51 protein-coding genes, 1 other RNA gene, 1 pseudogene and 1 riboswitch (1 of these 54 running past the window's edge) are annotated in these 57,671 nt (G+C 59.5%); of the genes and pseudogenes, 26 read left to right on the forward strand and 27 right to left on the reverse strand.

The features are described 5' to 3' along the window. Positions 1-1,719, forward strand: a 1,719-nt coding sequence (gene recQ, locus L904_RS00005; RefSeq protein ID WP_059762463.1) for a DNA helicase RecQ, incomplete at its 5' end; no start/stop codon positions are given. Positions 1,720-1,775: 56 nt separating this feature from the next. Here recQ and L904_RS00010 read toward each other — a convergent pair. After that, positions 1,776-3,008 carry an ROK family transcriptional regulator gene (locus L904_RS00010; protein WP_020812694.1) on the reverse strand — a complete coding sequence of 411 codons (1,233 nt, stop codon included), beginning with the start codon at positions 3,006-3,008 and terminating at the stop codon, positions 1,776-1,778. A gap of 264 nt (positions 3,009-3,272) precedes the next feature. On the opposite strand from L904_RS00010, the gene L904_RS00015 reads away from it, so the two are divergent. From L904_RS00015 to nrdF, 8 genes are all read left to right on the forward strand, one after another. Beyond that, the gene (locus L904_RS00015) at positions 3,273-4,295 is read left to right on the forward strand and encodes a sugar ABC transporter substrate-binding protein (RefSeq protein ID WP_003524279.1); all 1,023 of its coding nucleotides are present in this window, start codon (positions 3,273-3,275) and stop codon (positions 4,293-4,295) included. A gap of 226 nt (positions 4,296-4,521) precedes the next feature. Continuing rightward, complete coding sequence (locus L904_RS00020; protein WP_003524280.1) at positions 4,522-5,604, forward strand: ABC transporter permease; 1,083 nt, start codon at positions 4,522-4,524, stop codon at positions 5,602-5,604. Then, positions 5,604-6,386: an ATP-binding cassette domain-containing protein gene (locus L904_RS00025; RefSeq protein WP_003524281.1), complete on the forward strand. Its 783-nt coding sequence runs from the start codon at positions 5,604-5,606 to the stop codon at positions 6,384-6,386. The genes L904_RS00020 and L904_RS00025 overlap by 1 nt, the downstream gene beginning before the upstream one ends. Further along, positions 6,383-7,012 (forward strand): nucleoside triphosphate hydrolase, encoded by a 630-nt coding sequence (locus L904_RS00030; RefSeq protein WP_020812693.1) that lies wholly within the window; start codon positions 6,383-6,385, stop codon positions 7,010-7,012. Before L904_RS00025 ends, L904_RS00030 begins: the two co-directional genes overlap by 4 nt. 133 nt (positions 7,013-7,145) lie before the next feature. Further along, positions 7,146-7,369: riboswitch (cobalamin riboswitch) on the forward strand. Positions 7,370-7,624: 255 nt separating this feature from the next. Next, positions 7,625-7,846, forward strand: coding sequence for a glutaredoxin-like protein NrdH (gene nrdH / locus L904_RS00035; RefSeq protein ID WP_020812692.1), 222 nt, complete (start codon positions 7,625-7,627; stop codon positions 7,844-7,846). Between the two features lie 12 nt (positions 7,847-7,858). Further along, positions 7,859-8,257, forward strand: a complete 399-nt coding sequence (gene nrdI / locus L904_RS00040; protein WP_020812691.1) for a class Ib ribonucleoside-diphosphate reductase assembly flavoprotein NrdI — start codon at positions 7,859-7,861, stop codon at positions 8,255-8,257. A gap of 11 nt (positions 8,258-8,268) precedes the next feature. Then, positions 8,269-10,431 carry a class 1b ribonucleoside-diphosphate reductase subunit alpha gene (gene nrdE / locus L904_RS00045; RefSeq protein WP_245267388.1) on the forward strand — a complete coding sequence of 721 codons (2,163 nt, stop codon included), beginning with the start codon at positions 8,269-8,271 and terminating at the stop codon, positions 10,429-10,431. A gap of 16 nt (positions 10,432-10,447) precedes the next feature. Next, positions 10,448-11,422 (forward strand): class 1b ribonucleoside-diphosphate reductase subunit beta, encoded by a 975-nt coding sequence (nrdF, locus tag L904_RS00050; RefSeq protein ID WP_020812689.1) that lies wholly within the window; start codon positions 10,448-10,450, stop codon positions 11,420-11,422. A 28-nt stretch (positions 11,423-11,450) separates the two neighbouring features. Here the strand turns inward: nrdF and L904_RS00055 are convergent, their stop codons facing one another. Next, positions 11,451-12,554, reverse strand: a complete 1,104-nt coding sequence (locus tag L904_RS00055) for an alpha/beta hydrolase (RefSeq protein ID WP_020812688.1) — start codon at positions 12,552-12,554, stop codon at positions 11,451-11,453. Positions 12,555-12,706: 152 nt separating this feature from the next. Between L904_RS00055 and recF the strand changes: the two genes are divergently transcribed. From recF to L904_RS00070, 3 genes are read left to right on the forward strand one after another with little or no spacing between them, the layout of a single operon-like run. Beyond that, a complete protein-coding gene (gene recF, locus L904_RS00060) occupies positions 12,707-13,834 on the forward strand; it encodes a DNA replication/repair protein RecF (protein WP_003524291.1) in 1,128 nt (375 codons plus the stop codon). A 22-nt stretch (positions 13,835-13,856) separates the two neighbouring features. Continuing rightward, a complete protein-coding gene (locus L904_RS00065) occupies positions 13,857-14,624 on the forward strand; it encodes a molybdopterin-synthase adenylyltransferase MoeB (protein WP_031234409.1) in 768 nt (255 codons plus the stop codon). After that, positions 14,621-15,094, forward strand: a complete 474-nt coding sequence (locus L904_RS00070) for a GNAT family N-acetyltransferase (protein ID WP_020812686.1) — start codon at positions 14,621-14,623, stop codon at positions 15,092-15,094. Before L904_RS00065 ends, L904_RS00070 begins: the two co-directional genes overlap by 4 nt. A 45-nt stretch (positions 15,095-15,139) precedes the next feature. Here the strand turns inward: L904_RS00070 and L904_RS00075 are convergent, their stop codons facing one another. Next, positions 15,140-15,829: a hypothetical protein gene (locus L904_RS00075; RefSeq protein WP_035263122.1), complete on the reverse strand. Its 690-nt coding sequence runs from the start codon at positions 15,827-15,829 to the stop codon at positions 15,140-15,142. A 46-nt stretch (positions 15,830-15,875) separates the two neighbouring features. After that, positions 15,876-16,880: a D-glycerate dehydrogenase gene (locus L904_RS00080; RefSeq protein ID WP_020812684.1), complete on the reverse strand. Its 1,005-nt coding sequence runs from the start codon at positions 16,878-16,880 to the stop codon at positions 15,876-15,878. Between the two features lie 180 nt (positions 16,881-17,060). On the opposite strand from L904_RS00080, the gene L904_RS00085 reads away from it, so the two are divergent. Continuing rightward, on the forward strand, positions 17,061-17,594 hold the full coding sequence (locus L904_RS00085) for an SH3 domain-containing protein (protein ID WP_026363850.1): 534 nt from the start codon (positions 17,061-17,063) through the stop codon (positions 17,592-17,594). Here the strand turns inward: L904_RS00085 and L904_RS00090 are convergent. After that, a complete protein-coding gene (locus L904_RS00090) occupies positions 17,587-18,579 on the reverse strand; it encodes an adenosine kinase (RefSeq protein ID WP_020812683.1) in 993 nt (330 codons plus the stop codon). The two genes, L904_RS00085 and L904_RS00090, sit on opposite strands and share 8 nt — an antisense overlap. A gap of 477 nt (positions 18,580-19,056) precedes the next feature. Here L904_RS00090 and L904_RS00095 point away from each other — a divergent pair, with 477 nt between their 5' ends. Then, entirely contained in the window at positions 19,057-20,001 is a 945-nt protein-coding gene (locus L904_RS00095) for an AEC family transporter (protein ID WP_003524298.1), read from the forward strand. Between the two features lie 17 nt (positions 20,002-20,018). Here L904_RS00095 and L904_RS00100 read toward each other — a convergent pair whose 3' ends face one another. From L904_RS00100 to rimP, 10 genes are all read right to left on the reverse strand, one after another. After that, entirely contained in the window at positions 20,019-21,035 is a 1,017-nt protein-coding gene (locus L904_RS00100; protein ID WP_020812682.1) for a class I SAM-dependent methyltransferase, read from the reverse strand. Positions 21,036-21,169: 134 nt separating this feature from the next. Next, on the reverse strand, positions 21,170-23,317 hold the full coding sequence (pnp, locus tag L904_RS00105; RefSeq protein ID WP_020812681.1) for a polyribonucleotide nucleotidyltransferase: 2,148 nt from the start codon (positions 23,315-23,317) through the stop codon (positions 21,170-21,172). A 276-nt stretch (positions 23,318-23,593) separates the two neighbouring features. Then, positions 23,594-23,863, reverse strand: a complete 270-nt coding sequence (gene rpsO, locus L904_RS00110; RefSeq protein ID WP_004439050.1) for a 30S ribosomal protein S15 — start codon at positions 23,861-23,863, stop codon at positions 23,594-23,596. Positions 23,864-24,026: 163 nt separating this feature from the next. Continuing rightward, the gene (gene truB, locus L904_RS00115) at positions 24,027-24,974 is read right to left on the reverse strand and encodes a tRNA pseudouridine(55) synthase TruB (RefSeq protein ID WP_020812680.1); all 948 of its coding nucleotides are present in this window, start codon (positions 24,972-24,974) and stop codon (positions 24,027-24,029) included. A 3-nt stretch (positions 24,975-24,977) separates the two neighbouring features. Further along, complete coding sequence (rbfA, locus tag L904_RS00120) at positions 24,978-25,394, reverse strand: 30S ribosome-binding factor RbfA (protein WP_020812679.1); 417 nt, start codon at positions 25,392-25,394, stop codon at positions 24,978-24,980. A gap of 1 nt (position 25,395) precedes the next feature. Continuing rightward, positions 25,396-25,827, reverse strand: coding sequence for a hypothetical protein (locus tag L904_RS00125; RefSeq protein ID WP_020812678.1), 432 nt, complete (start codon positions 25,825-25,827; stop codon positions 25,396-25,398). 3 nt (positions 25,828-25,830) lie between these two features. Further along, positions 25,831-28,566, reverse strand: a complete 2,736-nt coding sequence (infB, locus tag L904_RS00130; protein WP_020812677.1) for a translation initiation factor IF-2 — start codon at positions 28,564-28,566, stop codon at positions 25,831-25,833. Positions 28,567-28,668: 102 nt separating this feature from the next. Then, on the reverse strand, positions 28,669-29,370 hold the full coding sequence (locus L904_RS00135; RefSeq protein ID WP_035260379.1) for an RNA-binding protein: 702 nt from the start codon (positions 29,368-29,370) through the stop codon (positions 28,669-28,671). After that, positions 29,367-30,983, reverse strand: a complete 1,617-nt coding sequence (gene nusA / locus L904_RS00140; RefSeq protein WP_035260381.1) for a transcription termination factor NusA — start codon at positions 30,981-30,983, stop codon at positions 29,367-29,369. Before nusA ends, L904_RS00135 begins: the two co-directional genes overlap by 4 nt. A 63-nt stretch (positions 30,984-31,046) precedes the next feature. Then, positions 31,047-31,643 (reverse strand): ribosome maturation factor RimP, encoded by a 597-nt coding sequence (gene rimP / locus L904_RS00145; RefSeq protein ID WP_003507173.1) that lies wholly within the window; start codon positions 31,641-31,643, stop codon positions 31,047-31,049. Between the two features lie 287 nt (positions 31,644-31,930). Between rimP and L904_RS00150 the strand changes: the two are divergent. Beyond that, positions 31,931-33,558 (forward strand): annotated as a pseudogene (locus L904_RS00150) (MFS transporter). A gap of 21 nt (positions 33,559-33,579) precedes the next feature. Here L904_RS00150 and L904_RS00155 read toward each other — a convergent pair. Then, positions 33,580-34,845: a lytic murein transglycosylase gene (locus L904_RS00155; protein WP_059762461.1), complete on the reverse strand. Its 1,266-nt coding sequence runs from the start codon at positions 34,843-34,845 to the stop codon at positions 33,580-33,582. Positions 34,846-34,883: 38 nt separating this feature from the next. Next, complete coding sequence (recR, locus tag L904_RS00160; RefSeq protein WP_003524309.1) at positions 34,884-35,489, reverse strand: recombination mediator RecR; 606 nt, start codon at positions 35,487-35,489, stop codon at positions 34,884-34,886. A gap of 37 nt (positions 35,490-35,526) precedes the next feature. Here recR and L904_RS00165 point away from each other — a divergent pair, with 37 nt between their 5' ends. Beyond that, positions 35,527-36,162, forward strand: a complete 636-nt coding sequence (locus tag L904_RS00165) for an MOSC domain-containing protein (protein WP_035261490.1) — start codon at positions 35,527-35,529, stop codon at positions 36,160-36,162. 56 nt (positions 36,163-36,218) lie between these two features. Here the strand turns inward: L904_RS00165 and L904_RS00170 are convergent, their stop codons facing one another. From L904_RS00170 to ffs, 3 genes are all read right to left on the reverse strand, one after another. After that, positions 36,219-36,542 carry a YbaB/EbfC family nucleoid-associated protein gene (locus L904_RS00170; RefSeq protein ID WP_003507179.1) on the reverse strand — a complete coding sequence of 108 codons (324 nt, stop codon included), beginning with the start codon at positions 36,540-36,542 and terminating at the stop codon, positions 36,219-36,221. 24 nt (positions 36,543-36,566) lie between these two features. Continuing rightward, entirely contained in the window at positions 36,567-38,441 is a 1,875-nt protein-coding gene (locus L904_RS00175) for a DNA polymerase III subunit gamma/tau (protein ID WP_035261493.1), read from the reverse strand. A gap of 78 nt (positions 38,442-38,519) precedes the next feature. Next, an RNA gene (gene ffs, locus L904_RS00180) (signal recognition particle sRNA small type) lies at positions 38,520-38,616 on the reverse strand. A gap of 65 nt (positions 38,617-38,681) precedes the next feature. Here ffs and L904_RS00185 point away from each other — a divergent pair. Then, entirely contained in the window at positions 38,682-39,110 is a 429-nt protein-coding gene (locus L904_RS00185; RefSeq protein WP_003524313.1) for an HIT domain-containing protein, read from the forward strand. Next, positions 39,110-40,072, forward strand: coding sequence for an NAD(+) diphosphatase (nudC, locus tag L904_RS00190; protein WP_080707264.1), 963 nt, complete (start codon positions 39,110-39,112; stop codon positions 40,070-40,072). The genes L904_RS00185 and nudC overlap by 1 nt, the downstream gene beginning before the upstream one ends. A gap of 15 nt (positions 40,073-40,087) precedes the next feature. On the opposite strand, the gene L904_RS00195 is transcribed toward nudC, so the two are convergent. Together L904_RS00195 and L904_RS00200 are read right to left on the reverse strand one after the other, a co-directional pair. Next, complete coding sequence (locus L904_RS00195; protein WP_003524315.1) at positions 40,088-40,951, reverse strand: prephenate dehydratase; 864 nt, start codon at positions 40,949-40,951, stop codon at positions 40,088-40,090. 11 nt (positions 40,952-40,962) lie between these two features. Further along, positions 40,963-41,718 carry a 3-deoxy-manno-octulosonate cytidylyltransferase gene (locus tag L904_RS00200; protein WP_035261495.1) on the reverse strand — a complete coding sequence of 252 codons (756 nt, stop codon included), beginning with the start codon at positions 41,716-41,718 and terminating at the stop codon, positions 40,963-40,965. Positions 41,719-41,867: 149 nt separating this feature from the next. On the opposite strand from L904_RS00200, the gene L904_RS00205 reads away from it, so the two are divergent. After that, on the forward strand, positions 41,868-42,443 hold the full coding sequence (locus tag L904_RS00205; RefSeq protein WP_035261499.1) for a cytochrome c family protein: 576 nt from the start codon (positions 41,868-41,870) through the stop codon (positions 42,441-42,443). A 94-nt stretch (positions 42,444-42,537) separates the two neighbouring features. Here the strand turns inward: L904_RS00205 and L904_RS00210 are convergent, their stop codons facing one another. The 3 genes from L904_RS00210 to L904_RS00220 form a co-directional block, all read right to left on the reverse strand. Next, complete coding sequence (locus L904_RS00210; RefSeq protein WP_003524319.1) at positions 42,538-43,266, reverse strand: sugar transferase; 729 nt, start codon at positions 43,264-43,266, stop codon at positions 42,538-42,540. Between the two features lie 290 nt (positions 43,267-43,556). Next, a complete protein-coding gene (locus L904_RS00215; protein WP_020811678.1) occupies positions 43,557-45,851 on the reverse strand; it encodes a transglycosylase domain-containing protein in 2,295 nt (764 codons plus the stop codon). A 146-nt stretch (positions 45,852-45,997) separates the two neighbouring features. Further along, the gene (locus tag L904_RS00220) at positions 45,998-46,456 is read right to left on the reverse strand and encodes a YbaK/EbsC family protein (RefSeq protein WP_020811679.1); all 459 of its coding nucleotides are present in this window, start codon (positions 46,454-46,456) and stop codon (positions 45,998-46,000) included. A gap of 470 nt (positions 46,457-46,926) precedes the next feature. Here L904_RS00220 and L904_RS00225 point away from each other — a divergent pair, with 470 nt between their 5' ends. Next, a complete protein-coding gene (locus L904_RS00225; RefSeq protein WP_003492998.1) occupies positions 46,927-47,136 on the forward strand; it encodes a cold-shock protein in 210 nt (69 codons plus the stop codon). 404 nt (positions 47,137-47,540) lie between these two features. Here the strand turns inward: L904_RS00225 and L904_RS00230 are convergent, their stop codons facing one another. Both L904_RS00230 and L904_RS00235 read right to left on the reverse strand, forming a co-directional pair. After that, positions 47,541-48,932 carry a dipeptidase gene (locus L904_RS00230; RefSeq protein ID WP_059762458.1) on the reverse strand — a complete coding sequence of 464 codons (1,392 nt, stop codon included), beginning with the start codon at positions 48,930-48,932 and terminating at the stop codon, positions 47,541-47,543. Between the two features lie 166 nt (positions 48,933-49,098). Continuing rightward, positions 49,099-49,533, reverse strand: coding sequence for a MarR family winged helix-turn-helix transcriptional regulator (locus tag L904_RS00235; protein ID WP_035259662.1), 435 nt, complete (start codon positions 49,531-49,533; stop codon positions 49,099-49,101). Between the two features lie 415 nt (positions 49,534-49,948). On the opposite strand from L904_RS00235, the gene polA reads away from it, so the two are divergent. The 6 genes from polA to L904_RS00265 form a co-directional block, all read left to right on the forward strand. Beyond that, complete coding sequence (gene polA, locus L904_RS00240; RefSeq protein ID WP_059762457.1) at positions 49,949-52,948, forward strand: DNA polymerase I; 3,000 nt, start codon at positions 49,949-49,951, stop codon at positions 52,946-52,948. A gap of 74 nt (positions 52,949-53,022) precedes the next feature. After that, positions 53,023-53,742, forward strand: a complete 720-nt coding sequence (locus L904_RS00245) for a DUF1868 domain-containing protein (RefSeq protein WP_020811785.1) — start codon at positions 53,023-53,025, stop codon at positions 53,740-53,742. Positions 53,743-53,934: 192 nt separating this feature from the next. Then, entirely contained in the window at positions 53,935-54,120 is a 186-nt protein-coding gene (gene rpmF / locus L904_RS00250; protein WP_003507205.1) for a 50S ribosomal protein L32, read from the forward strand. Between the two features lie 187 nt (positions 54,121-54,307). Next, entirely contained in the window at positions 54,308-56,110 is a 1,803-nt protein-coding gene (locus L904_RS00255; RefSeq protein ID WP_031233923.1) for a sensor histidine kinase, read from the forward strand. Next, positions 56,107-57,453, forward strand: coding sequence for a sigma-54 dependent transcriptional regulator (locus tag L904_RS00260; RefSeq protein WP_020810350.1), 1,347 nt, complete (start codon positions 56,107-56,109; stop codon positions 57,451-57,453). The genes L904_RS00255 and L904_RS00260 overlap by 4 nt, the downstream gene beginning before the upstream one ends. Positions 57,454-57,651: 198 nt before the next feature. Then, positions 57,652-57,671, forward strand: the beginning of a protein-coding gene (locus L904_RS00265; protein ID WP_003524332.1) for a tripartite tricarboxylate transporter substrate-binding protein. 964 nt of this gene lie beyond the right edge of the window; 20 of the gene's 984 nt are visible here — the first part of the coding sequence; it begins with the start codon at positions 57,652-57,654; its stop codon lies off the right edge, out of view.

Below are 57,671 nucleotides of genomic sequence, written 5' to 3' on the forward strand. Positions count from 1 at the left end.
GCGGGAAACAACGCCTTCGTTTTGATGCCGACGGGCGGTGGAAAGTCGCTTTGTTACCAGATCCCGGCGCTTGCTCGTAATGGCATGGGGTTGATCGTCTCACCGCTCATCGCGCTGATGGTCGATCAGGTTGCAGCCCTGCGTCAGGCCGGCGTGCGGGCCGAAGCTCTCAATTCCGATCTTTCCCCGGAAGAGCGGCGCGTGCTTTGGCGGGACATGCGGGCCGGCAAGGTCGATATTCTTTATGCCGCGCCGGAAACCCTGCTCAAGCCGGATGTCCTCGATGCGTTGCAATCCATCGACCTGTCGCTGATCGCGGTCGACGAGGCTCATTGCCTGTCTCAATGGGGGCATGATTTCCGGCCGCCCTACCGCCAGCTAGACACGCTGATCGAGCGTTTTCCCGATACGCCGCGCATGGCGCTGACGGCGACGGCCGACGAGCCCACGCGCGCCGAAATTCTCGGTCACCTGGGGATTGAAGAGCACGATGCCTTCATTGCCGGGTTCGACCGTCCTAATATCCGCTATGCGATCATGGAAAAGGATAATCCGCGCGCGCAGCTGAAGCGCTTTTTGAAGGATCGCGACGGTGAGAGCGGTATCGTCTATTGCCTTTCCAAACGCAAAGTGGACGAAACGGCCGCATGGCTGCGGGAGGAGGGTCGCGATGCGCTACCCTATCACGCTGGCATGGACAAGGCTGCCCGTGAGGAGAACCAGACCCGTTTCCAGCACGGCGAGGCGGTCATCATTGTCGCGACCGTCGCTTTCGGCATGGGCATAGACAAGCCGGATGTGCGCTTCGTGGTTCATATCGACCTACCCGGCAGCATCGAGGCCTATTATCAGGAAACAGGCCGAGCCGGTCGCGATGGTCTGCCGTCGGACGTGCTCATGCTCTATGGCTATGAAGATATTGCCCTGCGCAATCGTTTCATCGAAGAATCTGATGCCGCGGACCAACGCAAATATATGGAGCGCCAGAAGCTCGATGCGCTGCTTGGCCTCGCAGAAACGGCGAGTTGCCGCCGGCAGGTTCTGCTCTCCTATTTCGGCGACCGGTGTGAGCCCTGCGGCAATTGCGATACCTGCGCCGAGCCGCCGGACCTGTTTGATGGGGCCATCGCCGCGCAGAAACTTCTGTCCTGTATTTATCGCACGGGTGAACGTTTTGGCCAGGCCTATGTCATTCGCGTATTGCTGGGTGTCGAGGACGAGCGGATTTCCCGCTTCGGCCATGACCGCATTACCACCTACGGGATAGGTAAAGAGCACGACAACCGCACATGGCGCGCCATCCTGCGTCAGCTGGTTGCGTTACGCATGATTGAAGTGGATCTGTCGGGACATGGCGGCCTGTCTATCTCCGAGGATGGACGGCGGTTCCTGCGCGAAAAACCGGCACTGATGCTGAGGATACCATCCGCTCCCCGTTCCGCACGGCAGCAGACGCCCCGCAACACGGTATCGACGGCCTTGCCGGAATCCGATCGCAGTCTTTTTGAGGCGCTGCGTGCGAAGCGCATGGAAATTGCCCGGGCACAGAACGTTCCGCCGTATGTGATTTTCCACGACAAGACCCTCATCGAACTTGCGACGGCAAAACCGGTCTCGGCGAAGGAAATGGCAGTGATTCCCGGCGTCGGAGATACCAAGCTCGAGCGATACGGACCTGCTTTTCTGGCGGCGATCATGCAGCACGCCGCTGGCGAATGACCGGCAGATATCCAAATTAATAGCCGAGTAATAAAACCGCAGGGCGTTGCGAGGTCTCAGCCGGTCGTGTCCTTGAACAGTACGTTCTGATCGATAAGATAGCGCGAAAACAGGGGCAGGCTCGCCCCGCCGATTGCCCGCGCCTGGCTACCGACCGCGCCTTCGATTATGTCAGGCACCGTGACACCCTGCAGATCGTGGTGTTTAAGGGCAAGGCGGGTGGCGGCGACGATTCTGGTTCTGACCCAGTCGGGAAAACCGCCATCGATGATAACGCTCGAAAAATCGATGATGGAGGCAGCGGCAATAACGGCCTGCGCCAGCGCCGCGGCGGTTTTCCTGATCCAGCTTTCCAGCGGCTCGCCGAAATCGATCCACTCGTCCGGAGAAAACCACAGGGGGCGCGGATCGATGCCCTTTTCGCGCAGCATGTTTTCCAGAACGAAGATCGACGCGATTTTCAGAAGCTGGACGGTATTGCCATCCTGCCCCTGCACCGGCAGAGGGCCGATGGCGCCGGCCGTTCCCGTCTTTCCGGAAAATAGCGCCGAATTCAAAACGACGCCGCCGCCTATGAAGGAGCCGATGAAGACGTAAAGAAAATCCGGATAGTGCTGGCCTGCGCCAAAAACCAGTTCGGCGCCGCAGGCGCTGGTCGCGTCGTTCTGCAGAAAAACCGGATAGCTGACGTTTTCGGCAATTTCCGACCGGATATCGACGCCCCGCCATCTCTCCATTTCAATCTGTGGAGCGCCCACTTCCTGCGCCCAGTTCCACAATTCAAATGGAGCGGCGATGCCGACGCCGGCAATTTTCTCCCGCTCGGCAGGGGAAAGTTTCGATTCGAGTTCCGTTATGCCGTCGATTACGAAGGGTAGTATCCATTCCGGAAGAGGGTAGGGATAGGTTCTGCGCAGCTTGAGCCTGATCCGGCCGACAAAATCCATCAGCACGAGATCGACGCTGCGTCGGCCGATCTTCACACCGAAAGAAAAGACGGCGTCGGGATTAAGCCGCATCGGCGTCGATGGCTGGCCGACTTTGCCACGCAGTCTTTCACCGCGAATGAGAAGCCCGTCCTTTTCAAGCGAGCGCATGATGACCGAGACGGTCTGCGCTGAAAGGCCGCAAAGTCTTGATATCTCGGCCTTTGACAGTCCGCCGTGACGGCGAACGAGAGAGAGCACAAGCCGCTCATTATAAGCGCGCACTCCGATCTGGTTGGCGCCGCCGCTTATATCCATGGTGGTGGGCGGCGCCGGCGGCGCCGTCTCGACAGATTGTCTCATAGTGTCATCCTCCCGCCCGCCCTATCCGCCGCGACCGATACAGCAGGCTTTATGGCAATCTTGCTATCGCAACGTTAAACGACGCGGCGATATTCCTCCCTGCCGCATATTAGAATGCCATAGGGAATTAATAATTCAATCGGATTTATTTATTGACAGGCGTTTCCTTTGGTGGTTCCATCTGAGCCAACGGTCGTCGATCTCGGAGGAGACGGGATCGTCGGGTAACCGTCACGGTGCTCAAATATCCATTGGGAGGATCTCATGAAGACCACTGTTTCCGCTCTTCTGGGCGCGCTTGCGCTTGGCGTTTCTTTCGCTTCCGTTGCGTCTGCGGCCGATACCTCGGTTTGCCTCATCACCAAAACCGATACCAATCCCTTTTTCGTCAAGATGAAAGAAGGCGCGACCGCCAAGGCTAAAGAACTTGGCGTGACGCTGAAATCCTATGCCGGCAAGATCGACGGCGATTCCGAAAGCCAGGTAGCCGCCATCGAGACCTGCATTGCCGATGGCGCCAAGGGTATCCTGATCACCGCATCGGACACCAAGGGCATCGTTCCCGCGGTGCAGAAGGCGCGTGACGCCGGTCTTCTGGTCATCGCCCTCGATACACCGCTCGAACCCGTCGATGCTGCTGATTCCACCTTCGCCACCGACAATCTTCTGGCTGGTGAGCTGATCGGCAAATGGGCTGCCGGCAGCCTCGGCGACAAGGCCAAGGATGCGAAGATCGCCTTCCTCAACCTCACCCCCTCCCAGCCGACGGTGGATGTGCTGCGTAACCAGGGCTTCATGAAGGGCTTTGGCATCGACGTGAAGGACATCAACAAGATCGGCGATGAAAACGATCCGCGCATCGTTGGCCATGATGTTACCAATGGTAACGAAGAAGGCGGCCGCGCGGCGATGGAAAATCTGCTGCAGAAGGACCCGACCATCAATGTCGTCCACACCATCAACGAACCTGCGGCAGCCGGCGCTTATGAGGCGCTGAAGGCGGTCGGCCGTGAAAAGGATGTTCTGATCGTTTCCGTCGATGGCGGTTGCCCGGGCGTCAAGAACGTGGCGGAAGGCGTGATCGGCGCGACCTCGCAGCAATATCCGCTGCTGATGGCGGCTCTCGGCGTGGAAGCCGTCAAGAAGTTCGCCGACACGGGTGAAAAGCCGAAGCCGACCGAAGGCAAGAACTTCGTCGATACCGGCGTGACGCTGGTAACCGACAAGCCGGTCAAGGGCCTCGACTCCATCGATACGAAGGAAGGTCTCAACAAGTGCTGGGGTTGATGCCTCACCGTTGAAACCCGCGGGGGCATTCGTGCCCCCGCCCTTGGACCAGAATGAATATCAGGCACGATCCGGGGGATCGGACAAAGGAACAAACGAGCGCGTCACGCGTCCTGCGGGGATGATATAGGCCGCTTCACAACACTTTGAAATCTACGCATCATTCTCTTTTGAGATAGACCCCGGTGTCAGGGCTGGTGCGATAGAGCGATCGGGAGGAAAATCCATGAGCGATCAGCCGGTGCGGGCTCAGCCGCATAATGAATTTGAAAAAGTGCTTTCGGGAAGTTCGACGCAGGTCGCCGCTTTCGATACGCACGACAAGAGTGTGCTGGAAAAACTGCAGCACTTTCTCCACTCCAGCCCGGCGGCCGTTCCGCTTATCGTTCTGGTGCTGTCGCTGATTGTTTTCGGCCTGCTTCTCGGCGGCAAGTTTTTCTCGGCCTTCACGCTGACCCTTATTTTGCAGCAGGTCGCCATCGTCGGTATTGTCGGCGCGGCGCAGTCGCTGGTCATCCTGACGGCGGGCATCGATCTGTCGGTTGGCGCGATCATGGTCCTGTCCTCCGTCATCATGGGACAGTTCACCTTCCGTTACGGTCTGCCGGCGGAACTCTCCATTCTCTGTGGCCTCGCCGTCGGCGCATTTTGCGGCTTCATCAACGGTATTCTGGTCTCGCGCATGCGCCTGCCGCCCTTCATCGTCACGCTCGGCATGTGGCAGATCGTATTGGCGACCAACTTCCTCTATTCCGCAAACGAGACGATCCGCGCTCAGGATATCGCCCAGCAGGCGCCGATCCTGCAATTCTTCGGCGCCAATATCCGTGTCGGCAGCGCGGTCTTCACCTATGGCGTCATCGCCATGGTCCTGCTCGTCGCCCTGCTCTGGTATGTGCTGAACCGCACCGCCTGGGGTCGCCACCTTTATGCGGTGGGTGACGATCCGGATGCCGCCGAACTTGCCGGTGTCAACGTCAAGCGCATGCTGACGACCGTTTACACGCTGTCCGGCCTCATCTGCGCCTTCGCTGGCTGGGCCCTTATCGGCCGCATCGGCTCGGTTTCGCCGACCGCCGGTCAATTCGCCAATATCGAATCCATTACCGCAGTGGTTATCGGCGGCCTGTCGCTGTTCGGCGGGCGTGGCTCCATCATGGGCATGATCTTCGGTGCCCTGATCGTCGGCGTCTTTTCGCTCGGCCTCAGGCTTATCGGAACAGACCCGCAATGGACCTATCTGTTGATTGGCGTCCTCATCATCATGGCTGTCGCAATCGACCAGTGGATCAGAAAGGTAGCAGGCTGATGGCAAAAGAACCCATTCTCACAGCACGCAATCTCGTCAAGCGCTACGGTCGTGTGACCGCCCTCGACCATGCCGATTTCGACCTCTATCCGGGCGAAATCCTGGCGGTGATCGGCGATAACGGCGCCGGCAAATCCTCTCTCATCAAGGCGATTTCCGGTGCGGTGACACCCGATGAAGGGGAAATCCGGCTGGAAGGCCAGCCCGTGCAGTTCCGCTCGCCGATCGAGGCGCGCAAGGCTGGCATCGAGACGGTCTATCAGAACCTCGCCCTGTCGCCGGCGCTTTCCATAGCTGACAATATGTTTCTCGGCCGGGAAATCCGCAAACCCGGCATTCAGGGCAGCCTGTTCCGGGCGCTGGACCGCCCGGCCATGGAAAAATTCGCCCGGGAGAAACTGTCGGAGCTCGGCCTGATGACGATTCAGAACATCAATCAGGCAGTGGAAACCCTCTCCGGCGGTCAGCGTCAGGGTGTGGCTGTGGCGCGTGCAGCGGCCTTCGGCTCCAAGGTCGTCATTCTTGACGAGCCGACGGCAGCACTTGGTGTCAAGGAAAGCCGGCGTGTTCTGGAGCTTATCCTGGACGTTCGCTCGCGCGGCCTGCCGATTGTCCTCATCTCGCACAACATGCCGCATGTCTTCGAGGTCGCGGATCGCATCCATATCCACCGGCTCGGCAAGCGCCTCTGCGTCATCAATCCGAAGGACTACTCCATGTCCGACGCCGTCGCCTTCATGACGGGCGCCAAGGAAGCGCCGAAGGAAACGCTTGCCGCATGACGCTGAAGCTTGAAACGATCGCCGAAGACGTTCTTCGGCGGGCAAAAGGTAAATCCCGTTTTATCGTCGCTATTGCCGGTCCCCCTGGGGCCGGCAAATCCACGCTGGCGGATGCCCTTTGTGATGCTTTGCTGGCATGGGACGAAACGGCCGCCGTCCTGCCCATGGATGGCTTCCATATGGACAATGGCATCCTTGAAGAGCGGGGGCTGCTGCCGCGAAAAGGCGCGCCGGAAACATTCGACGTGCGCGGTTTCCTCGATATCGTCTCCGCCGTCCGCAAGGGCGGGCAAGAGGTGCTTGTTCCGGTTTTCGACCGTTCCCGTGAAATCGCTATAGCGTCTGCTCGTGCGGTTGCGCCGGAAACACGCTTTATCCTCGCTGAAGGCAATTATCTGCTACTGGACGAGGCGCCGTGGACAACTCTTTCCAAGAGCTTCGACCTCACCATTTTTGTCGGGCCGTCCGTCGCGGTGCTTGAGGAGAGGCTGAGGAAAAGGTGGCAGGGCTATGGTCTCGATGAGGCCCATATCCACGCCAAACTTTTCGAAAACGATCTTCCGAACGGAAAAAGGGTGATTGAAAACGCCCGTCCCGCCGATATCCGCATCGATATCTGGGAATAGATTAACGCTTTTCTCTGTTTGAGCGGCGGCACGCATGTGCCGTTAAGCCTTTGTTGACCATGTGTTGAATCTTTTTGATCCACAGGGTGGGGCTTTTGTGTGTCTATTTATTGACGCGAAAATTTCCTCATATACTATATGTGGTGTTCGAGGTTCTTCCGATTCGCAAGGGTCGGGAGCTAAGACGGGAATTCGGTGCGTAACGCCATATGGCGGAGCAAGGCCGAAACTGCCCCCGCAACTGTAAGCGGTGAGCATCGTTCCGATTTGGGTCACTGGGGTCAAAAGCTCCGGGAAGGCCGGAATAGATGTTGTGACCCGCAAGTCAGGAGACCTGCCTTGAGCGCAAACGTCCACGGGCGGGGTGTCCGGAGGAAGGTGTATGACGCAAATGATTTGCGTGCGCCCTTTTCTGCCCCCTCCAGAACAAGCTTCGGGGTGAAGTCATGCCAGTGCATTTGTTTAAGTTGCTGCGCTCGTCGGCGTAGAGAGTGATTTTACGTGGCTAAAAGCCGCGCACGCCCACCCTAATGACAGATCCATCGCCGCCCGATTGCGATTGCAATCGGCAATGTTGAGCCTTGTCCGAAATCGGCTTCGAGAGAGGAAATCATGACCGTCACCGTTTACAGCAAGCCCGCCTGCGTCCAATGCATCGCCACCTATCGCGCTCTCGACCGCATCGGTGTCCCCTATGAGATCGTCGATATTTCCGAAGATGCGGATGCGCTCGATCATGTGCGTGGCCTCGGCTACATGCAGGTGCCCGTGGTTGTTGCCGGCGAACGCCATTGGGCGGGTTTCCGGCCGGATATGATCGGCTCGATCAGCTGAGGCGGCGGCGCGATGGGCCTGATCGTCTATTATTCCAGCCGTTCTGAAAACACCCATCGTTTCCTTCTGAAACTGGGACGGCGTCTGTTTCGCCTGCCGCTTGGCGTTGAGGAAGATGTTCCCCATGTGTCCGAGCCCTATGTGCTGGTCACCCCCACCTATGGGGGTGGTGGCACGAAAGGGGCCGTGCCAAAGCCGGTCATCCGGTTTTTGAACGAGCCCTCCAACCGAAATCTCATTCGCGGCGTCATCGCGGCGGGAAACACGAATTTTGGCGCAGCTTTCGCATCCGCCGGAGATATCGTCTCGCGCAAATGCGCCGTGCCGTTTCTCTATCGCTTCGAGCTTCTCGGCACGGAGGAAGATGTCGCCAACGTCAAACATGGATTGGAACGATTTTGGACACGCTGACCTCGAGCGCCATGCGCAAGGACGCCAAACAGCCGGCAGCCGCATCCCAGAAACCGCTCGATGCGGCTCTGGACTACCACGCGCTGAACGCGATGCTGAACCTTTACGACGAGAACGGGAAGATCCAGCTCGACAAGGATCGCCTGGCCGCCCGGCAATATTTCCTCCAGCACGTCAACCAGAACACCGTATTTTTCCATAACCTCAGGGAAAAGCTCGATTATCTGGTGACTGAGGGATATTACGAACAGGAAGTGCTGGATCAGTATTCCTTCAATTTCGTCCGTGACCTCTATGACGAAGCCTATGCCCGGAAGTTCCGCTTCCCGACCTTTCTCGGCGCCTTCAAATATTACACCTCCTACACGCTGAAGACCTTCGACGGAAAACGTTATCTGGAGCGTTACGAGGATCGCGTCTGCATGGTGGCGCTGGCCCTTGCGCGCGGCGATGAGCAGCTCGCCCGCAATCTGGTCGATGAGATCATTTCCGGCCGCTTCCAGCCAGCAACGCCGACCTTCCTCAACGCCGGCAAAAAGAGCCGTGGTGAACTGGTCTCGTGTTTTCTGCTGCGTGTGGAAGACAATATGGAAAGCATCGGCCGCTCCATCAATTCGGCGTTGCAGCTTTCCAAGCGCGGCGGCGGCGTGGCGCTGTCCCTGACCAATATCCGCGAATTCGGAGCGCCGATCAAACAGATCGAAAACCAGTCGTCCGGTGTCATTCCTGTCATGAAGCTGCTGGAGGATAGTTTTTCCTATGCCAACCAGCTTGGCGCGCGCCAAGGTGCGGGCGCGGTCTATCTGCATGCCCATCACCCGGATATCATGCGTTTCCTCGATACCAAGCGCGAAAATGCCGACGAAAAAATCCGCATCAAGACCCTGTCGCTCGGCGTGGTGATCCCTGACATTACCTTCGAGCTCGCCAGGAACAATGAGGATATGTACCTGTTCTCGCCCTATGATGTGGAGCGTGTCTATGGCGTGCCGTTGACCGAAATTTCGGTCACCGAAAAATATCATGAAATGGTCGCCGATAGCCGCATCCGCAAGAAGAAGATCAAGGCGCGCGAATTCTTCCAGGTGATCGCCGAAATCCAGTTCGAGAGCGGTTACCCCTACATCATGTTCGAGGATACGGTGAACCGCGCCAATCCGGTTGCCGGCCGCATCAGCATGAGCAATCTCTGCTCGGAAATCCTGCAGGTCAGCGAAGCGAGCGAGTTCAACGCCGATCTGTCCTATAGCCATATGGGCAAGGATATTTCCTGCAATCTCGGATCACTCAACATCGCCTCGGCGATGGACTCCGCCGATTTCGGCAAGACTATCGAGACCTCCATCCGGGCGCTGACGGCCGTGTCGGACATGAGCCATATTTCCTCCGTTCCTTCGGTGGAAAAGGGCAATGATGCCAGCCACGCCATCGGGCTTGGCCAGATGAACCTGCACGGTTATCTGGCGCGCGAACGCATCTTCTACGGTTCTGAAGAAGGCGTCGATTTCACCAATATCTATTTCTACACCGTGACCTATCACGCCATCCGCGCCAGCAACCGGCTGGCCGTGGAACGGGGCCATAGCTTCAAGGGCTTTGAGAATTCCAAATATGCCTCGGGCGAATATTTCGACAAATATACCGACCGGGAATGGCTGCCTGCGACCGAAAAAGTGAAGGTGCTGTTTGAGAAAGCCGGCATCGCCATTCCGACACAGGAGGACTGGGCAGTTTTGAAGAAGGACGTCATGGCGTCTGGTCTCTATAACCAGAACCTTCAGGCCGTGCCGCCGACAGGCTCGATCTCCTACATCAACCACTCCACCTCCTCCATTCATCCGATCGTCTCGAAGATCGAAATCCGCAAAGAGGGCAAGATCGGCCGCGTTTATTACCCGGCTTCCTATCTCTCGAACGACAATCTCGAATATTATCAGGACGCCTATGAGATCGGCCCCGAAAAGATCATCGACACCTATGCGGCCGCGACCCAGCATGTCGATCAGGGCCTGTCGCTGACGCTGTTCTTCCGCGATACGGCAACGACGCGTGATATCAACCGGGCGCAGATCTATGCCTGGAAGAAGGGCATCAAGACCATCTATTACATTCGGTTGCGCCAGATGGCGCTGGAAGGCACGCAGGTTCAGGGCTGCGTTTCCTGCACGCTCTGAATTGAGGGACAAGACAATGAACATTGCCGTAAAACCCGCGTCCTGCATCCGCGCGGTCAACTGGAACCGCATCGAGGACGACAAGGATCTCGAAGTCTGGAACCGCCTGACCTCGAATTTCTGGCTGCCGGAAAAGGTGCCGCTCTCCAACGATATCCCCTCGTGGGGAACGCTGAAGCCGGAAGAACAGAAACTGACGATCCGTGTCTTCACTGGGCTGACATTGCTCGACACCATCCAGAACGGTGTCGGCGCCGTGCGCCTGATGGCGGATTCGGCAACGCCGCATGAGGAGGCCGTGCTTTCCAACATCTCCTTCATGGAGGCCGTGCACGCTCGCTCCTATTCGTCGATCTTTTCGACGCTCTGCCTCACGCCCGATGTTGACGACGCCTATCGCTGGTCGGAGGAAAACGAATTCCTGCAGCGCAAATCCGCACTAATCATGCGGGAGTATGACAGCGGCGATCCGCTGAAGAAAAAAATCGCCAGCGTGTTTCTGGAAAGTTTCCTGTTCTATTCCGGCTTTTATCTGCCGATGTTCTGGTCAAGCCGCGCCAAGCTCACCAACACGGCGGATTTGATCCGCCTCATTATCCGTGATGAGGCCGTGCATGGTTATTATATCGGCTACAAGTTCCAGCGGGCGCTGGAGCGTCTCGGTGAAACGCAGAGACAGGAGATCAAGGATTTCGCCTTCGATCTCCTGCTCGAACTTTACGACAACGAGGCGAAATATACCGAAGACCTCTATGACGGCGTGGGCCTGACGGAGGACGTCAAGCAGTTCCTGCATTACAACGCCAACAAGGCCCTGATGAATCTGGGTTATGAGGCGCTGTTTCCGGCCGAGGCCTGCCGGGTCAACCCCGCGATCCTCTCGGCGCTCTCGCCCAATGCCGACGAGAACCACGACTTCTTTTCCGGTTCCGGCTCGTCCTATGTCATCGGCAAGGCGGTTGCGACCGAGGATGAGGACTGGGATTTCTGAAACCGGTTTGTCGGCAGGACCCGCAAAACTATTGCGGGTTCACCACCTGGCTCGCAAGGCGGAAGGGGCTGGCGACGGTGGCGCCGATCGCATCGAAAACAAAGGCTCCGGCACTGTTGATGTCACCCCCGCGCCTGCTTGCCTCAAGTTGCGGCACCATGGAAGCAAGCGCCGCATAGCGGTCGTGGTTGAGCGGGTCCGATGCCTTCAGATTGGAAATGTCGACGAATTGCACGCCCTCCTTGAGAGCGGCCTCCTGCACTTGGCGGTCGGTGACATCCAGCGCGCCGATACGGGTAACGTCGGCACCGAGGATGGAAGAGGCTTTCAGCGCACGGTCATCCTTGGAAACGAGAACGGTGAGCGGCGGGCTGAGCCGGCCGACAACCTCGATCTGCTTGCGGAAGACATCAGCATCGATATCGGGCGCAGCCAACACCACCTGCAGCTTGGCGATGACATCGTTTCTGCCCTGGAAGCGCAATTGCCGTAGCGCCTCCATGACCAGCCAGCCGCCCATGCTGTGCCCGAACACGACGACGCTCTTCTTCGGGGTCTGCCGGGTGAGATCGATCAACATCGCGGCGAGCGCATCGCGTGAGAAGGTCGCGGACTCCTTGTCGGCCACATAGCCGGCGACAGAGGCTTGCGACGGCCAGGAAAAGACCAGCGGCACGCCGTTCATATTGGCATCCGCCGCCATCTGCACCGCGCGGAACAGGGCTTCCTGATAACTGTAATTATAGCCGTGTACAAAAAGTGCGATCTGCTTGCCGGAGCGGGCTATGTCGCCAAGATCGGCATTGAAGCGCGTCTTCGTCAGCATATCGGCCCTGGTAACGACGAAATCCTTTTTCGGGTCGGGCTTGCCGCTGGCCCATTCGATTTTCCCGCTTTTATGGGTGGGCGGAATGGAAATATCGAAACTGGCGTAGTTCGGCTCCATCGCCCGCGCCGTGCCGAAGCCCTTTTTTGCGTCCGTGTTTTTCTCCCGCGTGCTCGCCACGAAGGCGGTGACGATTTTCGTGTCGCGGGTCCTGGTGTTGACGGCCTCCAGCACATCCGCCCCCGGTCGGCCTGCGCAGGAGGAGAGAAGACCGAGAGTGAGAAAGAGAGACAAGATCAGGCGCATGAATGGGCTACCGGTGATGAGGACCGGCTCATAAATAACCGGCGACTAAAAAAGTTGCTACTGAAGAATGAATTGCACACTAGCGGCTGTCTTCGGTGCGGGCGGACGTTCCCCACCTTGCTATCCGTCCATCTTCGTTTTAGGCCGTACACATGACGAACAAGGTGTCGCTTTTACGGCTGAAACTCACGGACTTCCGCAATTATGCGGCGGCTGCGCTCACGCTCGATGACCGCCATGTTGTGCTGACGGGCGACAACGGTTCCGGCAAAACCAATCTTCTGGAGGCCGTCTCCTTTCTCTCACCCGGAAGGGGCCTTCGCCGCGCCACCCTGTCTGACGTGACGCGGGTAGGGGCTGAAGCCACTGGTTTCTCGATCTTCGCCGATGTCGAGGGCATGGATGGCGAAGTCGCCATCGGTACGGGAATTGAAGGCGATGGCGAGGTGGTGTCGCGTCGCCTGAGACTGAATGGCACGCCGGTGAAATCCGTCGATGAATTGACCGACCATCTGCGGGTATTGTGGCTGACGCCCGCGATGGACGGCCTCTTTACCGGCTCGTCCTCGGACCGCCGGCGTTTCCTTGACCGGCTGGTGCTGTCGCTCGACCCCGCTCACGGAAGGCGGGCCAGCGATTTCGAAAAGGCCATGCGTGGCCGCAACCGCCTGCTTTCCGAAGGCCGCTTCGATCCGGTCTGGCTGGACGGCATCGAAAAGCAGATGGCCGAACTCGGCATCTCCATGGCGATTGCGCGTTATGAGATGCTCGGCCTCTTGAAGAGCCTGATTGAGGGGCGGGCGGGCAATGCCGCTTTCCCTTCCGCGGCGCTTTCCCTCTCCGGTTTCATGGACGATGGGCTCAATCGTCCCGCCGTCGATCTGGAGGATGAATACAGGCTTATGTTGCGCGATGGCCGGTATCGTGACGCCGCTGCCGGCCGCACACTGGATGGGCCGCACCGCGTCGATCTCTTCGTGCGCCATGCGGAAAAGGACATGGAGGCCGAGCGCTGCTCAACCGGGGAACAGAAGGCGCTGCTGGTGGGGCTGGTGCTTGCGCATGCGCAGCTGACCGCCAATATGACTGGTCATGCGCCGGTTCTGCTGCTGGACGAGATCGCTGCCCATTTGGATGAGGGTAGGCGGGCGGCTCTGTTCGATCTCATTCATGCGCTTGGCGGCCAGAGTTTTATGACCGGAACGGATACGGCGATGTTCTCCGCCCTTGGCGACAGGGCGCAATTCTTCAATGTATCCCACGGGAGCATCACCGCATGACGGCTAAGAGATGGAGGGCGACATGGACCCGCTGAGCCCGGAAGAAATCGAACGCTACAAGCGCCATATCCTGTTGCCGGAAATTGGCGGCGTGGGCCAGCAGCGGCTGAAGGCGGCGCGTGTGCTGGTCATCGGGGCCGGCGGCCTCGGTGCTCCCGTCCTGCATTATCTTGCCGCCGCCGGTGTCGGCACGCTCGGCATGATCGATGACGATGTGGTTTCCCTGTCCAATCTGCAGCGACAGGTCATCCACGATACCGGTACGATTGGGGAGCTGAAGACGGAGAGCGCGCGCAAGGCCATCGCCCGGCTCAATCCGCATGTCCGCACGCGTGTTTATGAAGAGCGCTTTTCGCAGGTCTGGGCGCATGACCATCTGCGATCCTTCGATCTCCTGATCGACGGCTCGGACAATTTCGATACGCGTTATACGGCTGCCGATGCGGCGGAGGCTGCGAAAAGACCGTTGGTGACGGGGGCTGTCGGCCGTTTTGATGGTTCGGTGACGGTGCTGAAACCCTATGAGGCAAGCGCCGATGGCAGTCTTTTGCCGGGTTACCGCGACCTGTTTCCGGAACCGCCGCCGCAGGGCCTCATTCCCAATTGCGCTGAAACAGGCATTGTCGGCGCGCTGACCGGGGTTATAGGCACGCTTATGGCCATGGAGGCGATCAAGGTTATCACCGGTGCAGGCGAGCCGCTGATCGGCCGTCTGCTCCTCTACGACGCCCTGTCGGCCCGTTTCGAAACCGTGCGATACAAGCGGCGGTCAACTGGGAAGAAACCATGATGGAGATCGTCAGGATCGGGGAGGAGTTCGATCGCTGGCAGGAATTGCTGGCGCTCATCATGTCCTCCTTTGCTTATATGGATGGCGTCATCGATCCGCCGTCGTCGGCTCATCGCCTGACGCTGGAAAATCTTGCGGAGAAGGCGAGGACGGAGATCGCTTTCGTCGCACTGAACGGCGATGAACTGCTGGGCTGCCTGTTTTGCAGGCCGGAGCCGGCCTGCCTTTATATAGGCAAATTATGCGTTTCGCCGAAAGCACAGGGAAAGGGCATCGGCCGGATGCTTGTGCGGCAATCCGAAGCGCTGGCCCGCGAACTGGCGCTGCCGGCGCTGCGGCTGGAAACCCGCATCGAGCTCATCGCCAATCACGCCAGATTCGCCGCGTGGGGTTTCGTCAAGACCGCTGAAAACGCCCATGCCGGTTACGATCACACGACCTCGATCGAGATGACCAAGTTCCTCGACTGAAATTGCCTTCAGCCGACCCCATTGTGTCCTTCGCCATCGCAGAGCCTATTGCAAAAGGCCGGATTGAACCATCTGGGAGAGAAAACCGGAGGAGATGCGGTCAATGCCGGTCTGCGGCCGGTCTTCTGCCGACCCGACCCGCCACACAGCTTTGTCCGGCCCGCTGAAGAGCTGGATTTCCGTGCTGACCTTGTGGGTGAGAGGAGCCGCCTTCGTCGCTTCCACCATCTGCTTCATCAGTCTTGCGGACGGCATGCGCGTTCTATCGCCTGTCTCGTTCGCATTTGCGCTGGCCTTCAACCGCTGGAAGGCTGGCGCGACATCCGGCAGAGAGCAGTTCATCTTGATTCGTGCCACAACAACACCCGTGGGCGTTTGTGCACCGAGACGCGCAGGCTCCGCCTTACAACGCACCCGCGCTGTACTCGCCACCCAGAGCCTTGCGAACTGCTCCGATTGTTCGTTTGTCGTCCCCTTGGGTGAATGCATGCCCCTGTTCTTGCGCTGCCACGCGACCGGGTCCGCAACCAGTTCCATATCGGTGTAGCGCGGGCCGCCGCCCGAAGCTCCCCATTCCCTGTTCAGGTGGGACATGCTCGCGCGATCAAAATTCAGCCAGGCGCGATAATAGAGTTCCGCAGTCTCTTCAGGGGAAGGTGAAGCGGCCCAGGCCGGACCGCCGACCAGCATGAGCAGAACGGAAATCAACGCCAAGAACTTCGCCCGGATACCCATTGAATTCTTCCCTCCCCATGATCGAAAGATGGCGGCCCGAACCGGCTCAGTTCCGCCCCGGCAGCACCCGGTTCGGCGGACGGTGGCCGTCGAACAGCGTGCGGATATTGATGATGACCTTGTCGCCCATTTCGATACGGCCCTCAATCGTCGCAGAGCCCATATGCGGAAGCAGCACGACCTTGCCTTCCTTGGCGAGCTTGATGAGCTTGGGATTCACCGCGGGCTCATTCTCATAGACATCGAGACCGGCGCCGGCGATCTTGCCTTCGCGCAGGCACTGGATCATCGCCGCTTCATCGATGATATCGCCGCGTGCGGTATTCACGATGTAACTGGTCGGCTGCATCAGCGCCAGCCGCCGCGCCGAAATCAGGTGATAGGTTGCGGGCGTCGAGGGGCAATTGACGGAGACGATATCCACCCGCGCCAGCATCTGGTCGAGACTGTCCCAATAGGTCGCCTCAAGCTCCGCTTCCGTCGCCGGATTGACGCGTTTGCGGTTGTGATAATGAATGGAAAGGCCGAAGGCCTTGGCGCGCCGCGCCACCGCCGTTCCGATGCGGCCCATGCCGACAATGCCGATGCGCTTGCCTGAGATGCGCCGTCCCAGCATCCAGGTCGGTGACCAGCCCAGCCATTCGTCCGCACCATTGGCGAGCACCCTTGTGCCTTCGATCATGCGACGCGGCACGGCAAGCGCCAGCGCCATCGTAATGTCGGCCGTATCTTCGGTCAGCACATTGGGCGTATTGGTCACGGTAATGCCCTTTCGGGCGGCGGCGTCCACATCCACATGGTCGATGCCGTTGGAAAAGCTCGCAATCAGCTTCAGCTGCGGTCCGGCCTTCTCGATCATGGCGGCTGTGATGCGGTCGGTGACGGTGGGCACCAGAACATCGACCCGCTGCATGGCGGCCACAAGCTCGTCTTCGCTTCGCTGCGTATCGTCGATATTCAGTTCGGCATCGAAGAGTTCGCGCATTCTGGTTTCGACGACGTCAGGCAATTTGCGGGTGATATAGACTGTCGGTCTCTTCTTGTGGGTCATCGTTTGCCGCTGCCTTGTTCAGAAGTCATTAACCAGAAAGAGCGATAATTTCTTTCAATCAGGGCGTTTCTACCAGACCCACCGGCGAAGACAAATAAAACTCGCTGAAGCTTGAGGCATGTGGAAGCGAGCCTCCTTAAATATCATCCGGTTTGCAGAAGGCGGGAAACGGAAATGGGCATGCGCAGTGTGGTTTCTATCGTTTGCATTGCATTGTCTTTGGGCCTCCTCGGTGCGGCAACCGACGCCATGGCGCAGGGTGCCGCCAAAGGCGCAAGCGGCCTGCCGCTGCCGCGTTTTGTCAGCCTGAAATCCAAGCGCGTCAACATGCGCATCGGACCGAGCACGGATTATGCCGTGTCATGGATGTATCTCAAATCGGGAATGCCGGTGGAAATCATTCAGGAATATGAGAACTGGCGGCGCATCCGCGATGCTGACGGTACGGAAGGCTGGGTCAATCAGGCTCTGCTCTCGGGTGAGCGTACGGCCGTTGCGGCTCCGTGGATGCGTGGCAAGGGTAAGGAAGTTTACGTGAACATGCGCCGTGAGGCGCAGTCGGGCGCTTCCGTCGTAGCGCGGCTTGAGCCGGGCGTCGTCTTCAGGATCGGTGAATGCAATGGCGACTGGTGCCGCGCCGAGGCCGGCCAGGCCTCGGGCTGGGTTTCGCAGGGCGAAATCTGGGGTGCTTACCCCGGTGAAGCCTTTAAATAAGGCCGTGCTTCTTGCCAAGCGCCTTGAGCGATGACATCGGGCGCGGCCCGACCTGCTGAATGACGGCGGCAGCGGCAAGGCAGCCGAGCTTGCCGCAATCTTCAAGCGACCGGTCCTGCGTATAACCGAACAGGAAGCCCGCAGCGAAAAGATCGCCGGCACCCGTCGTGTCGACCACGTCATGCACCGGATAGGCTTCGACCTTTACACGTTCCGTACCACGCAGGATGACGGCGCCTTCCTCGCTCATCGTCACCGCTGCGATCTTGCAGTCGGCTGCGATTTTGGTCAGTGCCAGCTCGAAATCGTCGGTTTCGTAAAGCGAAAGCGCTTCCTGCTTGTTGGCGAAAACAATGTCCACAGTACCGGAACGCATCAGGTCGAGGAATTCGTCGCGATAGCGGCCGACGCAGAAGCTGTCGGAAAGCGTCATGGAGACTTCGCGGCCGTTTTCATGGGCAATGCGGGCGCATTCGCGAATGGCGTCCTTGGCGCGCGGCGGGTCCCACAGGTAACCCTCGAAGTAGGTGACTTTCGTATCCGCCACCACGTCTTCTTCCACGTCTTCAGGACCGAGATCGACGCAGGCGCCGAGATAGGTGTTCATCGAACGCTCGCCATCCTCGGTTACGAAGATCATCGAACGCGCAGTCGGCGGGAAAGTGCCTTCCGGCTTGGTTTCGAAATAGACGCCCTGCGCGCGAATATCGTGCTGGAAGATTTCGCCGAGCTGGTCTTCGGCCACCTTGCCGAAATAAGCGGCCTTGCCGCCGAAATTCGCTACGCCTGCCGCCGTGTTGCCAGCGCTGCCGCCGGAGGCTTCGAGAGCCGGTCCCATCAGCGAGTAAAGCAACTCGGCCCGTTCCGCGTCGATGAGGTTCATCGCGCCTTTGGTAATGGCATTGTCGTTGAGAAAGCGATCATCGCAGCGGGAAATGATGTCGACGATGGCATTGCCGACAGTCAGTACGTCGAATTTCGTCATAGGCCCTATCCGTTTCGCACGGTGTGTGCGTATTTTTCGAAAGGTCTTAAACATTTCTGGCGGCAAGAAAAGCCCAAACAGAAAATATGCCGTTCTCCGCGAGGAGCGAAAACGCGTCATCTGCCTGTAATGTGGTTAAGCTATTTCATTTGTCAGAGCAAAAGGTGTGTGAATGCATACCGGAATGGAAGACATGATGGTCTTCTGGCTCAACCGTTATCTCCGCCACGGATGTACTGGCGGCATATAACGGACATAAAAGGCGGGGGAGACCCCGCTTTTTCTTTTGGGCAACATTCGGCCTTGCGAATTTTACGGGCCAAGATGAGCTTTCTGCCCGAAGCGGCTCACTGGCCTTCTCCTTCTTGGGCGCCATTTGGCGAAAACAAAGAGTGGAAGCGTTTTCGCGATTCCATTCCCGTGGAAAAGGCTCTAAAGCGGAGTATCTCCCGCAAAAGCCGCGAAAGCTTTCCCTCCATGTCTGCCGTTGCCGCGAATGTCGCCCCGATTTTCATTCTCATCCTGATCGGCTGGCTCACCGTCAAGGCCGGTCTGTTCAGGGCCGATGCCGGCGATATCCTCAGCGATTTCGTGTTCAAGATCGCCGTGCCGACCTTGATCTTCCGCACACTTGCGGAAGCGAATTTTCACGGTGCTTCGCCCTTCCGGCTCTGGATCACCTATTTCGCCGGCGTGGCCGTCACCTGGACGGTCGGGCATATCGTCACCCGTTATGTCTTCAAGCAGGATGTCCGCATCGCCGTCATTGCCGGCATTTCCTCGGCATTTGCGAACAATATCTTCATCGGCCTGCCGCTGGTCGGGCGCTCCGTCGGGGATGAGGGGCTGGTGGCTCTCTCCATTCTGCTGGCCATCCACTTGCCGGTGATGATGATCGCCGGCACGATCCTGATGGAAAACGCCACGCACAAGGCGGTCGGCGGGGAAAAGCGAAGCATGGCGGCGGTCTTCAAGCAGGTGGGCCGCAACCTCATCACCAATCCTTTGGTGATCGGCCTGTTCATCGGGCTTTCGACCAATGTTTCCGGCGTGGCGCTGACGCCCATCCTGAAAACCGTGGTCGATCAGATCGCCTCCATGGCGGGGCCGGCGGCGCTTATCTCGCTCGGCATGGCGCTGACGAAATACACCATTCGCGGCAATCTCGGCATTGCCGTCACCATGACGGTATTCAAGCTGCTGTTTTTCCCGGCCTGTGTCTGGGCCATGGGTCACTTTCTCGGCCTCAGCCGGGAATGGACGGCAGCGCTTGTGCTCACATCTTCCGTGCCGACGGGCGTGAATGCCTGGCTGATCGCCAACCGCTTTGGCATCGGCCACAGCGTTGCGGCCTCCACCATCAGCATTTCCACGGCGACAGGCGTTCTTTCCGTGTCGCTGTGGGCATGGCTGCTGAGCTGATTATTTTGCCGAGTTGATTATTTCTGGGCGCTCAGAATCTTGAAGCGGGCGTTGCGGCACACCTCAGTGCTGGTGCGGAACTCCGCCGCGAGCACCGGCTCATAGGGCATGCCACGATTGGCGACCATCAGCAGCTTGCCGCCGCTGCGCAGCGCGCCGGCGGCAGCCTTGATGAAAGCCTGCCCGAGAGCAGGTTCTGCTGCCTGTCCCGCCGCATGGAAAGGCGGGTTCATGATGATGAGATCGTATTTTTCCTTCGGCGGCTCGTTTGCCAGATCCTGCCAGAAGAAGCGCGCCGTCAGCCGCGGATTGTTTTCGAGAAGATTGGTCTTGGCGAATTCCAGCGCATTCCAGTCCGCCTCGAACAGATCGATACGGGCCGTGCGCGGCGATTTCTCGGCCAGCATGACGGAGAGATAACCCCAGCCCGCGCCGAAATCGGCGGCATTGCCGTCAAAATCTGTGGGCAGGCGCGATGCGAGCAGTTCCGAGCCGTCGTCCACGCGGTCATGGGAGAACATGCCGGGCAGGGCGGTGAAGCGGCCTTCGACCGTGACGGGCTTTTGAGCAAGCTTCGATACGACGGCTGCAACATCGTCCGGCCGTTTGAACCAGAGGGCGACGCCGTGATACTTCGGCGTCGATTCCGCTTCGATGCCAAGCTTTGCCAGCGTCTTGCGCAGCGTCACGATACCGTCTTCCTTCGATCCGGCCGCGACGATCAGGCCGCCCGCCTTCACGCGCGAAAGCGCTTCGGCGACGCGGTTTTCATTCTCGCCGCGATGTTTGCCGCAGAGCAGCAGCGCCGCATCGTAGTCCTCGCCCGAAATATCCGGTGTCACCTCAGCGCCCTGAGCCTGCAGAGCACGATAAAGCGGCCGTAGATGCTGAACCGCGACGATCTCCGCGTCAAAACCATCCAGCCGGGGACCTGCTTCCGCTCCCAGAAACAGAACGCGTTCGCCCTCTTTCGGCATGGAAAGCATGTCCGAGGCAAAGGGATGGAAAAGGGTTTTCACGGCGTCACGGCTCATGGGAGCGTCCTCGAGGTAGGGTGGAGTTTGTCAGGGAAAAGTGGAAACCGGTTTTTCCGAAAAGACAAACGATAACAAAACGAAAAAAAGGCGCGGGCAAAACCCGCGCCTCGATAGGGTCTGGCGGCGCGGCCTTATTCGGCAGCGGCTTCGCCGTCTTCCTTCTTCTTGTCGGCAGCGACTTCCTTGCCGGTTGCCTGGTCGATAACCTTCATGGACAGGCGAACCTTGCCACGCTCGTCGAAGCCCATCAGCTTGACCCAGACCTTGTCGCCTTCCTTGACGACGTCAGAGGTCTTGGCGACACGCTCGGAAGCGAGCTGCGAGATGTGGACGAGGCCGTCACGGGCGCCGAAGAAGTTGACGAAAGCGCCGAAGTCAGCGGTCTTCACAACCGTGCCTTCGTAGATCTGGCCGACTTCCGGTTCCGCAACGATGGAGTGGATCCACTTGCGGGCCGCTTCGATTTCCTTGCCGGAAGAAGAAGCGATCTTGACGGTGCCGTCGTCTTCGATGTTGATCTTCGCGCCGGTCTTTTCAACGATTTCGCGAATGACCTTGCCGCCGGAACCGATGACTTCACGGATCTTGTCGACCGGAATGTTCATCACTTCGATGCGCGGTGCAAATTCGCCGAGCTGGCTGCGGCTCTCGGTGATGGCGTTGGCCATTTCGCCGAGGATGTGCTTGCGGCCACCCTGAGCCTGCTCCAGAGCGATCTTCATGATCTCTTCGGTGATACCGGCGATCTTGATGTCCATCTGCAGCGAGGTGATGCCGTCGGCCGTACCCGCAACCTTGAAGTCCATGTCGCCGAGGTGATCTTCGTCACCGAGGATGTCGGAGAGAACCGCAAAGCGCTCGCCTTCAAGGATGAGGCCCATGGCGATACCGGCAACCGGCTTGGCCAGCGGAACGCCGGCGTCCATCAGTGCGAGCGAGGTGCCGCAAACGGTTGCCATCGACGAGGAGCCGTTGGACTCGGTGATTTCGGAAACGACGCGTAGCGTGTAGGGGAACTGTTCCGCAGTCGGCAGCATCGGGCGGATAGCGCGCCATGCGAGCTTGCCGTGACCGATTTCGCGACGGCCCGGGGAACCCATGCGGCCTGTTTCGCCGACCGAGTAGGGCGGGAAGTTGTAGTGCAGCAGGAAGCGTTCCTTGTACATGCCGGTGAGGCTGTCGACATACTGCTCGTCTTCGCCGGTGCCGAGGGTCGCAACAACGATTGCCTGGGTTTCACCGCGGGTGAAGAGTGCCGAACCGTGCGTGCGCGGCAGCAGGCCGACTTCCGAGATGATCGGACGAACGGTCGACAGGTCGCGGCCATCGATACGGCTCTTGGTGTCGAGAACGTTCCAGCGAACGATCTTCGCCTGAAGGTGCTTGAAGACAGCGCCGATTTCTTCCGGCGTGTACTTGGCTTCGCCTTCTTCCGGCAGGAAATGTGCCTTCACCTTTGCCTTTACGGCGTCGACGGCGGCGTAGCGGGCTGCCTTTTCGGTGATCTTGTAGGCGTCGCGCAGTTCGGCTTCGGCGAGCGCCAGCATTTCGTTTTCGAGCGCGGAGAAATCTTCCGGTTCGAATTCGCGGGGTTCCTTGGCGGCAACTTCGGCGAGCTTGATGATCGCGTCGATAACCGGCTGGAAGCCCTTGTGGCCGAACATAACGGCGCCGAGCATGACGTCTTCGTTGAGTTCCTTGGCTTCGGATTCAACCATCAGAACGGCGTCGGACGTACCGGCGACAACCAGGTCGAGTGTGGATTCTTCCATCTCGTCCAGATGCGGGTTCAGAACGTATTCACCGTTGATGTAGCCAACGCGTGCGCCGCCGATCGGACCCATGAACGGAATGCCGGAAAGGGTCAGCGCTGCCGAAGTGGCGACCATCGACAGAATGTCGGGGTTGTTTTCCAGATCGTGCTGGATGACGGTGACGACGACCTGCGTGTCGTTCTTGTAGCCTTCCGGGAAAAGCGGGCGGATCGGACGGTCGATCAGGCGTGAAACCAGCGTTTCGTTTTCGCTCGGACGGCCTTCGCGCTTGAAGTAACCGCCGGGGATCTTGCCGGCTGCGTAGGTCTTTTCCTGATAGTTGACGGTCAGCGGGAAGAAGTCCTGGCCCGGCTTCGGAGACTTTGCGGAAACCACGGTCGCGAGAACCATCGTCTCGCCGTAGGTTGCGATGACGGCGCCGTCAGCCTGACGGGCAACCTTGCCGGTCTCGAGCTTCAGCGGGCGGCCTGCCCATTCGATTTCCACGGAGTGTTGATTGAACATATCTTGTCCTTGGTTGTGGCTGCCCGCTCCGGCGTCGTACCGGCGGAAGCAGCGCTGTGACTCAATCACGGGCAAGACAGCGGGAGGCTTCCCAAAGAAGCATCCGGCAATCCTGCCCCATGACAGGTCTGCGGTTGAAAAAGGCGGCACCGGCCCATCCGGGTCACCCTTATCGTCCGGGGCCACATTTGCGGCGAACGCCCGGAAATTTCTGTGGCCTCAAAGGCCGGATATAAAAACCGGCGGGCATCGTTGCGAAACCCGCCGGAGAAGTTATTAGCGGCGAATGCCGAGAGCACCGATCAGCTTGGTGTAACGGGCTTCGTCCTTCTTCTTCAGATAGTCGAGAAGCGAACGACGGCTCGAAACCAGCGTCAAAAGGCCACGACGGGAGTGGTTGTCCTTCTTGTGGTCCTTGAAGTGACCGGTCAGGTTGTTGATCCGCTCGGTGAGGATTGCGACCTGAACTTCCGGCGAACCGGTGTCGCCTTCCTTCGTGGCATATTCCTTGATGAGGGCGGCTTTGCGCTCTGCAGTAATCGACATCGGACGATCCTTTCTGTTTTAAGGAAAAATGGGACGCCTAAAGCCGGGATGTCGTCCAGCTCTGGCCATTCAGCAGCATAGGCAAAGCCCAAGCTGGCGCTGCCTATAAACTATTCCGGGTGCAATTGAAAGAGGCGATTGACAGCGCCTCTTGAGCCTTGACTTAGCCGAAAACACGCTTCGGCCGGAATTCGCCTTCGCCGATTTCGCCGATGGCGACGAGCTTGCCATGCGCGGTGGCATAGGCTTCCGGATGGTTGGCCGGTGCATCGCGCCCGCGCAGCAGGATGGGGTTGCCCATCTTCAGCCGGTGCGCCTGGTCGTCGTTGATGATGAGGCGGGGAAGGGCGGAAAGCGCCTCGGCCGTGTCGATCAGGAAGGCATCCAGCGCCTCCAGTCGCTCGTCGCGATCCTCCACGGCTTCCAGTGCCGTCAAGGTTTCGAGGGGCACCATCATGTCTTCGCCGAAGGGGGCGACCATGGTGCGGCGCAGTTCCGAAATATGGCCGAAACAGCCGAGATCGCGGCCCATGTCGCGCGCCAGCGCCCGCACATAGGTGCCCTTGCCGCATTCCACTTCGAAATGTGCGGTATTGGCGTCCGGACAGGCAAGCAGCGTCAGGCGATGGATTTCCACCTCGCGCGCGGGAATTTCCACCGTCTCGCCGTCGCGCGCCAGATCGTAGGCGCGCTCGCCAGCGATCTTGATGGCCGAAAATTGCGGCGGCGTCTGCATGATAACGCCAGTATAATTGGGCAGAAGATCGCGGATTGCCTGTTCGTCCGGGCGCTGCTCGGAGGAATCGACCACCTCGCCTTCCAGATCGTCGGTCGAGCGCTGCTCACCCCAGGTCACGGTAAACTCGTAAATCTTCCGGCCGTCCATGACATAGGGGACGGTCTTGGTGGCGTCGCCAAGCGCGATCGGCAGCATGCCGGAAGCAAGCGGATCGAGCGTGCCGGCATGGCCCGCCTTCTGGGCATTGAACAGCCACTTGATCTTGGAAACGGCCTCGGTGGAGCCGAAATCCAGCGGCTTGTCGAGAATGAGCCAACCGGAAATCGGACGGCCCTTGGGTTTGCGGTTCTGCTGTTTGCGTGGTTTGGACATGCTTCAGTTCTGTTCGTCGTCTTTTTCGTTCGAAGGTCCAAGATCGCGCTGCACCTCCGGTGACCGCAGGAGTGCGTCGATCTTCTGGTAGTTGTCGAAACTCGTATCGTCGCGGAAACGCAGTTCCGGCATGTATTTCATCTGCCGAAGCTGCGGGCCGAGACGGCCGCGCATGTATTTTGCATGGCGGTTCAGGGCGCTGATGATATCGGTGTGGTCGGCAACGCCGAGCGGCGTCACGTAGGCGGTGGCGATCTTGAGATCGGGCGACATGCGCACTTCCGAAATGGAAATGACGGTGCTTTCGATCAGATCGTCGCGGATTTCACCGCGCTGGAGAATTTGTGTCAGGGCGGCGCGCACCTGTTCGCCAACACGCAGCATGCGTTGCGAAGGGGCCGATGATGTAGCTTTTGCCATTTTATCTCAGGCTTTTTGTTGTTCGTTGAAGCACAATTGCAGTTCCGATAAGGAGCGGGACGCTTAATGAGGCTGTAATGATGATCCACGATAACGAGTGCAGACAGCCTTCTCTTATCATGGCTTCAATATATGGATCGTTTGGATCTCCAAGAAGAGGCTCGTAAAGCGTAACCATTAGCCCCAGCAGCAAATATAGCATCATGGACCAAACAAGCCAGAACCAGCGCTTATATGCTCCCAGAGCGATCAGCAGAGTCGCCAAGGTCGACCTAATTATCCCGCTTATTATCTCAGAAGACAGGGTAACGACGCCGTCCTCTGGTTCCCATCCTGCTTTGTCGCAAACTTCCGCAATAGCAGGGTGCGCGAAAAGAAAACAGACGGCGAGCAGAGCCGCCGTCCATTTCGTTTTCAGGCCATAAGCCAGCATGGCTTAGAGCGTTCTCGTGATGTGCTCGACGCGGAAGCACTCGATGGTGTCGCCGGCGCGGATGTCTTCGTAGTTTTCGAAGGCCATACCGCATTCCTGACCGACCGGCACTTCTGCCACTTCGTCCTTGAAGCGCTTGAGGGTCTTGAGCTTGCCTTCGTGGATGACGACGTTGTCGCGTACCAGACGCACACCCGCACCACGTTCCACCTTGCCTTCGACGACGCGGCAACCCGCGACCTTGCCGACCTTGGTGATGTTGAACACTTCGAGGATTTCCGCGTTGCCGAGGAAGGTCTCGCGACGTTCCGGCGAAAGCAGGCCCGACATCGCTGCCTTCACGTCATCCACCAGATCGTAGATGATGTTGTAGTAGCGGATTTCGATGCCGGCGCGTTCGGAAGCCGTACGTGCCTGTGCGTTGGCGCGAACGTTGAAGCCGATGATCGCGGCGTTGGAGGCCTCGGCAAGCGAGATATCCGATTCCGTGATGGCGCCAGCGCCCGAGTGAACGATACGAGCGCGGACTTCGTCGGTGCCGAGCTTGTCGAGCGAAGCGATAATGGCTTCGACCGAACCCTGCACGTCTGCCTTGATGACCAGCGGAAATTCCTTCATTCCCGAAGTCTGCAACTGGCTCATCATCTGTTCCAGCGAACCGCGCTGGCCCGTCTGACGTGCGACAGCCTTGTCGCGTGCCAGACGCTGGCGGTACTCGGAAATCTCGCGAGCACGGCTTTCGTTTTCGACAACCGCGAAACGGTCACCGGCAGACGGCGTACCGGAAAGACCGAGAACCTCGACAGGCATGGCCGGACCGGCTTCCTTGACGTGTTCACCCTTGTCGTTGACGAGGGCGCGAACGCGGCCCCACTGGTCGCCGGCCACGATGATCTGACCAGGCTTCAGCGTACCCTTCTGCACGAGAACTGTAGCGACGGCACCACGGCCGCGGTCGAGTTCCGCTTCGATGACGGTACCTTCTGCGGTACGGTTCGGATCTGCCTTGAGATCGAGAATTTCAGCCTGCAGCAGGATCGCTTCAAGCAGTTTGTCGAGACCGAACTGTTTCTTGGCGGAAACTTCCACGTCAAGCACTTCACCGCCCATGGATTCCACGAACACTTCGTGCTGCAGGAGCTGCTGGCGAACCTTTTCCGGGTTTGCCTCGTGCTTGTCGATCTTGTTGATCGCAACGACGATCGGAACACCGGCTGCCTTGGCATGGTTGATGGACTCGATCGTCTGCGGCATCACGCTGTCGTCTGCGGCGACCACCAGAACGGCGATATCCGTCGCCTGCGCACCGCGGGCACGCATGGCCGTAAAGGCGGCGTGGCCGGGGGTGTCGATGAAGGTGATCTTCTGGCCGTTCTTTTCGACCTGATAGGCACCGATATGCTGGGTGATGCCACCGGCTTCGCCTGCGACCACATTCGCCTGACGAATGGCGTCGAGCAGCGAGGTCTTGCCGTGGTCGACGTGGCCCATGATCGTGACAACCGGCGGACGCGGCAGCATTTCGCCTTCGTCGTCTGCCTGGTTGAAGATGCCTTCTTCCACGTCGGATTCGGAAACGCGCTTGACGGTGTGGCCGAATTCGACGGCGATCAGTTCCGCCAGATCGGCGTCGATCACGTCGCCCGGCTTCATCATCTGGCCTTCCTTCATCAGGAACTTGATGACATCGACTGCGCGTTCGGACATGCGCTGCGACAGTTCCTGAATGGTGATGGTTTCCGGCAGGATCACTTCGCGCATGACCTTTTCACGGGTCTCCTGCATCTGGCTGCGGCGGAATTTTTCCTGGCGGCGGCGCATGGATGCCATGGAGCGTCCGCGCGGCGTGCCGTCTTCATCGAGGTTGGACGAGGTAACGGTCAGCTTGCCGCGACGGCGTTCTTCTTCCGTCTTCAGGCGGGCAGCCGGCTTTGCCGGTGCAGGTGCGGCGACCTTGCCACGGACCGGCAGGTTGCCACGGCGTGCACCGCGATCATCCTCGTCGTCGCCATCGGTACGGCGTCCGCGCGGAGCGGCGGTTTCGGGAGTTGCGCGGGCAGGGGCGGCAGCGGCGGGCTGAGGACGGGCCTCGGCGCGCGGCGCCGGCTGGGCGGCGGCCGGCTTTTCATCGACCGGTTCCGGCTTTGCTTCCACGGCGGGCTGGCTTGCTGCTACCTTGGCGGCTGCGGCCTCTTCGACGGCACGGCGTGCGGCTTCTTCCTTTTCGGCGGCGATGCGGCGCTCTTCTTCCACCTTGCGGCGCGCTTCGTCTTCAGCACGCTGCTTGGCTTCGATCACGTCGCGAGCCTGTGCTTCCATCAGTGCGCGGCGGCGGGCTTCCATCTCGCCTGCCGACAGGTCGTGCAGGACGTTGCCGCGCGGACGCTCAGGCTGGCGCTGCTGCGGTGCGGACGAGCCGGGACGCTGCTGCGGCTGGGAGGAACCCGGACGCTGCTGCTGGCCGCTGGGCTGGTGGATGCGCTGCTGCGGCGCCTGCGGACGCGGTGCTGCCGCGGGGGCAGGGGCGGCCGGCTTCGGAGCGGGTGCTGCAACCGAATGAACCTGCTTCTCGTCTTCAGGACGCATGGGGCGGCGCTTGCGTGTTTCCACGACAACCGCGTTCGTGCGACCTCGACCCATATCCTGCCGCACGGTGCCCTGATTCATCCCGCCCGGCTTGAGGGTGAGAGTCTTCTTGGCAGGCGCGTTAAGTGTCTTGTCGTCGTTGTTGTCGGTCATTCCGTTCCCGTTCCTTCGGACGAGAACCGGATGACGTTCATCAGGTCTCGTCGTTCAATTGCTGCATCGGAACGCGGCGACCGTTCATGTCGGGCAACCGCGTCATTGTTCTGTCCGGGCAGCGTCGCGTTCCGCCTGAGATCGACCGCCAAGACGGTACTGCTCAAGCATCGTTGCGCGCTTCACTACACCCTCACCCGCCTGCCCTGCAAGCGCGCAGGCATGGATAAAAGCATTCTGGCCCATCAACTCGTCCATTTCGGCGCCGCTGAAGAGCCGGAAGGACGGAATTTCGTTGCCGGCATCGCTGCCGAGCGCCCAGGCCTTGCGGGCCTGGTCCAGTTTTCTCACGCCGTCGGCCGCAGCATCGGTCGCGTGGAACACGGCAATCGCGTTCCCGGACCGGACGGCGGCATCGACCTTCATCGCGCCGCTGATGAACTGGCCCGCCTTGCGCGCCATGTTCATCATTCCGGCAAGCTGCTGCGCCATCAGCCGGTCGAGAAGAGCAAGAAGCTCCGGTCCGGCCTTGACGTCGCGTTTGAGTGCCCGCGCGAAAAGCTTCTTCGCAATGGCTTTCTCGATCAGGGCGCGCTCGGGTGTTACCCAGCAGCCGCGCCCCGGCAATTGGCGTTTCAGATCCGGAACGACGCTGCCGTCCGGCCCTGCGACGAAGCGGATCAGCTCATCCGGCGATCCGCTTTGCCGTGTCACAATGCACATACGTCCATTGACGTCGCCTTGGAGCCGCCCGTCGTCATCCGTCTCGGGCAGCTCGTCCGGCTCATGCGCCTGCGATGTCATTCCTGTTCGGCGGTATCCGCCTCCTCGGCAGCTTCCGCATCGGTTTCCTCTTCGGAAGCCAGCTCCTCGGCCGTGATCCAGCCTGCCAGAAGACGGGCCTGCACAACCATGTTTTCAGCCTCGACGCGCGATACGTCGAGCTTGGAGAAGATGCCTTCGAACTTCTTCGTCTCGCCGTCCTTGCGCTCGCTCCAGCCGACCAGATCGTCCGCCGCGCAACCGGCAAAGTCCTCGATGGTCTTGATACCGTCTTCACCCAGCGCAACCATCATCTGCGAGGTCAGGCCGTCGATCTGGCGAAGCTCGTCGGTAACACCGAGTTCCTTGCGCTTGGCGTCCATTTCGGCTTCCAGGCGCTCCAGATATTCGCGGGCGCGGGTCTGGATTTCATCGGCGGTGTCTTCGTCGAAACCGTCAATCGACGAAATTTCGTCGAGATCGACATAGGCAAGTTCTTCGACCTGCGCGAAGCCTTCGGAAGCCAGAACCTGGCCGACCATCTCGTCGACGTCGAGGGCGTCCATGAAGAGTGCCGTACGCTCGTTGAATTCCTTCTGGCGGCGCTCGGATTCTTCCTGCTCGGTCATGATGTCGATATCCCAGCCGGTCAGCTGCGATGCCAGACGCACGTTCTGGCCGCGGCGGCCGATGGCGAGCGAAAGCTGCTCGTCGGGAACAACCACTTCGATGCGCTCGGATTCTTCGTCCAGAACCACCTTGGCCACTTCGGCGGGCTGCAGGGCGTTGACGATGAAGGATGCCGGCTCCTGGCTCCACGGAATGATGTCGATCTTTTCGCCCTGCAATTCGCCGACGACGGCCTGAACGCGCGAACCGCGCATACCGACGCAGGCGCCGACCGGATCGATCGATGAGTCATTCGAAATAACGGCGATCTTGGCGCGCGAACCCGGGTCACGGGCAACCGACTTGATCTGGATGATGCCGTCGTAAATTTCCGGAACTTCCATGGTGAAGAGCTTCACCATGAACTGCGGATGGGTACGCGACAGGAAAATCTGCGGGCCGCGCTGCTCGCGGCGAACGTCGTAGACGTAAGCGCGCACGCGGTCACCGTAACGCATGTTTTCACGCGGGATCATCTCGTCACGACGGATGATGCCTTCGCCACGGCCGAGATCGACGATGACATTGCCATATTCGACGCGCTTGACGGTGCCGTTGACGATTTCGCCGATGCGATCCTTGAATTCGTCATACTGGCGGTCGCGTTCGGCTTCGCGCACCTTCTGTACGATCACCTGCTTGGCGGACTGGGCGGCGATGCGGCCGAAATCCATCGGCGGCAGCGGGTCGGCGATGAAGTCGCCGAGCTTGGCGTCGGGGTTGCGGTCGCGGGCAAGTTCGAGCGGGATCTGGGTCGAATAGTCCTCAGCCGCCTCGACCACTTCCAGAAGACGCTGCAGGCGGATTTCGCCGGTCTTGGAGTTGATGTCGGCGCGGATGTTGGTTTCCGAACCATAGCGCGAGCGGGCGGCTTTCTGGATAGCGTCGGCCATTGCGGCAAGCACGATTTCGCGGTCGATGACCTTTTCGCGCGCCACAGCATCGGCGATCTGCAGAAGCTCAAGCCGGTTAGCACTCACTGCCATTTTTCTATCTCCGTAAGTCGCATAATTGCGTTGATCGCCCGTTTTTCGGGCTTTACGTTGGAATTAGTCTTCGTCTGCTTCGTTTTCGTCGTTCTGGTTTGCGGCGGCGGCCTTTGCCGCCTTGTCTGCCCGCAGCGCATCACGAATAAGGTCGTCCGTCAGAATGAGCTTCGCATCGGAAAGCGCGCTGAACGGAATGATGACGGTCGGCTCTTCGCCATAGGCGATCTGGTCGCGTTCCAGCTTGAAGCCATCGGCATTAACCTCGACGATCTTGCCGCGAAACCGCTTGCGGTTTTCGACCAGAATGGAGGTTTCGACCTTCACCAGATGACCCTGCCAGCGGGTGAAATCCGATTTGCGAACCATCGGCCGGTCGATGCCGGGCGAGGAAACTTCGAGATGATACGCTTTATCGACCGGATCTTCCACATCAAGAACCGGTGAAATCGCCATCGAAATGGCTTCGCAGTCCTGAACGGTCATGGTGCCGTCTTCACGCTCGGCCATCACCTGCAGCGTCATGCCGTTCTGGTTGGAGAGCCGCACGCGCACCAGAAGATAGCCCATGCCCGTCAAAACAGGCTCGATAATCTCGGCGATACGCTGGTCGATGCCCGTTTCGGTTATCAGTCGCGGTTCTTGTGCGGTGTCTGCCATCTGGCCTTCCGGTCTTTGATTTTCACCGGGCTCTCAGCCCGTGGTTTCCGGTTCGCCTAACGAAAAAGAGCGGAGCCTTGCGGCCCCACTCTTCATCAAGCGATCAAGAATTTCAGGGGTCATATAGACCCATCGGGGCAGGATTGCAAGGTTTTCGCGGGCGTCTGCGTTACAGTGACGGCTCCGGCCACATTTTCACCCTTACCATGTCGGAAAGGCTGGCATGATTGCCGGCACTGTCTATAGTTGCCGTTTGACAAATCGCAGTTGCATCAAGTGGACAGAGCGTGCCTGACCGTAAATCGCCACTCGCGCCTTTAAGGCATTTGACTTACAGACGAATCTGGATCGCCAGCCTTGCCTCGAATTTCGGCGGACTGATCCAGGCGGTGGGCGCCGCGTGGATGATGACGTCGCTCTCAAGTTCGGAAAACATGATCGCGCTGGTGCAGGCCTCCACCTCTTTGCCGATCATGCTGTTCTCGCTGATTTCAGGCGCGCTGGCCGATAGTTTCGACCGCCGCCGCATCATGATTTCGGCGCAGCTTTTGATGCTGACGGCCTCCGTGCTGCTGACGGTGTTCGCCTGGTCCGGCTGGCTCACGCCGTGGCTTCTGCTCTTCTTCACCTTCATGATCGGCTGCGGCACGGCGCTCAACAACCCGTCCTGGCAGGCCTCCGTCGGCGAAATGGTGCCGCGCGAGGATTTGCCGGCCGCCGTGACGCTGAACAGCGTTGGCTTCAACATCACCCGCAGTGTCGGCCCGGCGATCGGCGGCATCATCGTCGCGGCTGCCGGCGCCGCTGCCGCGTTTTTCGTGAATGCGCTGAGCTACTTCACGCTGATCTACGCCCTGTTTCGCTGGCAGCCGCCCAAATACGCCTCGACCCTGCCGCGCGAGCAGCTTCTGGCCGCCATTTCGGCCGGCATGCGTTATGTGGCGATGTCGCCCAACATCGGCAAGGTGCTGGTGCGCGGCTTCCTTTTCGGCCTTTCCGCCAGCGCCATCCTTGCCTTGATGCCCATCGTCGCCCGCGATCTCGTCGAAGGCGGCCCTCTGACCTATGGCGTCATGCTGGGCGCCTTCGGCGTCGGCGCCATTGGCGGTGCGCTGACAGCGCCAGATTGCGCGAGGTCCTGTCCAGCGAATGGATCGTGCGCGTCGCATTTCTGGGCTTCGCCTTCAGCGCTGGCGTAACGGCGGTCAGCACCAGTGCGATCGTCACCTCGCTGGTTCTGACCGTTGCCGGCGCCTGCTGGGTTCTGGCGCTGTCGCTCTTCAACACCATCGTCCAGCTCTCAACCCCGCGCTGGGTGGTAGGCCGAGCGCTCTCGCTCTACCAGACGCTCACCTTCGGCGGCATTGCGGTCGGCAGTTGGCTGTGGGGCGAGCTGGCGGAAGATTACGGTATTTCCTATTCGCTGCTCTGTTCGTGCGCACTGATGCTGCTCGGCGTCGTCGTCGGTCTCAAGCTCGCCATGCCGGCCTTCGCTTCGCTCAATCTCGATCCGCTCAACCGCTTCGTGGAACCGCCGCTGAGGCTGGATATCAAGCCGCGCAGCGGCCCCATCGCCATCCTCATCGACTATGAAATTCACGACGAGGACCTCGGCGAATTCCTGCCGCTGATGGCCGAGCGCCGCCGTATCCGCATCCGGGATGGTGCCCGCAACTGGAACCTGATGCGCGATCTGGAAAACCCCGACATCTGGACCGAAAGTTACCATGTGCCGACCTGGGTGGAATATGTCCGCCACAACCACCGCCGCACCCAGGCGGATGCGGAGGCCTGGGATCGGCTGCTCGAGCTTCACCGCGGCAAGACACGGCCGCGCGTGCACCGGATGATCGAGCGGCAGACCATTCCGCCGACCGACGATATTTTTCATAAGCCCCACACCGATCAGCATTGAGAGGCGAGGGCTAAAAGCGGATTATCTCAGCTTCGCCTTCAGCGTCGCATCCGGAAAACATGTAGGCGCAAGACCGTTTTTCGCCTGCCAGTCGCCGAGTGAGCGGCGCGTCTTGAAGCCCGCCAACCCGTCCGCCTTGCCGACATCGTAACCCTTGGCCACCAGTGCCTTCTGCATGGCGAGAACATCCGAGCGCAGCATCGATCCGACATTGCCCCATTCACCCTTGAACGGGCCCGCCCCATGGGCGATGCGGTCGGCGAGATTGCCGATGAACAGCGCATAGAGATCGGAATTGTTATATTCCTTGATGACGTAGAAATTTGGCGTTACCACGAATTCCGGCCCGTGCCGTCCGGCCGGCACCAGCATCATGCCATCGGCGGATAGGTCGTTGGCCGGAAAGGCTTTTCCGGAAATGCGGGTAATGCCCATCTTCGCCCAGTCGGCTACCGGCCGGGCAAGATCAGGGCCTTCCTGCGCGCAGGAGACATTGGCGGGGATCGAGACTTCGAAGCCCCAGTCGCGATTGCGCTGCCAGCCGCGCTGGGAAAGGTAGTTCGCTATGGATGCCAGCGCGTCCGGTACGGAATTCCAGATATCGCGATGGCCGTCGCCATCGAAATCCACGGCATATTTGAGATAGCTCGACGGCATGAATTGCGGCTGGCCGAGCGCGCCGGCCCAGGAGCCCATCATGCGCGAGGCTGCGATATCACCGCTTTCGACGATCTTCAGCGCATCGATCAGCTCGGCGCGGAACATCTCCTTGCGGGTCGACATATAGGCTTTCGTCGCCAGCACATTGACCACGGAATGCGGCAGTTTCGCCCTGCCGAAACCGGATTCGCGGCCCCATATCGCAACGACGATATCACCGGGCACACCGTATTTCGCCTCGATTCTGCGCAGCGTCGCCGCATGGGTGGCGGCAAGTGAACGACCGGTGCCGGCAAGCCCCTGCAGCCGCTTTTCGGAGAAATAGGCACCGGGCGAGGAGAATTCCGCCTGACTCTGGCTCTGTTCCTTCGGTGGCTTCTGGCCGGGAATGACAAGATCGGGCAGGTTCCAGCTGATGGACAGACCGCTGAGCGTAGCTTCAAGCGTCTTTTGCGAAATGCCGGCCTTGCGGGCTTCCGGCCAGATTTCCTTTTTCAGCCAGGCATTAAATTCAGCGTCATATCGGGCTGCCGCTGCTCCTGTCGGTGCCGATTGCGCCAAGGCCGGCGTGGCTGAAAAAACGGAAAGAAGTGCAGCCAGTGCCTTCGGGGCAAAATGGTTTCGCATTCGGTCTCCTCTTTGAATGACGGGGAGGGAGGGCGGCTTCAGATCGTCGTGCGCGCCCGAAGCGCCGCCGTCAATGTACCCTCGTCGAGATAATCGAGTTCACCGCCCACCGGCACGCCATGCGCAAGCCGGGTGATCTTGATGTCCAGACCGGAAAGGCGGTCGGTGATGTAGTGGGCGGTTGCCTGCCCCTCCACCGTCGCATTGACGGCGATGATAAGCTCGCGGATACCGCCGGCGCTGACACGGTCGATCAGGCCTTTGATATTCAAATCCTCCGGCCCGACGCCGTCGAGCGGCGACAGCGTGCCGCCGAGAACGTGATAGGCGGTGTTCATCGCGCCCGTCCGCTCCAGCGCCCAAAGATCCGACACGTCTTCCACCACGATGATGACCGACTGGTCGCGCCGGTCGTCGGTGCAGACGGTGCAGGGATCGATTGTATCGACATTGCCGCAGCAGGAGCAGATCTTCACCTTGTCGTAGGCCTCGCCCATGGCATGGCCCAGCGGCCCGAGAAGCTGTTCCTTCTTCTTGATGAGATGCAACGCCGCCCGCCGCGCCGAACGGGGCCCAAGCCCCGGCACTTTTGCCAGAAGCTGGATCAGTTTTTCAATTTCGGGACCGGTGACTCGTTTTGCCATGAGCGCTTTCTACTGCATAAATCGGGAAACGGGAATCATGAAGCGCAAAGGGCAGTCCATGAAAATCAGGGCGGTATGCCGGGGCGAGGCAAAAAGCCTGCCGGGAAAGACGGCGAAGACGGGAATCTTCAAACATGCCGTGCAGGGCCCGGTCATGGTGGATGCCGAAGGTATCGTCAGCGACGCCGTCTGCAATCGCAAACATCATGGCGGGCCGGATCAGGCGATTTACGTCATGGGGTCCATCGATCTCGACTTCTGGTCCCGCTCTCTCGGTTTTGTGGTCGAACCGGGATTTTTCGGCGAAAACCTCGTGCTGGAGGGGGTGGACAGCGCAAAACTCCATGTCGGCGACAGGTTCTCGGCCAGCGAAGTCCTGCTGGAGGTAACCGCCGCCCGCATTCCCTGCGCCACCCTGTCAGCCCGCATCGGCGATCCCGATTTCGCACCGCGCTTCCGGCAGGCGGGCCAGCCGGGTTTTTATTGCCGGGTGCTGAAAGGCGGAATGCTCGCCGCCGGGGAGGATATCGCCTTCGCACCTTATCAGGGAACGAAACTGGCCATACCGACTATTCTACAGCGCTTCCGCCCCATGCAGCTCGACATGGCCGAACGCAGGGCCTATCTCGAAACGCCGCTTGCAAGCCGGTTTCGCGCGATGCTGGAAGCCTAACCCTTTCTAGACGCGAGGACGGCGTGCATCACGCCATCCTCTTCGGTCGGATTATATCAGAACGGGAATTTCATGCCGGGCGGCAGCGGCAGGCCGGCGGTCAGGCCCGCCATCTTTTCCTGCGCCTGCGCTTCGCCCTTTTCCTTGGCGTCCTTGTGGGCAGCAACGATCAGGTCTTCGAGGATTTCCACCTCGTCTTCCTTGAACAGCGAAGGATCGATTTTCAGGCCGCGCATTTCGCCCTTGCCGTTGAGAATGACGGTCACGAGGCCGCCACCGGCCCTGCCTTCGACTTCAAGGGCGGCGATTTCTTCCTGCACCTTCTCCATCTTGGACTGCATTTCCTTGACCTTGCCCATCATGCCCATGATGTCACGCATGTGCCAATCTCCTGTTCTTTTTGTTTAAAACTCGATGTCGTCGCCGGGAAGGATGTCGCCTTCGCTCGATTCGGCAACCGATGGCGGTGCGATCTCTTCGGCCTCATCCTGTGCGGCGGCGCGGATGCGTACGTCGGTGATCTTTGCGCCGGGAAACTGCGCCAGAATGGCGGCAACGTCAGGATCCTGACGCGCATCGACAAGACGGGCATCCCGGGCATTGCCTTCTGCTTCGACAAGGGTTGGCTCGCCCTGTTCCTTGCTGAGGCTGACGATCCAGTGGATACCGGTCCATTCCTTGAGCTTGACGCCAAGCTCACCCGGCAGAGAGCCGGGCGCGCCTTCGCCGAGGCGCATATCAAGCCGGCCTGGCTCCAGCCGCACCATCCGCACAAAGTTGCGCACCTTGGCCCGCATGACGGGATCGCGGTTCTTCTGGCAAAGATCGGCAATATCCTGCACCGAATTGACGGGAACTCTCGGCTCCGGCCGCTCTTCGGTTTTCGGTGCCGCGACCTGCATCTCCTGCGGGCGGCTGTCCGGAACCGCGCGCAGCACGGCGGAGGCCTGCGGTGTCGTCTGGCGCTGGGCGGGAAGATCGACAGGTCTTCCCGCAGCCACGGTCTGTCCTGACGAATAGGCGCGGGCACCGCCGCCATTGCCGCCGCCCGAAGGGCCACCATTGGCGTAGCCGCCGTCACCGTTCGAAAGCTCCGCCAAGCGCCGCGCGGCATCTTCAGGTGCGGGCAGATTGGCGGCATGCGAAAGCCGGATCAGCACCATTTCGGCCGCACCCGCCGGACGCGAAGCGTTTTCCGTTTCCGGAATGCCCTTCAGCAGCATCTGCCAGATGCGCGACAGCGCGGTTACCGCAATCGTCTCGGCAAATTCCGCGCCGCGCCCGCGCTCGATCTCGGAAAGCGAGGGGTCTTCCGCCGCGTCAGGCACGTATTTCATGCGGGTGACGAGATGGGTGAAATCGGCAAGATCGTTCAACACGACGACAGGGTTTGCGCCTGCCTCATATTGCCCGTTGAACTCCGAAAGGGCGGCTGCGACATCGCCTTTGACGACATACTGGAAAAGATCGACGATACGTGCACGGTCGGCAAGGCCGAGCATGCCGCGCACGGCCTCGGCTTCAACGCGGCCTCCACCATGAGCAATCGCCTGATCGAGCAGGGAAAGGCCGTCACGGGCGGACCCTTCGGCCGCGCGGGCGATCATCGAAAGGGCCTGCGGATCGGCTTCGAAACCTTCCTTGCCGGCAATGGCGGTGAACAGGCCGACCAGATCGGCGGCGCTGATGCGGCGCAGGTCAAAGCGCTGGCAGCGCGACAGAACGGTAATTGGAACCTTGCGAATTTCAGTAGTTGCGAAGATGAATTTCACATGTTCCGGCGGCTCTTCAAGGGTCTTAAGAAGACCGTTGAAGGCCTGCGTCGACAGCATGTGCACTTCGTCGATGATATAGACTTTATAGCGTGCCGAAACCGGGCGGTAACGCACCTGTTCGATGATCTCGCGAATATCGTCGATACCGGTATGGGAGGCGGCGTCCATCTCGATCACGTCGACATGCCGGCCTTCCATGATCGCCTGGCAATGTTCACCCGGAATGCGCAGGTCGATGGTCGGCTTGTCGATGGTGTCGGTCTTGTAATTCAGCGCACGGGCAAGAATGCGGGCCGTGGTCGTCTTGCCCACGCCGCGAACGCCGGTCAGCATATAAGCCTGCGCGATACGCCCGGTCTCGAACGCGTTGGTCAGCGTGCGGACCATCGGCTCCTGGCCGACCATCAGATCGGAAAAATCCTTGGGGCGATATTTGCGCGCCAGTACCCGGTAGCCGGTCCCGACCTGGGATTCGCTTGATGTGGTGGGTACGGTGTCGCTCATTGCCTCGCCAGTTTGTTTTGCCAGTTGTCTTGGGGCGCTGAACTGGCCCGGCGAAAGCTGAGCACGTCTTTTAAAAAGGTGGGAGGCTGGCACGGCGACCCGTGCCGGGCTCGTTAGGGCTGCTTCCTTCCGGACCTGACCCGGTTGGCGAGTGGCTCGTCCACCACCAACCTCCCGGGGCCACATATCGGCAATATCGAAAGCAAATGCAAGCCAAGCCTTCAAAAAACTGCTATCACAATGAAAACAAACATGGAGGACACCTTGGAGACATTCCGGCTGGACGACAGACTGGCGCGCGACAGCGTGCTTGTGACGCGTTTGGGACTATGTGAACTGCGTTTGCAAAACGACAACCGCTGGCCCTGGCTGGTGCTGGTGCCGCAACGAGACGGCGTCAGTGAATTGTTCGATCTCACCCCGCTTGATCAGGCCGTGCTGACATTCGAGACCAATCTCGTCGCGTCTGCCTTGAAAGAAATCACCGGAGCCACCAAGATTAATGTCGGTGCTTTGGGCAATATCGTCCGGCAGCTTCATGTCCATATAATCGCTCGCAATGAAGGCGACACCTGCTGGCCGGGTCCCATCTGGGGTCACGGAACGCCTGTGCCCTATGCCGCGGGCGAAAAGGAAACTTTGATGAAAAAAATCTCCGGCGCGCTCTGATGATTTCCATGAAAATTTTTGAAACCACTGCCCCCCATCCCGAAGCAAGCCTGCTGACAGCCTTTTCCAAGAACGCCCTCGACCGTTTCGCTGAAAAGCGGACGGAGGAGTGCGTTGCCGATGCGCTGAAAGTCGATGGCACCCATATTTTTGCCTTTTCGGGCAACCGACTTGTCCTGAAGCATGACGAACAGGTCATCGACCCCCTGTTTTCCGCTTATGAGCTGGCTGAACTGCAGCCGGATTTCGACAATGCCGTGCTGCTCGGATATCGCGAAACCGGCGAGCCGAGAATTGCGGTGCCGGTCGCCGTAGCCGAGGACCAGCTGGCCAGCCACTATAAACTCGCCGACGCCCGCACCCTTTATCGCGACCATCTTCTCGATGAGGAATTGCTGAGCGAGGTTGCCCAGGCCGTCAGCCTTACCCACTGGAACGCCGACAATCGGTTTTGCGGTAAGTGCGGCGGCACCATGGAACTGCGCATCGGCGGCTACAAGCGTATCTGCGCCGCCTGCAACCACACGATTTTTCCCCGCACCGATCCCGTCGTCATCATGATGACGATCGATATCGAGCGTGATCTTTGCCTGCTTGGCCGTGGTGCGCATTTTGCACCGGGCATGTATTCGTGCCTTGCCGGTTTTGTGGAGCCGGGCGAAACCATCGAGCAGGCCGTCCGCCGCGAAACGCATGAGGAATCCGGTGTTGAAGTCGGTCGCGTGCGTTATCACGCGTCGCAGCCTTGGCCGATGCCGCATACGCTGATGATCGGCTGTTATGCCGAGGCACTGTCTTTCGATATTGCCCGCGATGAGATCGAACTGGAGGATTGCCGCTGGTTCACACGGGCGGAAGTCGCTAAGATGCTGGAAACGGCGACGGGTGAGGGCTTTTCCGCGCCTCCCGGTGGCGCCATCGCGCATCGGATGATGCGCGATTGGGTGGAATGGACGAAATAATCGCGTTCGGCAGGCTCAACCCTGGTTGAGCTTGCCGCGCATCGCATGGCCCTTGTAGACACCGAGAATGCGGACTTTTTCGGAGAAGAAGCGCAACTCGTCCAGCGCATGCCGCACCGGCTCGTCATCGGGATGGCCCTCAATATCGGCATAAAACTGCGTTGCTACGAATTTGCCGCCGAGCTGGTAGCTTTCGAGCTTCGTCATGTTGATGCCGTTTGTCGCAAAGCCGCCCATGGCTTTGTAGAGCGCGGCCGGAATATTGCGGACGTTGAAGACAAAGGTGGTGACGACGATTTCGTCGCTAGACTGACGCTTGGCCCAATTTTCATCGCGGGAAAGCACAACGAAACGCGTGACGTTGTTTTCCGAATCCTCGACGTTTTCAGCGAGAATATCGAGGCCGTAGAGATTGGCGGCAAGGCGCGGCGCAAGTGCCGCCATGCTGCGGTCGCCCTTTTCTGAAACGAGCCTTGCGGAGCCCGCCGTATCGCCGGCGATGACGGGCTTCCAGCCGTTGGAACGGATGATTTTCCGGCACTGGCCAAGCGCGTGAATGTGGCTGTGGACGGTGCGGATTTCATCCTTCTTCACGCCCGGCATCACCATCAACTGGAAGCGGATCGGCATGAAATATTCGCCGATGATGTGTAGGCGCGATTCCGGCAGCAGGTGATGAATATCCGCAACGCGGCCGGCCAGCGTGTTCTCGATCGGGATCATGCCGAGATCGGCTTCGCCATTTTCAATGGCGTTGAAGGCATCCTCGAATGTCGGGCACGGCAAAGGCTCCATATCCGGGAACATGTCGCGGCAGGCCATATCGGAATTCGCGCCGAATTCGCCCTGGAAGGCAATGCGATTTGTGCTCAAGGTCATGGGACTGTCCGTTAGAGGGTTCTGCTTACGAGAATTTTGCGGGCTTTTTCCAGATCGTGCGGCGTGTCGACGCCGAGCGGCACGGAACTGACGATTTCGGCGTCGATGCGCATGCCGGCTTCCAGCGCGCGCAGCTGTTCCAGCCGCTCGCGTTTTTCCAGCGGCGAGGGCGGCAGGCTCACGAATGTCTCGAGTGCTGCGCGGCGATAGGTATAAAGCCCGATGTGGTGATAAAGCGGTCCATCGCCATAAGGGGCGGTGGTGCGGGTAAAATAAAGCGCGCGCAATCGCGACTCGGAAAGCGGGCTGCCCACCACTTTCACCACGTTCGGATTGGTTTTTTCTTCCTCGTCGGTGATTTCGACCGTCAGTGTCGCAATATCGACGGCGGCATTTTCCAGCGGACGCAGCGAAGCGCGGATCGTCTCCGCTTCGATGGTCGGAAGATCGCCCTGGACATTGATGACATATTCCGCCTTGCCATAGGGATCGGCTTTCTGCAGCGCCTCGAAAATGCGGTCCGAGCCGGATTGGTGGTCGTCGCGCGTCATCATCACGTCGAAACCGGCATTTTTGACGGCCGAAAACACCTGTTCGTCATCGACGGCTACAACGATTCGCTCTGCGCCGGCCTCGCGTGCGCGCAGCGCCACCTGCACGATCATCGGCTTGCCGCCGATGTCGGCGAGCGGCTTGCCCGGCAGGCGCGTGGATGCCATCCGCGCCGGTATGAGGACGACAGCTTTCTCGAAATCCCGATTCTTCATCCGACACCCTTCAAATCCCGCCCGAAAAGTGTCAAAACGTCACGGTGTGGGGAGCATTATTCAAGTTGCGCAGGCTGTGCAAAAGCCATAGCTTTCGAGCAATTTCAAGATGCCCGTTATATCAAGCGGATGCGAGGGAGCGCATATAGATGAATTCTTATGTAAATATGGGCGTTGGGGCGTTGCTTGGCACGGTTTTCGTCCTGATGTCGGTGTCGATTGCGTCTGAGGGCATTTTCCATGCGCCTGCGCCCGAAAAGGAAGGTTACGCCATTGCTGCGGCAGAGGGTGGCGGCGAAGCAGCCGGCGGAGAAGCCGCTGCCGCGGCGACGCCGATCGCACAATTGCTTGCGAGCGCCGATGCCGCCAAGGGTGAGACGGTCTTCAAGAAGTGTACGAGCTGTCATACCGGAGAGAGTGGTGGTGCAAACAAGGTCGGCCCCAATCTCTTCGATATCGTCAACCGGCCGATCGCCAGCCATGAAGGTTTCAGCTACTCCGCAGGGATGAAGGATTTCTCCAAGGGCGGTTCCGTGCATTGGGATTACGATCATCTCAGCTTCTTCCTCGAAGCTCCCAAGAAACACGTTCCCGGCACGGCCATGGGCTTTGCGGGAGTGAAGAAGGAGGCGGAACGCGCCGATCTCATCGCTTATCTGCGGACGCTGTCGGCAAACCCGGCACCGCTTCCGGATCCCGCTGCGGCTCCCGCGTCGACAAACTAATCGTTACGATGGTTTCATGAAAAAAGCCCGGCATCGGCCGGGCTTTTTATTTCTGCAGCGGCGGATTGCGGCTGAGGCAGTGGCGCCTGAAAAATCAGAACCCCTTGCCGCCGCGCAACTCGGAAATCACCGTTCCGACCATGATCTTGATATCCAGCCAGAGCGAAAAATTGTCGACGTAATAAAGATCGGAGACGATTCGGGCGCGCGCCTTGTCGCTGCGATCCGTCGGGCCGCGCAACCCCCGCATCTGTGCAAGGCCGGTAATGCCCGGCCGCACCCGGTGCCGCATATGGTAGTGCGGCACCAGCTCCTCATAAAGACGGCCGGCCGCCAGCATGCCGATGGCATGGCAGCGGGGCCCGACCAGCGACATATCGCCTTTCAGCACATTCAGAAGCTGCGGCAGTTCGTCGATATTCGTGCGGCGAAGAACCGCGCCGATCCGGGTTATTCTGGGGTCGTTCTTCACCGTCTGCGCCACGCCGGTGGCGTCGCAAAGATCGGTCCTCATGGAGCGGAATTTATAGACACGGATTTTCCGCCCGTTCATGCCCCAGCGGACCTGCGAAAACAGGACCGGTCCTTTGCTGTCGAGTTTGACCATCACTGCCACGGTGAGCAGCACCGGCGCGAGTGCGACAAGGGCGATGGACGCCCCTGCGATGTCAATCGTTCTTTTGAGCGCGAACTGGCCGCGCAGGAATGCGGAGACGGTTTTTTCCGAAGAGGAAGGTTGCGTTTCCGGCGATTCGAAAGTGGTGGCTGCGGAATAGGAGGCACCGTAAAAAACGGCATGCGATGAGCCTTTAGTACCCAGCATAATATAAAGCCCTGAAAAGTTATTTTGATAGAAGAAAATTAATTTATATGAACGATTAATAATTCATTTACCGTAAAAAGTCATCCGAAATGTAACCGCCCCGCCGCAAATGGCAATCTACGGTTAATGCGACTGCACGCGGATGTTGCAGGGTCGGCATCCTCTCCGCTCGTGGCTGCGGAGGCGGCCTGTCCCATTGGACCAAATCCTGCAAAATCGGGAATTTTCGTGCAGCGCTGTCGAAATCGTCAGCGGCCCTGAGAGCAGCGCTTTTCGACCACTCTAAGCCGTCAGTTTCCCATCAGAATATCGAGCAGGGTTGTCTGCTTCGGTCCGGATGGCGCCTGACCGCCGATATCGGCGGGTGGTACAGGCCCGTTGCCGGCTGAATAGCCGGGTTCGATATCGCGGGAAGGGATATTTGCCGGCGGCATCGGTGCACCGGGCTCATTCGGATTCGGCGCAACCGGGGCTTCGGGATAGGCGCGCGTATCCACCGTTCCGCCGCCGAGGGCATTGGAAATGATATCGCCGATGGACGGGGGCGCACTTTCCGGCGCCGGCTGCTGCATTTCCCCAAGCGGCGGCACGCCGCCTGCGCCAAGCCCGAAGAGCGGCGAGGGCGAAAGCCCCGAATGGGCGGCGGTCATGAAATCTTTCCAGGCCTTTGCGGGAAGCCCGCCGCCGGTGACCTTCTTCATCGATGTGCCGTCGTCATTGCCGAACCACACGCCGGTGGTCAGGTTGCTTGTGTAGCCGACAAAAAGGGCGTCGCGGAAGGATTGCGTCGTGCCGGATTTTCCTGCCGCCTGCCAGCCCTGCAGCCGTGCCGCCTTGCCGGTACCTTCGGTGATGACGCGCGACAGCATGCTGTTCATGGTCGCGGCGATCTCTTCGCTCAGGACGCGCGGCGGATTGTCGTATTTGTTTTCGTAAAGCACCTTGCCATCCGCATCGGTGATGCGTTTGACGATATGCGGCGTCGCCTTGTAGCCGCCATTCATGAAGGGAGCGTAGGAGGCCGTCAGCTCCATCAGCGACACTTCCGAGGTGCCGAGCGCGATGGAGGCATTGTTCTGCAGCTCGGATTCTATACCCATGCGATGTGCCACCTGGGTCACACGATCGGGACCCACTTCCATCACCAGCTGCGCGGCAATGGTGTTCAGCGAATTGGCGAGCGCGGTGGCGAGCGTCACTTCGCCTCGATATTTCTTCTCGTAATTTTCCGGGGTCCAGTTGCCGATGCGCACCGGTGCGTCGTTGCGGATGGTATAGGGAGTAAGACCGGATTCGAGTGCGGCGACGTAAACGAAGGGCTTGAATGCGGAGCCGGGTTGCCGTTTTGCCTTGGCGGCGCGGTTGAACTGGCTTTCGGCATAATCCGCCCCGCCCACCACGGCCCGGATCGCGCCCGTGCCATCGATGGAAACCAGCGCCGCCTGCGAAGCGCCCTGCTTCTTGCCGTCACCCTGCAGCACGTGGGTCAGCGCCTTTTCGGCGTCACGCTCAAGATTGGGGTCGATGGTCGTGTCGACGACGATGTCCTGCTTGACCTCGCCGACGAGGTTGCGCACTTCCTCCAACACCATATCGGCGGCGTAATGTTCGGCACCTGACCAGAACCGTTTCGCCTTGGTTGGCGGCTGCGACATGGCGGTCTTGATTTCATCGTCGGTGATGAAGCCGACATCGCGCATGGATTGCAGCACAACCTGCGCCCGCTCTTCCGCCGCCTGCGGATCGCGCGCCGGCGAAAGGCGCGAGGGCGCTTTAAGAAGCCCGGCCAGCATGGCCGCCTCGCCCAGATTGACGTCGCGCGCGGATTTGTTGAAGTAGCGCCGCGAGGCTGCCTCGACACCATAGGCATTGGAGCCGAAATAGACGCGATTGAGATACATCGCGAGAATCTGGTCCTTGGTGAACTCATGCTCCAGCCAGAAGGACAACAGCACTTCCTGAACCTTGCGTTCCAGCGTGCGATCCGGCGAGAGGAACAGGTTTTTCGCGAGCTGCTGCGTCAGCGTCGAGCCGCCCTGCACGGTTCGCCCCGTCAGCACATTCGTGACGATGGCACGTCCGAGACCGAGCGGATCGACTCCGAAATGCGAATAAAACCGCCGGTCCTCAATGGCCATGACGGCTTGCGGAATATAGGGCGACATATCTTCCAGCGCGAGCGCCTCGCCACCGGTGGTGCCGCGATTGGCGAGCACGCTGCCATTCACCGAAACGATCTTCACATTCGGCGGGCGTTCGGGAATGGACCAGCTGCTGGCGCTCGGCATGCGCGCGCCGTAATAGAGAACGAGACCTGCAACACCGATGCCGCCCCAGATGCCGAGTACGATGCACCAATAGACGAGAGAGCGAATGAAGCCCGTCGCGCCGCGGCCGGAGCCGCGGGTGCGCTTTTCTTTTTTCCTGGATTTGGTGCGGCCGGATGTCGGCTTCGGTTTCCCGGCTTGCTGCTTTGTGGTTCCGCTGATGCGTTCGCTGGCGTCGAGGCGCAGGTCATCACCGGATTCGTGGAAATCCCCGAAGGAGGGTTCTACCCGTTCGCGTGATTTACCCTTGCCTGCCATCCAGCCGAAGTCGCTCCTATTCGCGAAACCGCGCGCATCCCGTTTGGGTTTCAGGCTTCTATGCCTGCGCGATCCTTAATCCAGGATGAAGAGTTTAAATGCGGCAATTTAAGGCGGGGTTAAGTCCTGGCCGGATCAAATCGGCGTCATTGGCAGACGTCGACCCATTCCGCATCCGTCAGCTCGGCCATCGCCTCCGGCGAAATCTTCACCGCCGCATTGGTGGCGCCGGCCGCGGGAACCACCTCATGATAGTTTTTCAGGGAGACGTCGCAAAACACCGGAAGTGGGGAGGGCAGGCCGAAAGGGCACACGCCGCCTATGGGATGGCTGGTCACCGCAACCACCTCTTCCGGTCCGAGCATGCGCGGCTTTGCGCCGAAATGATCGCGGAATTTGCGGTTGTCGAGCCGCTTCGTGCCGGCGGCGACGACGAGAAGAATGGTTTCACCCGCCTTCAGGCAAATGGTTTTCGCAATCTGGTCGGGGTCGACACCATGCGCTTCGGCTGCCAGCGCAACCGTCGCCGAACTCGTTTCGGTTTCGATCACGGCAACCTCGGGCGACTTTTCGGTGAAAAAGGCTCTGACGGATTCGATAGACATGCGTATTTATTAGGCGTTACGCGGAGAAGCTTCAAGTCACCTCGAAACAGCTATGCATTATGCGCAATGCTGCGCTGCGATGAAACGTCTGTTTTTTAAGCGGCGATCCTGTATCTTCAAATCATCGAAGCGACGCACTCCTCCTCCCAGCGTCGCCCGATTGGACTGACAATACTCCTCCTCCCAATTGTCAGTCAGTTTCAAGAACCCGGCGCACCTCCTCCCGCGCCGGGTTTTTGCTTTTTGACGTTCCTGTTGTCTGGCTCCCTGCTGAACCCTGACCAGATGGTCGTGTTCAAAGAAACTTGACTTTCAGCCCCTTCCAACCTAGGTACTTCGCCATCGATATTTGTTTGACGACCAGAGCTTCGGCGTCTTTTTAGACGCTCACGACGATCTTTTCCTTCAAATTCGACCCAAGTCCGCACTGCTCGCAGTGCAAATACAATTGCCAACGGAAGGAAATCGTTATGGCGACTGGTACAGTAAAGTGGTTCAACGCAACCAAGGGCTACGGCTTCATTCAGCCTGACGACGGTTCGCAGGACGTATTCGTTCACATCTCCGCTGTTGAGCGCGCTGGTTTGACCGCCCTCAACGACGGCCAGAAGCTCTCCTATGAGCTGATGCAGGATCGTCGCTCGGGCAAGATGTCCGCAGGCAACCTCGTTGCTGCCTGATAAGCGCTTTGGCCCGAAAGGGTCATCCGCATGAATGGAAAGGCCGGATTTTTCCGGCCTTTTTCTTTTGCAGGAAGGGGCTGGACCGGTTGCCCTTGAAAAAGCCAGGTCACATACCAATATAGGGTTCAACAGTGCTCCGGACCGGAACTGCCGGGAATGGCGCTTTTTAAAAGTGCCGCTGCTGTTGCGTTAACCAAAGATTAACCAAAGCAGCCGATCCTGAGCCGGAAAGCAGCGTCGATATCCTTGACGCGCTCTGGAGCATCAGACCGTTTAAACGCTTTGACCACGGATGTACTGGCATTGACGGAAAACGGATGGAAAGGTCGGGCTTGCCCGGCCTTTTTGTTTTATGTGCCGAGGAGGTGCCGAATGTTTGGCGCCTCCTCTTTTTTTCAGGATTATTTCGCCGCGAGCGCGTCGAGAATGCGGACCCAGGAGCGAATGCCCTTGTGGAAGGACTGCAGGTCGTATTTTTCATTCGGCGAATGAATACGGTCATCGGTAAGTCCGAAGCCAACAAGCAGCGAATCCATTCCCAGCATCTTCTGGAAATCGCCGACAATCGGGATCGAGCCTCCCATGCCGATAACGACGGCAGGTTTCGGCCACTCCTCCGAAAGCGCATTTTTGGCTTTGGTCAGCACGGGCGAATCGTAAGACAGCTGGATGGCGGGTGAACCGCCATGTTCGTGGAACTCCACGGAGCAATCGGCGGGAATCTTCGAGCGCACATAGGCCCGGAAGCTTTCACGAATGGCCGCAGGATCCTGCTCGCCGACGAGGCGGAAAGACACCTTGGCGGAGGCCTTGGCGGCGATCACGGTCTTGAAACCATCGCCGGTATAGCCGCCGATAATGCCGTTGACTTCCGCCGTCGGCCGCGCCCAGGTCTGCTCCAGCACGGAGCGGCCCTTTTCGCCCGAGGGAACCGAAAGGCCGACTTCGCCGAGGAAGGCTTCGGCCGTGCGGCCCAGCGTTTCCCAGGAGGCCTTGATGTTGGCTGGGGTTTCTTCCACGCCGTCATAAAAGCCTGAAAGAGTTACCCGGCCGGTCTCGTCATGCAGGCCGGCGAGAATATCGGTGAGGATGTGGATGGGGTTTGCCGCCGCCCCACCGAACAGACCGGAATGCAGATCGCGGTCGGCCGCGGTGATGACGACCTCTTCGCCGACCAGGCCGCGAAGGGCTGCGGCAATTGCGGGCGTATCCCTGTCCCACATGCCGGTATCGCAGACCAACGCATAATCGGCCTTCAGTTCTTTCGCATTGGCTTCGAGGAAAGGCTTCAGCGACGGCGAGCCGGATTCTTCTTCGCCTTCAAAAAGAATGGTGACGCGCACCGGCAGGCCGCCATTGACAGCCTTGTACGCCCGGCAGGCTTCCACGAAGGTCATCAGCTGGCCCTTGTCGTCCGCCGTACCGCGTCCGGTAATCACCTGCCGGCCGGCGCCGATATCCTTGACCGCGGGTTCGAACGGATCGTTTTCCCACAGCTCGAGCGGATCGACCGGCTGGACGTCATAATGGCCGTAGAAAAGCACATGCGGCGCGTCCTTGATGGCCGCATCGTGATGCGCCACGACCATGGGGTGGCCGGCGGTATCGCGCACGGAGGCCGTAAAGCCGAGCGCCGAAAGCGTTCTGACCAGCCATTCCGCCGCCTTGCGGCATTCCGCCTTGTAGGCGGGGTCCGTCGAAATCGACGGAATGCGTACGAGCTCGAACAGTCGCTCAAGGCTGGAGGTGAGATTGTCGTCGGCGGTGGAAAGAATGGGGGAAACGTCTGTCATCGCTGATCCTGTCATGTCTGTCGTGACCCGGCGATAAGACGAAACATCCGGGCATCGCGCATCGCGGGAAACAAGGGGGCCGGCGCGTCGTGAATCGGCAAACGTGCGGCCGCCGGAACGATAGAGCAGTTCAGGGAAAGTGCGAAGCGGTTTCGGGCTGTAAATGCTATTTCGCTTTTTTGGCGCTTTCGATCGCCCGGCGCATATATTCCAGCAGCAGTTGCCTCTCGAAGCGCCGGAAATCCTTGAGCAGCGCGTCTTCGGTGGCTTCGGAGGCGGCAATGGCGTTGGCTTCCAGATCCCTGCCGCGCTGGGTCAGTTCGATGATCTGGGCGCGGCGGTCGCTTGGATGGGATTTGCGGACGATCAGCCCGTCGCGTTCCATGCGCGAGAGCGTATTGGCGAGCGTCGCCTGTTCGACATCGATTCTATCGAGCAATTGCCGCTGGGTCAGGCCGTCCTCATGCCAGAGCTCGATGAGGATGGGGAATTGCCCGGGCGAGAAACCCAGGGCGGCGGCTCTTTTCTGCAGCGCCATGGTGAATTCCCGCGCCATTTTCGAAGCGAGATAGATTGCCGATTCGTCCCGGGAAAAACCCATTTTTCCGCCCATAAAGCATCACGGCCGGCTCAGCCCGGCAATTCGATAGCGCGATATATATCGCATGATATGTTTAAGCCAGCCCGAAACAGCGCATAAAATAAAACCGCCATGGCCGGGAGGGGTCGGCCATGGCGGTCATATTGGAGGACAAAGGCCCGGAGAGGGGGAAAGGCCTTTGTCCGGTCTGACGCGGCGGGGGACGAGCCAGCTATCAGACTACGGCGTGATCAGGCGCCGTCCCTTATGAAATGTGTCTGCAAATGCGGCTTTTCAAGGGAAGGGCGGATTACAAATCGGTAACGTTCAGGTGAATTTTGCAGGCCTGTGCTACTGCTTCATTCCCCGCTCTTTACGGTGCGTTGTGCGAAGTTTCGGTAGACGTCAAAACGGCCCCGCGCTATCCATGCTACCCATGAAAAAAGGCGATCATCTCTTCCTCGTTGACGGTTCCGGTTTCATTTTCCGGGCCTTCCATGCAATCCCGCCGCTGAACCGCAAGTCGGACGGGCTGCCGGTCAACGCCGTCTCCGGTTTCTGCAACATGTTGTGGAAGCTGCTGAAGGATGCGCGCAATACCGATGTCGGCGTGACGCCCACCCATTTTGCGGTGATTTTCGACTATTCGTCGAAGACTTTCCGTAACGAGCTTTATGATCTCTACAAGGCCAACCGCACCGCGCCGCCCGAAGATCTGGTGCCGCAATTCGGCCTGATCCGTGAAGCGACGCGCGCCTTCAACCTTCCCTGCATCGAGACGGAAGGCTTCGAGGCGGACGATATCATCGCCACCTATGCCCGGCAGGCCGAGGCGATCGGCGCCGATGTTACGATCATCTCTTCCGATAAGGATCTGATGCAGCTCGTTACGGCCAATGTACACATGTACGACGCCATGAAGGACAAGCAGATCGGCATTCCGGACGTTGTCGAGAAGTGGGGCGTAGGCCCTGAAAAGATGATCGACCTGCAGGCGATGACCGGCGATTCCACCGATAATGTTCCGGGCATTCCCGGCATCGGCCCGAAGACGGCGGCGCAATTGCTGGAGGAATACGGCGATCTCGATACGCTGCTGGCGCGGGCGGGCGAAATCAAGCAGCAGAAGCGCCGGGAAAATATCATCGCCAATGCGGAGCTTGCCCGCCTTTCCAGACAGCTCGTGGCGCTCAGAACCGATGTGCCGCTGGATCAGTCTCTCGAAGCGCTGGTGCTCGAACCGCAGAACGGGCCGAAACTGATCGCCTTCCTGAAGGCGATGGAATTCACAACGCTGACACGCCGGGTTGCCGAGGCGACCGAAACCGACGCTTCCGCCATCGACCCCGCCAATGTGCCGGTACAATGGGGTGCCGATGCCCATGGTCCCGATCTCGATGCGCCGTCCGCTGCCGTGAACGCTGGCGAAGTGGCCATTAACGCCGCTGGCGCTTCGGCTTCGCCTGCCGCTCCGGCAAGGAAAGTAACGGGGGAGGGCAGCGCGCCCGCTGATCTCGCCACAGCGCGACAGGCGCTTTTTTCCGCGGCCAAGATCGATACGACCGCCTATCTGACGATCAGGGACCTTGCGACGCTCGACCGCTGGATCGCGGCGGCCCGGGAGACAGGCGTCGTCGCCTTCGATACGGAAACGACCTCGCTCGACCCGATGCAGGCGGAACTTGTCGGTTTTTCTCTGGCCATTGCTGATAATGGCAAGGATGCCACGGGCACCGATATTCGGGCCGCCTATGTTCCCTTGACGCACAAGACCGGTTCCGGCGGCGATCTCTTCAGCGATGGCATCAAACTGGCCGAAGGGCAGGTGCCCTTTGCCGAGGCACTGGAGCGTCTGAAGGACCTGCTCGAGGACGAAGCCGTTCTGAAGGTCGCGCAGAACCTGAAATATGACTATCTGCTGATGAAACGCCACGGCGTCGTCATGCAGAGCTTCGACGACACGATGCTGATTTCTTATGTCCTCGAGGCAGGCAAGGCCACGCATGGCATGGATTCGCTGTCCGAACGCTGGCTCGGCCACACGCCGATCGCCTATAAGGACGTGGCGGGATCGGGCAAGTCGAGCGTCACCTTCGATTTTGTCGATATCGACAAGGCGACCGCTTATGCTGCGGAAGATGCCGATGTCACCCTGCGGCTCTGGATGGCGCTGAAGCCGAGGCTTGTCTCGGAACGGCTGACCAAGGTTTATGAGCGGCTGGAGCGCCCCCTCGTGCCGGTTCTGGCGCATATGGAAGAGCGCGGCATCACCGTCGACCGGCAGATTCTCTCGCGTCTTTCCGGCGAACTCGCCCAGAAGGCCGCGTCCTTCGAAGAGGAAATCTACGAGCTGGCTGGCGAACGCTTCAACATCGGCTCGCCAAAGCAGCTCGGCGATATTCTGTTTGGCAAGATGGGCCTGCCGGGCGGTTCCAAAACCAAGACCGGGCAATGGTCGACTTCGGCGCAGGTTCTCGAAGATCTCGCGGCGGAAGGCGCCGAACTGCCGCGCAAGATCGTCGACTGGCGGCAGCTGACGAAGCTGAAATCGACCTATACGGATGCGCTGCCGGGATATATCCATCCCGAGACGAAACGGGTGCATACGTCCTATGCGCTCGCCTCCACCACCACGGGGCGTCTGTCCTCTTCGGAGCCGAACCTTCAGAACATCCCGGTTCGCACCGCCGAAGGCCGCAAGATCCGCACGGCTTTCATCTCCACGCCCGGTCACAAGCTTCTGTCGGCCGATTACAGCCAGATTGAGTTGCGCGTGTTGGCCCATGTCGCCGATATTCCGCAGCTGCGCAACGCCTTTGAAAACGGCATCGACATTCATGCCATGACGGCATCGGAAATGTTCGGCGTGCCGGTGGAAGGCATGCCGTCGGAAGTGCGCCGCCGCGCCAAGGCCATCAACTTCGGCATTATCTACGGCATTTCCGCCTTTGGTCTCGCCAACCAGCTCGGCATCGCCCGCTCCGAAGCCGGCGACTATATCAAGAAATATTTCGAGCGTTTTCCCGGCATTCGCGACTACATGGAGGCAACCAAAGCCTTCGCCCGCGAAAACGGCTATGTCGAAACGATTTTCGGCCGCCGCGCGCATTATCCGGAAATCCGCTCTTCCAACCCTTCGGTAAAAGCCTTCAACGAACGCGCGGCCATCAACGCACCGATCCAGGGCTCGGCCGCCGATATCATCCGCCGGGCCATGGTTCGTATCGAGCCTGCGCTGGAGGCGGAAAAGCTTTCCGCCCGCATGCTGCTGCAGGTGCACGACGAACTCATCTTCGAAGTCGAGGAGGCGGAAATCGAAAAGACCTTGCCGGTTGTCGTCTCGGTGATGGAAAACGCGGCCATGCCGGCGATTTCCATGGAGGTGCCGCTCAAGGTGGATGCCCGCGCCGCTGACAATTGGGATGAGGCGCATTGATCGGTCAATGACCCGCGGATGTCATTGCTTTGTCGCGTGCGGGGATTAGTGAAACGTCTCACAAGGAGTTTCCCATGCACGCCCCGCTCGTCTCGAAAGATCTCGGCTATATTTCCGCCGCCAACCACGATCAGCCGCCGCGCCATCTCGGCAGCCGCTTCAACGCGGATGGCGAGTTTCTGCCCGACTCGGGCAACACGGTCGTCTGCCATCTTGTCGAGGGATCGCAGACTGAAAAGGCGATCATTGCGACCCGCCAGCGTTTTCTGGATATGGCCGAGGCGCCGCAGCTCGCCTTCACCCCTATTTCCAGCCTGCACATGACGGTATTCCAGGGTGTCAACGATTTGCGGCGCATGCTTCCCTATTGGCCGAGCGAAATGCCGCTCGATGCGTCGGTCGATGCGATGACGGACTACTATCGCGACCGTCTTTCCGCCTTTCCAGCTTTGCCGGCCTTCAACATGCAGGTTACGGGCCTGCGCCCGGTGGGACTGGTGATGAAGGGCGCAACCGCCGAGGACGATCGGATCGTGGCTCTCTGGCGGGATACATTCGCCGATTTCTTCGGCTACCGACATCCTGATCATGACATTTACGAATTTCACATCACCCTGTCCTATATCATCCGCTGGTTCGAGCCGGAGTGCCTGCCGCGCTGGCAGGCGATGCTTGATGAGGAACTGGAAAAGCTGCGCGCCGCAGCGCCGGTCATAGAGATGCGGCCGCCAGCTTTCTGTGAATTTAAGGACATGAACCACTTCAATGAGCTTGTCGTTTTCGATAAGGCGTGAGGCATGATATGAGATGCCCGAGGATCGCTCGCCACGCTGATTCCGTTGAATCGGAAAAAATGTGCGTCAGGGCTGGTCAAAGCCCGTTTGGGCATGTATAAGCGCGCCAAATTTCCGATATCGAGACATCCGACATTCGGCCTTTGGTTCTGGCCGGTTCCGTTGTTTCGCCGCTTAAGTGGAGTAACAAAAATGGCTGTACCAAAAAGAAAAACAAGCCCGTCCAAGCGCGGTATGCGCCGCTCGGCTGACGGTCTCAAGTCTGCGACCTACGTTGAAGACAAGAACTCCGGCGAACTGCGCCGTCCGCACCATATCGATCTGAAGACCGGTATGTATCGCGGCCGTCAGGTTCTGACGCCGAAGGAAAGCGCATAAGCTTTTCTGAAATCATCTTTGCAAAAAACCGGTCCTCGTGGCCGGTTTTTTGTTTTCGGGACCGTCCACCTGCCTTTTCCGCTCACTTGGAAAATTCGGCCACTCCTCCTACACTCTTTCAGGGAGAGCAGGTTTCGATGCCTGCAACAGGAGGGGAGCTTCGGTGAAATATCGCTGGATTTTATTGATGCTTCTCAGCCTCAGCCTCGGTTATGGCGCCGTGACGAGAGGTGGCGGCATCATCGCGGAAAGCTATTTCGGCGAAATGTCCGAGCAGGGCCGCACGACGCTGCGGCTGGCCGTCTCTGCGCTCGGCGGGCTTTTGAACCGTTACGAGCCGCTGCCGGCCCTGATTGCCGATCATGACGACATTGAGGAACTGGTCGCACATCCCAAGGATGCCGAACTGCGCCAGCGCGCCAATATCTACCTCAAATCCATCAACACCCTGCTGGAATCCTCCGATATCTACATCATCACGCTGGATGGGGAGACGATCGCCGCCAGCAACTACGATGGTCCAACGAGTTTCGTCGGTGAGAATTTCAGCTACCGCCCCTATTTTCAGGATGCAGCCAAAGGCTTCCAGTCACGCTTCTTTGCGCTTGGCACCACCTCCCACAAGCGTGGCTATTATTTTTCAGCGCCCATTCTCTTCAACGAGGAGATCAAGGGCGTCATCGTCTTCAAGGTCGATATTGAAGGCATAGAAGCGTCATTCGGCGATGGCGAGAACCGAATTCTGGTATCGGACCCGGAAGGCATCATCTTCATGACCGGAACGCCGCAATGGCTTTATTCCGGCCTGATGCCGCTGACGCCCGAAAGGCTGGCGCGAACGGAGACTTCCCGCCGCTACGCCAATGCCGCCCTTAAGGAATTGCCCCTGAAAAACGGCAATTTCGGTTCGCATCAGCTGATGACGATCAGCCAGGACGACGGTGAAAGGGAATATATGGTCCTGTCGCAGCCGATGCCGGACGCGGGCTGGACAGTCAGCGTGCTGATGGACACGGGTTCGCTCCGAACGCAGGTGAAGACGGCGATGATAGCCATCATCCTCTGCCTGTGCCTTGCCGCCGCCCTCATCGCCGCCATGCTGCAAAGGCGTCGTCGTCTGCGGGAGCGCCTGACGCATCAGGCGGAGGCGCAGGCGGAGCTGGAACGCCGGGTGGAGGAGCGTACGGCCGATCTGGCGCGGGTCAATCAGGAGATCGAGCACGAAATCGCCGAACGCCGCCAGACCGAAAAACAATTGCGCAAGATGCAGAACGATCTGGTGCAGGCGGGCAAGCTCGCAGCCCTCGGGCAGATGTCGGCGGCGTTGTCGCATGAGTTCAACCAGCCGCTCGCAGCCGCCAAGAACTACGCCGAAAATGCCTCGCTTCTCGTGGAGCGGGGACGGCTGGAGGAGGTGACGGAAAATCTCAGGCGCATTTCGGGCCTTATCGACCGTATGGCCTCCATCAGCAAGCATCTCAGGAATTTCGCCCGCAAGCCCAATGAAAAAATGGCCGCGGTAAGTCTGGAAGCCGTCCTGCGCGATACGCTCGAAATCGTCGGTGCGCGCCTGAAGGCCGCCGATGCGGTGCTGGATGTGGATCTCGGCCGGGTGCCGCTTGCCGTGAAGGCCGGCCCGGTGCGGCTGCAGCAGGTGCTCGTCAACATCATCTCCAATGCTGCCGATGCGGTGGAGGGGCGCGAGGATCGCCGCATTGCGCTGAGGGCCCTGCAGCATGGCCAGTCGGTGTCGATTTTCATTCGTGATCGCGGTCCGGGCGTGCCGGCGGCGATTTCAGAACGCATTTTCGATCCCTTCTTCACCACCAAGGGCGTGGGGCGCGGCCTCGGTCTCGGCCTGTCCATCTCCTATAACATCATCAAGGATTTTGGCGGCCAGCTCCGTGTCAGAAACCATGAAGATGGCGGGGCGGAGTTCGAGATCGAATTGCCGGCCGCCGCCTGGCGCGTGGAGGCGGCTGCGGAATGACCATGTCGCGGGTTCTGTTGATCGATGATGAGGAAGAGCTGCGCTTTTCCACTGCGCAGGCGCTGGAGCTTTCCGGTTTTGCCGTCACCATGCTGGCAAGCGCAGAACATGCGCTCGAACTCATCGGTTACAGCTTCGACGGGGTCGTGGTCAGCGATATCAGGATGCCCGGCATGGATGGCATGACGCTGCTGCAGAAGGTGCGGGAGCTCGATCCTGAAATACCTGTCATCCTGATGACGGGCCATGGCGATGTTCAGCTCGCGGTCAACGCCATGCGCAACGGCGCCTATGATTTCATCGAAAAGCCGTTCACGCCGCAATATCTCGCCGGCATCATCAAAAGGGCGAATGACCGGCGGGCGCTGGTACTGGAAAACCGCCGCCTCAAGGCGGTAGCGGGCAAGCATGACGATCTCGAAACGCGTCTGCCCGGCAGAACCCAGATCATGGTCGATCTGCGGTATCGTATCCGCGCCATCGGCGCGACAGACGCCGATACGCTGATCGTCGGTGATACGGGCGCCGGCAAGGAGGTCGTGGCGCGGGCTCTGCACGATATCAGCGCCAGAGCCAACCGGCCCTTCGTGGCGATCAATTGCGCCGCCCTTCCGCAGACACTGATTGAAAGTGAACTATTCGGCCATGAGGCCGGTGCGTTTCCCGGAGCGCTGCGCCCGCGCTACGGCAAGTTCGAACATGCTCGCGGCGGCACCATATTGCTGGATGAGATAGGCTCCATGCCCTTCGAATTGCAGGGCCGCTTCCTGCGTGTCTTGCAGGAACGGGTGATTACCCGTCTCGGCTCGAATGAAACGGTCGAACTCGATGTCCGTTTCATCGCCACCAGCAAGGTCGATCTGGAACATGAAGTTGCGGCTGGCCGGTTCCGTGCCGATCTTCTTTATCGGCTCAACGTGGCGACACTTCTCGTGCCATCGCTCTCGCAGCGCAGCGCAGATATACCGCTACTTTTCCTGCATCTCGTGCGGGAAGCCGCTGCCCGTTACGGGCGGGAAGACATGGAGGTGTCGCAAAGTCTGCTTTCGGCCGTCTCCCTGCGTGAGTGGCCAGGCAATGTGCGTGAATTGCGCAATGCCGCAGACCGCTTCGTTCTCGGTCTGGAAAGCGATGTTTCCGAAGCTTCGCTGCCGTTTCAGGATGACGGAAAGGCGGCCCTTGCCGCGCGGGTCGCGGCTTATGAAAAAAGCCTGATCGCACATGCAATCGCCGCACACGGCGGAAATCTGAAATCCGTTTATGAGAATCTCGGCATTTCGCGCAAAACGCTCTACGAAAAAATGCAGAAATACGGGCTGCACCGACACATGACCGAGGTCTGATGGGTGGATTTCCACCCATGGATGAGCCCCTATGGGTAGAAATCCACCCATTGCCGTCCGGGATGGCAATAAAAGCGCACCTCACTACAAGACCGCCATTGCTGAACGGTGATCCCGGATCGCAAATATCTCACCCCGGTCGCCATGGAGGAGCATGCGCGGCTGAAGTGGCGAAACATTTTCATCCGGGAGGAATCGATGAAAATACTGAAGACAGT

Origin of the sequence: Agrobacterium sp. LY4 (assembly GCF_001526585.1) — a bacterium.
Taxonomy (GTDB): Bacteria; Pseudomonadota; Alphaproteobacteria; order Rhizobiales; family Rhizobiaceae; genus Agrobacterium; species Agrobacterium leguminum.

Coding starts and splice junctions, on each gene's coding strand:
- L904_RS00225 (WP_003492998.1), top strand. CDS start 46,927: ATGGCGACTGGTACAGTAAAGTGGTTCAACGCAACCAAGGGCTACGGC.
- L904_RS00015 (WP_003524279.1), top strand. CDS start 3,273: ATGAAGACCACTGTTTCCGCTCTTCTGGGCGCGCTTGCGCTTGGCGTT.
- L904_RS00210 (WP_003524319.1), bottom strand. CDS start 43,266: ATGCTGGGTACTAAAGGCTCATCGCATGCCGTTTTTTACGGTGCCTCC.
- L904_RS00100 (WP_020812682.1), bottom strand. CDS start 21,035: ATGAGCCGTGACGCCGTGAAAACCCTTTTCCATCCCTTTGCCTCGGAC.
- L904_RS00070 (WP_020812686.1), top strand. CDS start 14,621: ATGATGGAGATCGTCAGGATCGGGGAGGAGTTCGATCGCTGGCAGGAA.
- pnp (WP_020812681.1), bottom strand. CDS start 23,317: ATGTTCAATCAACACTCCGTGGAAATCGAATGGGCAGGCCGCCCGCTG.
- L904_RS00230 (WP_059762458.1), bottom strand. CDS start 48,932: ATGACAGACGTTTCCCCCATTCTTTCCACCGCCGACGACAATCTCACC.
- L904_RS00255 (WP_031233923.1), top strand. CDS start 54,308: ATGCTTCTCAGCCTCAGCCTCGGTTATGGCGCCGTGACGAGAGGTGGC.
- truB (WP_020812680.1), bottom strand. CDS start 24,974: ATGTCCAAACCACGCAAACAGCAGAACCGCAAACCCAAGGGCCGTCCG.
- L904_RS00260 (WP_020810350.1), top strand. CDS start 56,107: ATGACCATGTCGCGGGTTCTGTTGATCGATGATGAGGAAGAGCTGCGC.
- L904_RS00175 (WP_035261493.1), bottom strand. CDS start 38,441: ATGAGCGACACCGTACCCACCACATCAAGCGAATCCCAGGTCGGGACC.
- L904_RS00220 (WP_020811679.1), bottom strand. CDS start 46,456: ATGTCTATCGAATCCGTCAGAGCCTTTTTCACCGAAAAGTCGCCCGAG.
- L904_RS00235 (WP_035259662.1), bottom strand. CDS start 49,533: ATGGGTTTTTCCCGGGACGAATCGGCAATCTATCTCGCTTCGAAAATG.
- L904_RS00090 (WP_020812683.1), bottom strand. CDS start 18,579: ATGACGAAATTCGACGTACTGACTGTCGGCAATGCCATCGTCGACATC.
- L904_RS00205 (WP_035261499.1), top strand. CDS start 41,868: ATGAATTCTTATGTAAATATGGGCGTTGGGGCGTTGCTTGGCACGGTT.
- L904_RS00200 (WP_035261495.1), bottom strand. CDS start 41,718: ATGAAGAATCGGGATTTCGAGAAAGCTGTCGTCCTCATACCGGCGCGG.
- L904_RS00170 (WP_003507179.1), bottom strand. CDS start 36,542: ATGCGTGACATCATGGGCATGATGGGCAAGGTCAAGGAAATGCAGTCC.
- nrdH (WP_020812692.1), top strand. CDS start 7,625: ATGACCGTCACCGTTTACAGCAAGCCCGCCTGCGTCCAATGCATCGCC.
- L904_RS00085 (WP_026363850.1), top strand. CDS start 17,061: ATGCGCAGTGTGGTTTCTATCGTTTGCATTGCATTGTCTTTGGGCCTC.
- L904_RS00165 (WP_035261490.1), top strand. CDS start 35,527: ATGAAGCGCAAAGGGCAGTCCATGAAAATCAGGGCGGTATGCCGGGGC.
- L904_RS00065 (WP_031234409.1), top strand. CDS start 13,857: ATGGACCCGCTGAGCCCGGAAGAAATCGAACGCTACAAGCGCCATATC.
- L904_RS00030 (WP_020812693.1), top strand. CDS start 6,383: ATGACGCTGAAGCTTGAAACGATCGCCGAAGACGTTCTTCGGCGGGCA.
- nusA (WP_035260381.1), bottom strand. CDS start 30,983: ATGGCAGTGAGTGCTAACCGGCTTGAGCTTCTGCAGATCGCCGATGCT.
- L904_RS00215 (WP_020811678.1), bottom strand. CDS start 45,851: ATGGCAGGCAAGGGTAAATCACGCGAACGGGTAGAACCCTCCTTCGGG.
- L904_RS00095 (WP_003524298.1), top strand. CDS start 19,057: ATGTCTGCCGTTGCCGCGAATGTCGCCCCGATTTTCATTCTCATCCTG.
- nrdI (WP_020812691.1), top strand. CDS start 7,859: ATGGGCCTGATCGTCTATTATTCCAGCCGTTCTGAAAACACCCATCGT.
- L904_RS00245 (WP_020811785.1), top strand. CDS start 53,023: ATGCACGCCCCGCTCGTCTCGAAAGATCTCGGCTATATTTCCGCCGCC.
- rpmF (WP_003507205.1), top strand. CDS start 53,935: ATGGCTGTACCAAAAAGAAAAACAAGCCCGTCCAAGCGCGGTATGCGC.
- L904_RS00055 (WP_020812688.1), bottom strand. CDS start 12,554: ATGCGCCTGATCTTGTCTCTCTTTCTCACTCTCGGTCTTCTCTCCTCC.
- nrdE (WP_245267388.1), top strand. CDS start 8,269: ATGCGCAAGGACGCCAAACAGCCGGCAGCCGCATCCCAGAAACCGCTC.
- L904_RS00075 (WP_035263122.1), bottom strand. CDS start 15,829: ATGGGTATCCGGGCGAAGTTCTTGGCGTTGATTTCCGTTCTGCTCATG.
- rpsO (WP_004439050.1), bottom strand. CDS start 23,863: ATGTCGATTACTGCAGAGCGCAAAGCCGCCCTCATCAAGGAATATGCC.
- rimP (WP_003507173.1), bottom strand. CDS start 31,643: ATGGCAGACACCGCACAAGAACCGCGACTGATAACCGAAACGGGCATC.
- L904_RS00135 (WP_035260379.1), bottom strand. CDS start 29,370: ATGACATCGCAGGCGCATGAGCCGGACGAGCTGCCCGAGACGGATGAC.
- nrdF (WP_020812689.1), top strand. CDS start 10,448: ATGAACATTGCCGTAAAACCCGCGTCCTGCATCCGCGCGGTCAACTGG.
- infB (WP_020812677.1), bottom strand. CDS start 28,566: ATGACCGACAACAACGACGACAAGACACTTAACGCGCCTGCCAAGAAG.
- L904_RS00020 (WP_003524280.1), top strand. CDS start 4,522: ATGAGCGATCAGCCGGTGCGGGCTCAGCCGCATAATGAATTTGAAAAA.
- L904_RS00195 (WP_003524315.1), bottom strand. CDS start 40,951: ATGACCTTGAGCACAAATCGCATTGCCTTCCAGGGCGAATTCGGCGCG.
- nudC (WP_080707264.1), top strand. CDS start 39,110: ATGATTTCCATGAAAATTTTTGAAACCACTGCCCCCCATCCCGAAGCA.
- rbfA (WP_020812679.1), bottom strand. CDS start 25,394: ATGGCAAAAGCTACATCATCGGCCCCTTCGCAACGCATGCTGCGTGTT.
- L904_RS00025 (WP_003524281.1), top strand. CDS start 5,604: ATGGCAAAAGAACCCATTCTCACAGCACGCAATCTCGTCAAGCGCTAC.
- recF (WP_003524291.1), top strand. CDS start 12,707: ATGACGAACAAGGTGTCGCTTTTACGGCTGAAACTCACGGACTTCCGC.
- L904_RS00185 (WP_003524313.1), top strand. CDS start 38,682: ATGAAAACAAACATGGAGGACACCTTGGAGACATTCCGGCTGGACGAC.
- L904_RS00155 (WP_059762461.1), bottom strand. CDS start 34,845: ATGCGAAACCATTTTGCCCCGAAGGCACTGGCTGCACTTCTTTCCGTT.
- L904_RS00125 (WP_020812678.1), bottom strand. CDS start 25,827: ATGCTGGCTTATGGCCTGAAAACGAAATGGACGGCGGCTCTGCTCGCC.
- recR (WP_003524309.1), bottom strand. CDS start 35,489: ATGGCAAAACGAGTCACCGGTCCCGAAATTGAAAAACTGATCCAGCTT.
- L904_RS00010 (WP_020812694.1), bottom strand. CDS start 3,008: ATGAGACAATCTGTCGAGACGGCGCCGCCGGCGCCGCCCACCACCATG.
- polA (WP_059762457.1), top strand. CDS start 49,949: ATGAAAAAAGGCGATCATCTCTTCCTCGTTGACGGTTCCGGTTTCATT.
- L904_RS00080 (WP_020812684.1), bottom strand. CDS start 16,880: ATGACCCACAAGAAGAGACCGACAGTCTATATCACCCGCAAATTGCCT.